This window comes from Neobacillus solisequens (assembly GCF_051233465.1).
Lineage (GTDB): Bacteria > Bacillota > Bacilli > Bacillales > Cytobacillaceae > Neobacillus.
In genome coordinates, this window is sequence record NZ_JBKFGJ010000004.1 from 173015 (window position 1) to 230685 (window position 57671).

The 57671-nt window shown below is 39.8% G+C and carries 50 protein-coding genes (2 of these 50 running past the window's edge); 48 read left to right on the forward strand and 2 right to left on the reverse strand.

Annotated elements, in window-relative coordinates; translation table 11 throughout:
- The 10 genes from pyrR to pyrE form a co-directional block, all read left to right on the forward strand.
- On the forward strand, positions 1–263 hold the end of the coding sequence (gene pyrR, locus ACI3K6_RS06665) for a bifunctional pyr operon transcriptional regulator/uracil phosphoribosyltransferase PyrR (RefSeq protein WP_335475431.1). It extends 280 nt beyond the left edge of the window; the window shows 263 of its 543 coding nt (coding positions 281–543); its start codon lies beyond the left edge, outside the window; its stop codon occupies positions 261–263.
- 151 nt (positions 264–414) lie between these two features.
- Complete coding sequence (locus tag ACI3K6_RS06670) at positions 415–1728, forward strand: solute carrier family 23 protein (protein ID WP_435554197.1); 1314 nt, start codon at positions 415–417, stop codon at positions 1726–1728.
- A gap of 175 nt (positions 1729–1903) precedes the next feature.
- Positions 1904–2845, forward strand: coding sequence for an aspartate carbamoyltransferase catalytic subunit (locus tag ACI3K6_RS06675; RefSeq protein WP_335475524.1), 942 nt, complete (start codon positions 1904–1906; stop codon positions 2843–2845).
- A complete protein-coding gene (locus ACI3K6_RS06680; RefSeq protein ID WP_435554198.1) occupies positions 2805–4091 on the forward strand; it encodes a dihydroorotase in 1287 nt (428 codons plus the stop codon). Before ACI3K6_RS06675 ends, ACI3K6_RS06680 begins: the two co-directional genes overlap by 41 nt.
- Complete coding sequence (locus tag ACI3K6_RS06685) at positions 4088–5194, forward strand: carbamoyl phosphate synthase small subunit (protein WP_435554199.1); 1107 nt, start codon at positions 4088–4090, stop codon at positions 5192–5194. Before ACI3K6_RS06680 ends, ACI3K6_RS06685 begins: the two co-directional genes overlap by 4 nt.
- Complete coding sequence (gene carB, locus ACI3K6_RS06690) at positions 5173–8379, forward strand: carbamoyl-phosphate synthase large subunit (RefSeq protein WP_435554200.1); 3207 nt, start codon at positions 5173–5175, stop codon at positions 8377–8379. Before ACI3K6_RS06685 ends, carB begins: the two co-directional genes overlap by 22 nt.
- Complete coding sequence (locus ACI3K6_RS06695; protein ID WP_435554201.1) at positions 8376–9149, forward strand: dihydroorotate dehydrogenase electron transfer subunit; 774 nt, start codon at positions 8376–8378, stop codon at positions 9147–9149. Before carB ends, ACI3K6_RS06695 begins: the two co-directional genes overlap by 4 nt.
- On the forward strand, positions 9146–10087 hold the full coding sequence (locus ACI3K6_RS06700) for a dihydroorotate dehydrogenase (RefSeq protein WP_435554202.1): 942 nt from the start codon (positions 9146–9148) through the stop codon (positions 10085–10087). Before ACI3K6_RS06695 ends, ACI3K6_RS06700 begins: the two co-directional genes overlap by 4 nt.
- On the forward strand, positions 10059–10775 hold the full coding sequence (pyrF, locus tag ACI3K6_RS06705) for an orotidine-5'-phosphate decarboxylase (RefSeq protein WP_435554203.1): 717 nt from the start codon (positions 10059–10061) through the stop codon (positions 10773–10775). The genes ACI3K6_RS06700 and pyrF overlap by 29 nt, the downstream gene beginning before the upstream one ends.
- Positions 10772–11404, forward strand: coding sequence for an orotate phosphoribosyltransferase (gene pyrE, locus ACI3K6_RS06710; RefSeq protein ID WP_435554204.1), 633 nt, complete (start codon positions 10772–10774; stop codon positions 11402–11404). Before pyrF ends, pyrE begins: the two co-directional genes overlap by 4 nt.
- A gap of 195 nt (positions 11405–11599) precedes the next feature.
- On the opposite strand, the gene ACI3K6_RS06715 is transcribed toward pyrE, so the two are convergent.
- Complete coding sequence (locus tag ACI3K6_RS06715; RefSeq protein WP_435554205.1) at positions 11600–13312, reverse strand: Rqc2 family fibronectin-binding protein; 1713 nt, start codon at positions 13310–13312, stop codon at positions 11600–11602.
- 355 nt (positions 13313–13667) lie between these two features.
- Between ACI3K6_RS06715 and ACI3K6_RS06720 the strand changes: the two genes are divergently transcribed.
- The 17 genes from ACI3K6_RS06720 to spoVM all read left to right on the forward strand — a co-directional run bounded on the left by ACI3K6_RS06720 (position 13668) and on the right by spoVM (position 31400).
- Positions 13668–16346, forward strand: a complete 2679-nt coding sequence (locus ACI3K6_RS06720) for a calcium-translocating P-type ATPase, SERCA-type (RefSeq protein WP_435554206.1) — start codon at positions 13668–13670, stop codon at positions 16344–16346.
- 99 nt (positions 16347–16445) lie between these two features.
- Positions 16446–17321 carry a YicC/YloC family endoribonuclease gene (locus ACI3K6_RS06725; RefSeq protein ID WP_435554207.1) on the forward strand — a complete coding sequence of 292 codons (876 nt, stop codon included), beginning with the start codon at positions 16446–16448 and terminating at the stop codon, positions 17319–17321.
- Between the two features lie 60 nt (positions 17322–17381).
- Positions 17382–17645, forward strand: a complete 264-nt coding sequence (gene remA / locus ACI3K6_RS06730) for an extracellular matrix/biofilm regulator RemA (RefSeq protein ID WP_335475407.1) — start codon at positions 17382–17384, stop codon at positions 17643–17645.
- A gap of 12 nt (positions 17646–17657) precedes the next feature.
- A complete protein-coding gene (gene gmk / locus ACI3K6_RS06735) occupies positions 17658–18272 on the forward strand; it encodes a guanylate kinase (protein WP_335475522.1) in 615 nt (204 codons plus the stop codon).
- Between the two features lie 2 nt (positions 18273–18274).
- Positions 18275–18493: a DNA-directed RNA polymerase subunit omega gene (rpoZ, locus tag ACI3K6_RS06740; protein ID WP_435554208.1), complete on the forward strand. Its 219-nt coding sequence runs from the start codon at positions 18275–18277 to the stop codon at positions 18491–18493.
- Between the two features lie 160 nt (positions 18494–18653).
- Entirely contained in the window at positions 18654–19868 is a 1215-nt protein-coding gene (gene coaBC / locus ACI3K6_RS06745) for a bifunctional phosphopantothenoylcysteine decarboxylase/phosphopantothenate--cysteine ligase CoaBC (RefSeq protein WP_435554209.1), read from the forward strand.
- Complete coding sequence (gene priA / locus ACI3K6_RS06750; RefSeq protein ID WP_435554210.1) at positions 19865–22276, forward strand: primosomal protein N'; 2412 nt, start codon at positions 19865–19867, stop codon at positions 22274–22276. Before coaBC ends, priA begins: the two co-directional genes overlap by 4 nt.
- A gap of 61 nt (positions 22277–22337) precedes the next feature.
- Positions 22338–22823 (forward strand): peptide deformylase, encoded by a 486-nt coding sequence (gene def / locus ACI3K6_RS06755; protein ID WP_435554211.1) that lies wholly within the window; start codon positions 22338–22340, stop codon positions 22821–22823.
- Positions 22820–23764, forward strand: coding sequence for a methionyl-tRNA formyltransferase (fmt, locus tag ACI3K6_RS06760; RefSeq protein WP_435554212.1), 945 nt, complete (start codon positions 22820–22822; stop codon positions 23762–23764). The genes def and fmt overlap by 4 nt, the downstream gene beginning before the upstream one ends.
- A gap of 1 nt (position 23765) precedes the next feature.
- A complete protein-coding gene (gene rsmB, locus ACI3K6_RS06765; RefSeq protein ID WP_435554213.1) occupies positions 23766–25118 on the forward strand; it encodes a 16S rRNA (cytosine(967)-C(5))-methyltransferase RsmB in 1353 nt (450 codons plus the stop codon).
- A gap of 2 nt (positions 25119–25120) precedes the next feature.
- Positions 25121–26206 carry a dual-specificity RNA methyltransferase RlmN gene (gene rlmN / locus ACI3K6_RS06770; protein WP_335475392.1) on the forward strand — a complete coding sequence of 362 codons (1086 nt, stop codon included), beginning with the start codon at positions 25121–25123 and terminating at the stop codon, positions 26204–26206.
- A 4-nt stretch (positions 26207–26210) separates the two neighbouring features.
- The gene (locus tag ACI3K6_RS06775; RefSeq protein WP_435554214.1) at positions 26211–26963 is read left to right on the forward strand and encodes a Stp1/IreP family PP2C-type Ser/Thr phosphatase; all 753 of its coding nucleotides are present in this window, start codon (positions 26211–26213) and stop codon (positions 26961–26963) included.
- Between the two features lies 1 nt (position 26964).
- Entirely contained in the window at positions 26965–28935 is a 1971-nt protein-coding gene (gene pknB / locus ACI3K6_RS06780) for a Stk1 family PASTA domain-containing Ser/Thr kinase (protein WP_435554215.1), read from the forward strand.
- A gap of 43 nt (positions 28936–28978) precedes the next feature.
- Complete coding sequence (gene rsgA, locus ACI3K6_RS06785) at positions 28979–29860, forward strand: ribosome small subunit-dependent GTPase A (protein ID WP_435554216.1); 882 nt, start codon at positions 28979–28981, stop codon at positions 29858–29860.
- A 5-nt stretch (positions 29861–29865) separates the two neighbouring features.
- Entirely contained in the window at positions 29866–30510 is a 645-nt protein-coding gene (gene rpe, locus ACI3K6_RS06790; RefSeq protein WP_435554217.1) for a ribulose-phosphate 3-epimerase, read from the forward strand.
- Between the two features lie 49 nt (positions 30511–30559).
- Positions 30560–31207 (forward strand): thiamine diphosphokinase, encoded by a 648-nt coding sequence (locus ACI3K6_RS06795; RefSeq protein ID WP_435554218.1) that lies wholly within the window; start codon positions 30560–30562, stop codon positions 31205–31207.
- A 109-nt stretch (positions 31208–31316) separates the two neighbouring features.
- Complete coding sequence (spoVM, locus tag ACI3K6_RS06800; protein WP_042356285.1) at positions 31317–31400, forward strand: stage V sporulation protein SpoVM; 84 nt, start codon at positions 31317–31319, stop codon at positions 31398–31400.
- A gap of 149 nt (positions 31401–31549) precedes the next feature.
- Here the strand turns inward: spoVM and rpmB are convergent, their stop codons facing one another.
- Positions 31550–31738: a 50S ribosomal protein L28 gene (gene rpmB / locus ACI3K6_RS06805; RefSeq protein WP_007087786.1), complete on the reverse strand. Its 189-nt coding sequence runs from the start codon at positions 31736–31738 to the stop codon at positions 31550–31552.
- Positions 31739–32131: 393 nt separating this feature from the next.
- On the opposite strand from rpmB, the gene ACI3K6_RS06810 reads away from it, so the two are divergent.
- From ACI3K6_RS06810 to ACI3K6_RS06910, 21 genes are all read left to right on the forward strand, one after another.
- Complete coding sequence (locus tag ACI3K6_RS06810) at positions 32132–32494, forward strand: Asp23/Gls24 family envelope stress response protein (protein ID WP_335475380.1); 363 nt, start codon at positions 32132–32134, stop codon at positions 32492–32494.
- A 15-nt stretch (positions 32495–32509) separates the two neighbouring features.
- The gene (locus ACI3K6_RS06815; RefSeq protein WP_435554219.1) at positions 32510–34192 is read left to right on the forward strand and encodes a DAK2 domain-containing protein; all 1683 of its coding nucleotides are present in this window, start codon (positions 32510–32512) and stop codon (positions 34190–34192) included.
- A gap of 164 nt (positions 34193–34356) precedes the next feature.
- Complete coding sequence (sdaAB, locus tag ACI3K6_RS06820; RefSeq protein WP_335475376.1) at positions 34357–35019, forward strand: L-serine ammonia-lyase, iron-sulfur-dependent subunit beta; 663 nt, start codon at positions 34357–34359, stop codon at positions 35017–35019.
- A 23-nt stretch (positions 35020–35042) separates the two neighbouring features.
- Positions 35043–35939, forward strand: coding sequence for an L-serine ammonia-lyase, iron-sulfur-dependent, subunit alpha (gene sdaAA / locus ACI3K6_RS06825; protein ID WP_335475374.1), 897 nt, complete (start codon positions 35043–35045; stop codon positions 35937–35939).
- A complete protein-coding gene (gene recG / locus ACI3K6_RS06830; RefSeq protein ID WP_435554220.1) occupies positions 35923–37971 on the forward strand; it encodes an ATP-dependent DNA helicase RecG in 2049 nt (682 codons plus the stop codon). Before sdaAA ends, recG begins: the two co-directional genes overlap by 17 nt.
- A gap of 149 nt (positions 37972–38120) precedes the next feature.
- Entirely contained in the window at positions 38121–38687 is a 567-nt protein-coding gene (gene fapR / locus ACI3K6_RS06835; RefSeq protein WP_435554221.1) for a transcription factor FapR, read from the forward strand.
- Positions 38688–38699: 12 nt separating this feature from the next.
- Positions 38700–39695: a phosphate acyltransferase PlsX gene (plsX, locus tag ACI3K6_RS06840; RefSeq protein ID WP_435554222.1), complete on the forward strand. Its 996-nt coding sequence runs from the start codon at positions 38700–38702 to the stop codon at positions 39693–39695.
- Between the two features lie 20 nt (positions 39696–39715).
- Positions 39716–40663, forward strand: coding sequence for an ACP S-malonyltransferase (gene fabD / locus ACI3K6_RS06845; protein WP_435554223.1), 948 nt, complete (start codon positions 39716–39718; stop codon positions 40661–40663).
- Complete coding sequence (gene fabG, locus ACI3K6_RS06850) at positions 40660–41403, forward strand: 3-oxoacyl-[acyl-carrier-protein] reductase (RefSeq protein WP_435554224.1); 744 nt, start codon at positions 40660–40662, stop codon at positions 41401–41403. Before fabD ends, fabG begins: the two co-directional genes overlap by 4 nt.
- A 69-nt stretch (positions 41404–41472) precedes the next feature.
- Positions 41473–41703: an acyl carrier protein gene (locus ACI3K6_RS06855; RefSeq protein WP_335475363.1), complete on the forward strand. Its 231-nt coding sequence runs from the start codon at positions 41473–41475 to the stop codon at positions 41701–41703.
- Positions 41704–41865: 162 nt separating this feature from the next.
- Positions 41866–42606 (forward strand): ribonuclease III, encoded by a 741-nt coding sequence (gene rnc, locus ACI3K6_RS06860; protein ID WP_435554225.1) that lies wholly within the window; start codon positions 41866–41868, stop codon positions 42604–42606.
- A 52-nt stretch (positions 42607–42658) separates the two neighbouring features.
- Complete coding sequence (gene smc, locus ACI3K6_RS06865) at positions 42659–46225, forward strand: chromosome segregation protein SMC (protein WP_435554226.1); 3567 nt, start codon at positions 42659–42661, stop codon at positions 46223–46225.
- A 17-nt stretch (positions 46226–46242) separates the two neighbouring features.
- Complete coding sequence (ftsY, locus tag ACI3K6_RS06870) at positions 46243–47232, forward strand: signal recognition particle-docking protein FtsY (protein WP_435554227.1); 990 nt, start codon at positions 46243–46245, stop codon at positions 47230–47232.
- A 218-nt stretch (positions 47233–47450) separates the two neighbouring features.
- Positions 47451–49811, forward strand: coding sequence for a hypothetical protein (locus tag ACI3K6_RS06875; protein ID WP_435554228.1), 2361 nt, complete (start codon positions 47451–47453; stop codon positions 49809–49811).
- Entirely contained in the window at positions 49808–50734 is a 927-nt protein-coding gene (locus ACI3K6_RS06880; RefSeq protein WP_435554229.1) for an ABC transporter ATP-binding protein, read from the forward strand. Before ACI3K6_RS06875 ends, ACI3K6_RS06880 begins: the two co-directional genes overlap by 4 nt.
- Before the next feature lie 2 nt (positions 50735–50736).
- Positions 50737–51576, forward strand: coding sequence for an ABC transporter permease (locus tag ACI3K6_RS06885; protein WP_435554230.1), 840 nt, complete (start codon positions 50737–50739; stop codon positions 51574–51576).
- Positions 51577–51588: 12 nt separating this feature from the next.
- A complete protein-coding gene (locus tag ACI3K6_RS06890; protein WP_435554231.1) occupies positions 51589–53118 on the forward strand; it encodes a hypothetical protein in 1530 nt (509 codons plus the stop codon).
- Positions 53119–54126, forward strand: a complete 1008-nt coding sequence (locus ACI3K6_RS06895; protein ID WP_335475632.1) for an AAA family ATPase — start codon at positions 53119–53121, stop codon at positions 54124–54126. It abuts the gene before it with no gap.
- Positions 54123–54992 carry a DUF58 domain-containing protein gene (locus ACI3K6_RS06900; RefSeq protein ID WP_435554232.1) on the forward strand — a complete coding sequence of 290 codons (870 nt, stop codon included), beginning with the start codon at positions 54123–54125 and terminating at the stop codon, positions 54990–54992. The genes ACI3K6_RS06895 and ACI3K6_RS06900 overlap by 4 nt, the downstream gene beginning before the upstream one ends.
- A gap of 7 nt (positions 54993–54999) precedes the next feature.
- A complete protein-coding gene (locus ACI3K6_RS06905) occupies positions 55000–56778 on the forward strand; it encodes a vWA domain-containing protein (RefSeq protein WP_435554233.1) in 1779 nt (592 codons plus the stop codon).
- Positions 56762–57671 carry the beginning of a VWA domain-containing protein gene (locus tag ACI3K6_RS06910; protein ID WP_435554234.1) on the forward strand. It continues 1871 nt past the right edge of the window, so the window shows 910 of its 2781 coding nt (coding positions 1–910); its start codon is at positions 56762–56764; its stop codon lies beyond the right edge, outside the window. The genes ACI3K6_RS06905 and ACI3K6_RS06910 overlap by 17 nt, the downstream gene beginning before the upstream one ends.

The window sequence follows — 57671 nt, forward strand, 5'->3', positions numbered from 1 at the left end:
TTGATATTAGTAATAAAAAAGTTATACTGGTTGACGATGTATTATATACAGGAAGAACCGTCAGGGCAGGGCTTGATGCGCTAATCGATATAGGACGACCTTCATCCATTCAACTGGCTGTACTGGTTGATCGAGGCCATCGTGAATTGCCAATTAGAGCGGATTATGTCGGAAAAAATATACCGACTTCCAGCAGTGAAAAAGTGGTAGTAAAACTAAAAGAAGTAGATAGCTTAGATCAAGTAAGTATATATGACAACTAAATAGATACCCTTTTAAATGCAGTCCTGTGAGGCAGCGAAGGGGAAAATGCCCATTACAATAATGGGATTTCCATACCCTCTTTGCATCCACAGGTAAAGAGGGATTTTTTTTAGGAAATAGAAAAAAATATCTATAAAGGAGCAAAATGAAATGAACAATAAACCAATTCTAGATATAAATGAAGTACCAAAACCAGCCCAATGGATTACACTGAGCATCCAACATTTATTCGCCATGTTTGGTGCTACCATTTTGGTTCCATATTTAGTCGGATTAGATCCTGCTATTGCACTGATTTCCAGTGGCCTTGGAACATTGGCATTCTTAATAATAACCAAATTCCAAGTTCCAGCATATCTGGGATCATCCTTTGCCTTCATATCTCCAGTAATTGCAGCTAAGGCTGCAGGAGGTCCGGGCGCAGCGATGTTAGGGACTTTTTTAGCGGGTCTCGTTTATGGAATTGTTGCCTTGATCATCAGTAAAGCAGGTTACCGTTGGATCATGAATTTACTTCCGCCAGTCGTAGTGGGTCCAATCATCGTGGTCATAGGTTTATCTGTAGCGCAAACTGCTGTAGGAATGGCAATGAATAATCCATCTGGAAAATATAGTATGCTTCATTTCTCGGTTGCCTTAGTCACCTTGGCCGCCACAATCATCTTCTCCATTTTTGCTAAAAAAATACTGAGCATTATACCGATCTTAGCAGGAATAGTAGTTGGATACATTTACGCGTTAATTGTGGGAATCGTCGATTTTGAACCTGTACTAAAAGCACACTGGTTTGAAATGCCGAATTTCATCTTTCCGTTCATAAGCTATAAAGTAAATTTCACTTGGAATATCTTCTGGTTAATGGTACCAGTTGCAGTAGTTACTTTGTCAGAACATATCGGTCACCAGTTAATTCTAAGTAAAGTAGTAGGCCGCGATTATATTAAAGAGCCTGGTTTACATCGTTCAATCCTTGGTGATGGAACAGCGACCCTAATCTCTGCCTTGGTAGGGGGACCGCCAAAAACAACTTATGGCGAAAATATAGGTGTACTGGCAATTACCAGAGTATATAGTGTTTACGTACTGGCAGGAGCCGCAGTATTTGCGATTTTCTTCGGATTTATTGGAAAGATAACAGCTCTAATTCACACAATCCCTACTCCAGTGATGGGCGGAGTTTCCATCTTACTGTTCGGAATTATTGCCTCTTCTGGTTTAAGAATGTTAGTAGATAGTAAGATCGACTTTGAGGATAAAAGAAATCTGGTCATTTCCTCTGTCATACTGATCATTGGGTTAGGTGGAGCGATTCTAAAACTACCATTTAAAGACATTCAAATTCAAGGAATGGCTTTAGCAGCCATCTTTGGAGTAGTACTTAATTTGATTCTTCCTGGCAGACAGCTGGCGGGTGATGATATGTTTGAAACAAAAACAACAGATAATAATAAAAAAACAGCCTAAATATATTTACCTTTTAAATGAAGTCCAGAGAGGCTTATAAGGGTGTAGGAATCGGGTTTTTTGCAACACGAAAAAAGCCGATTTTATGAATACAAGTGTATTTGCACCCTGGTCGATTTACAAGATCAGGGTGTTTTTTATGGCCAATTCTAAAAAGGGATGGGGAAATGGAATGATAAATCACTTATTAACTACGAATGAATTAAAAGTGGAAGAAATACGGGGAATTTTAGCTGACGCAAAAAGATTTTCAGAAGGAATGGTTTGGAGACCTGAACAACAAATGTTCGCTGCCAATCTTTTTTTCGAAAACAGCACACGAACTAAATGCAGTTTCGAGGTGGCTGAAAGAAGATTGGGATTAGGAGTTATACCTTTTGAGGTTCAAACCTCAAGTGTCCAAAAGGGAGAGACACTCTATGATACTGTCAAAACACTAGAAGCAATCGGTGTCAACGCCATTGTCATTCGTCATAATCAGGATCGGTACTTTGACGAATTGGTTGGTAAAGTGAATGTTCCAATATTAAATGGCGGGGATGGCTGTGGTCATCATCCTACTCAGTCTTTACTCGATTTAATGACCATTCAACAAGAATTTGGAGACTTTGATGGTTTGAAGGTTTCGATCATAGGTGATATCAGCCATAGCCGAGTAGCCCGATCAAATGCTGATGCCTTAACAAGACTTGGAGCAGAAGTCAATTTTTCAGGTCCTGAAGAATGGTTTGATTATCACAGTCTTAGCTCAAGTAAGTTTAAACCAATCGATGAAGCCATTATGGAATCGGACGTTGTTATGCTCCTTCGTGTTCAGCACGAACGCCACCAGAAAAAAGGAAGTTTTACTGCATCTGAATATCATCGCCAATACGGCCTAACCTTGGATAGAGAAAAACGGATGAAGCCGCACAGTATCATCATGCATCCGGCACCGGTAAACCGAAATGTAGAAATAGCTGACAGTCTCGTAGAATGTGAACGTTCAAGAATCTTCAAACAAATGGAAAACGGGGTATATGTTAGAATGGCGGCGTTAAAGAGATCACTTGAAAGTGTAATGGGGGGGAATCAGTATGAAGTTGCTTATTCAGAACGCAAGCTACATAGCATCTAATGGAAAAGAAGACAGGTCCGATATTTTAATAGAAAACGGTATTATAACAAAAATGGCACAAAAGATTGATACCGCTGCAGATCGTGTCATCGATGCAGCTGGTTTGCTAGTTGCACCAGGATTTATTGACCTACATGTTCATTTGCGTGAGCCTGGCGGTGAGAAAAAAGAAACCATTGAAACGGGAACACAAGCTGCGGCCCGAGGTGGATTTACTACGATTGCGGCGATGCCAAATACAAGACCAGTACCTGACTCTGTAGAACAAATGGAATGGCTGCAGCAACGAATTCAAGATACAGCAAAAGTACGTGTTTTGCCATATGCCTCCATTACGAAAAGACAAGTGGGTAAAGAATTAACTGATTTTGCAGGCCTCAAGCAGGCTGGAGCCTTTGCTTTTACTGATGATGGAGTTGGTGTTCAGTCCGCAGCGATGATGCTAAACGCCATGCGTGAAGCTGCTTCCCAAAATATGGCGATTGTTGCCCACTGCGAAGAAGATACCTTGATTAATAAAGGATGTGTCCACGAAGGGAGCTTTTCAAAAGCCAATGGATTAAACGGTATTCCTTCCGTTTGTGAAGCAGTGCAAATTGCTCGTGACGTTCTGCTTGCAGAAGCAGCCGGCTGTCATTACCATGTTTGTCATATCAGTACAAAGGAATCAGTCCGTGTGGTCAGAGATGCAAAACGTGCTGGCATTCATGTTACAGCTGAAGTCACACCCCATCATTTATTATTAACGGAAAATGATATTCCGAGTCTTGATGCCAACTATAAAATGAATCCACCGCTCCGCGGAAAAGAAGATCAGGCAGCACTGATTGAAGGTTTGCTGGATGGGACAATTGATTTCATCGCAACGGATCATGCACCTCATACAACTGAGGAAAAAAAGGAAGGCATGGTTTTAGCCCCTTTTGGGATAGTTGGGTTGGAAACAGCCTTTCCATTACTCTATACAGAATTGGTTTTAAAGAAGGTAATGAGCCTTTCTCAATTAGTCGCTTTTTTAAGCAGCAAGCCGGCTGATGCTTTTAAACTTCCTTATGGAAAAATGCATGTTGGAGCTCCTGCGGATCTCGTGTTAATTGATGTAGATGAGGAAAAAGAAATTAATCCTGAAGAGTTTCTATCAAAAGGGAAAAACACCCCATTTGCCGGTTGGAAATGTAAAGGCTGGCCGGTAGTCACCATCACAAAAGGACAAATAGCTTGGGAAAAAGGAAGTGTTCCGGTATGAAGGCACAATTAATTTTAGAAAATGGTACAATTTTTGTAGGCGAAGGATTCGGTTCCTATAACGATACAATTGGAGAGGTTGTTTTCAATACAGGAATGACAGGTTACCAAGAGATCTTGTCCGACCCATCTTATTGCGGACAAATTGTGATGCTTACGTACCCGTTAATCGGCAATTATGGTATTAACCGTGACGACTTCGAATCGATAAACCCCGCAGTGAAGGGGTTTATTGTGAAAGAAGTATCTGATTTCCCTTCTAATTGGAGAAGTGAATTTACTCTAGATGAATATTTTAAAATGAAAAAAATTCCGGGAATTGCTGGGATCGATACACGAAAGCTAGCAAGAATCATCCGTAATTACGGAACCTTAAAAGGAGCAATTTGCAGCATTGAGACCGATGCAAATGAGGTCTTAAGCAAATTAAAACAGACAAAATTACCTATAGATCAAGTTCGTCAAGTATCCACGAAAAATCCATATCCAAGTCCGGGGCGTGGAAAAAGAATTGTTCTAGTTGATTTTGGCATGAAGCATGGAATTTTACGTGAACTGAATATTCGCGGCTGTGATGTGGTTGTGGTTCCATACCATACTACAGCTGATGAAATCTTAAAATTAAGACCGGATGGTGTCATGCTCTCCAATGGTCCTGGGGACCCAAAAGATGTACCAGAAGGAATCCAAATGATTAAAGACATCATCGGGAAAGTTCCGCTTTTTGGAATTTGCCTCGGTCATCAATTGTTTGCTCTTGCATGTGGTGCTGATACGGTAAAAATGAAATTTGGGCATCGGGGCTCCAACCATCCAGTAAAAGACCTTAATACAGGTAAGATCGCGATCACTTCACAAAACCATGGCTATACCGTTGATGATAAGTCCATTAAAAATACTAGATTAGGAGTGACCCATATTGCTTTAAATGATGGAACAATCGAAGGGTTAAAGCATTTGGATTACCCGGCATTCACGGTTCAATATCACCCCGAAGCGTCACCGGGACCAGAAGATGCAAACGGATTATTTGAACAATTTCTTCATATGATTGAAGCTGAAAAACAGGAGGTAGTTGCAGGATGCCAAAACGTACAGATATAAACTCCATTTTAGTGATTGGATCGGGCCCAATTGTAATTGGTCAGGCAGCAGAATTTGACTATGCAGGTACCCAAGCGTGCCTGGCACTTAAAGAAGAAGGATATCGAGTCATTCTAGTAAACTCCAATCCGGCAACCATAATGACCGATTCTGAAATTGCTGATGCTGTATATATCGAGCCGCTAACTCTTGATTTTGTCAGCAGAATTATTCGTAAGGAGCGCCCAGACGCCATTTTAGCAACACTCGGCGGGCAAACAGGGCTTAATTTAGCGGTAGAATTAGCCAACTCAGGTGTCTTACAAGAATGTAATGTAGAAATTCTTGGAACGAAACTAACAGCGATAAATCAAGCAGAAGACCGTGAATTGTTCCGAGCATTAATGAATGAATTAAATGAGCCTGTTCCAGATAGTGAAATCATTCATGATCTAGATGAAGCCATTGCCTTTGTAGAAAAAATCGGATTTCCAGTTATCGTTCGCCCTGCCTTTACCCTTGGCGGAACAGGCGGAGGGATATGCAACCATTTTGCGGAACTAGAGGAAATCGTCGCAAGTGGCTTAAAGAACAGTCCCGTTCATCAATGTCTCTTAGAAAAAAGTATTGCCGGATATAAAGAAATTGAGTATGAGGTTATGCGTGATGGTAACGATAACGCCATCGTGGTTTGTAACATGGAAAATATTGACCCAGTTGGTGTACACACGGGTGATTCCATTGTCGTTGCACCAAGTCAAACCCTAAGTGACCGCGAATACCAACTATTAAGAAATGTCTCACTTAAAATTATCCGGGCACTAAAAATTGAAGGCGGCTGTAACGTCCAACTTGCATTAGACCCATACAGCTTCCACTACTATATTATTGAAGTAAATCCAAGAGTAAGCCGTTCCTCAGCATTAGCATCAAAAGCAACAGGCTATCCGATTGCTAAACTGGCTGCCAAAATAGCTGTAGGGTTAACCCTTGATGAAATGCTTAACCCTGTAACGGGAAAAACGTATGCGAGCTTTGAACCAGCTCTTGACTATGTGGTTACAAAAATTCCTAGATGGCCATTTGATAAATTCGAGTCCGGCAACCGCTCACTTGGTACACAAATGAAAGCAACCGGAGAGGTAATGGCAATTGGACGTACCTTTGAGGAATCATTATTAAAAGCTATCCGATCACTAGAAGCGAATGTTCACCACTTTGAATTAAATGGTGCTGAAGAGATTGATAACACTCTACTTGAAAAGCGGATCATGAAGGCTGGTGATGAACGACTATTTTATATAGCTGAGGCCATAAAACGGGGAATTACCATTGAAACGATCCATAAATGGAGCAAAATTGACCTATTTTTCCTTAAGAAGCTAGAAGGGATTATCGATTTAGAGCATAAGCTTTTCGAGGATGTCCTCAACCTGGAAGTTTTGAAAGAAGCAAAGCAAAAAGGATTTACCGATATGAAAATTGCGGAGCTATGGGGCAGAACGGAAAAAGAAATTTACAATCTTCGTAGGGAAATAGGCCTGTTACCGGTTTATAAAATGGTGGATACCTGTGCAGCCGAATTTGAATCAGAGACACCTTATTTCTACGGAACCTACGAAGAAGAAAATGAATCGATTGTAACGGATAAAAAAAGTGTAATCGTTCTAGGATCTGGCCCAATTCGTATTGGTCAAGGGATTGAGTTTGACTATGCCACTGTTCATTCGGTAAAAGCGATAAAAGAAGCAGGTTATGAAGCTATCATAATTAATAACAACCCTGAGACCGTTTCAACAGATTTCAGTATCTCCGATAAGCTATATTTTGAGCCATTAACCATCGAAGATGTCATGCATATTATCGATCTGGAAAGTCCCCTTGGCGTCGTCGTACAATTTGGCGGTCAAACGGCAATCAATCTAGCAGCCGGTCTTGAGGCAAATGGTGTTAAAATTCTTGGAACGAGTCTGGAAGATTTGGACCGTGCAGAGAATCGAGATAAATTTGAGCAGGCATTGGGTCAGTTGAATATTCCGCAGCCATTAGGAAAAACTGCTTTATCGGTGGAAGAAGCGGTGGCTATTGCCGAGGAAATCGGCTACCCGGTACTGGTTCGCCCATCCTATGTCCTTGGCGGAAGAGCGATGGAAATTGTTTACCGTAAGGAAGAATTATTGCATTACATGGAAAATGCCGTAAAAATTAATCCAGAACACCCAGTATTAATCGACCGTTATTTAACAGGTAAGGAAATTGAAGTGGATGCCATCTGTGACGGTAAAAATGTGTTAATTCCAGGCATTATGGAGCACATAGAGCGTGCTGGGGTCCATTCCGGTGACTCGATTGCCGTTTATCCACCGCAAACCTTAACAGAGGAAGTAAAACAAACCCTGGTAGAATATACAGAAAAATTGGCTAGAGGCTTAAATATTATCGGGTTATTAAATATTCAGTATGTATTAGCGGGAAATGAGATTTATGTCCTTGAAGTAAATCCGCGTTCAAGCCGAACGGTACCATTTTTGAGTAAAATCACCAATGTTCCAATGGCAAAAATCGCGACCAAGGCAATCCTTGGGGTTTCGATTACTGAACAGGGTTATCCGACGGGCCTTGTACCTGAAAAGGATGGGGTTTATGTAAAAGTTCCAGTCTTCTCATTCGCGAAGCTGAAAAGCGTCGATATCTCACTCGGACCGGAAATGAAATCAACCGGTGAAGTCATGGGAAAAGATAGTACCCTTGAAAAGGCGCTTTATAAAGGGTTGGTTGCATCAGGCATGAAAATTCAACAGTATGGCACGGTATTATTTACGGTTGCAGATAAAGATAAACAGGAAGCATTAAAGCTGGCGAAACGCTTCTCAACAATAGGCTATCGCTTAATGGCTACCGGTGGAACGGCAGCATTTCTAGAAGCCGCAGGTCTAAACGTAAAGGTTATTGGAAAAATCGGCTCAGAAGGCGAGACATTACTGGATATCATCCATAATGGTGAAGCACAATTTATTATCAATACACTTACAAAAGGCAAGCAGCCGGAACGTGATGGCTTTAGAATCCGTCGTGAAGCAGTTGAAAATGGAGTACCATGTTTAACATCACTGGATACCGCTGAAGCAATCCTGCAAGTAATTGAGTCTATGAATTTTTCAACTGAAGCCATGGAAGTTGTCAAAAAGGAGATTGTTTTTGCATGATAAAAAAAGAGTTATGCAAAATTACCAGCCAGAAGGAAATTGCGGAAAATATTTTTGAACTGACAGTACATGCAGAGTTTGTCGATGAAATCAACGCTCCGGGACAGTTTGTCCATATTCGGGTCACGAAAGAACGTGACCCGCTTTTACGAAGACCGATCAGTATTTCTTCTTATGATAAAGAAGCTAAGCAATTGACCATGATTTATCGTAGAGAAGGGCAAGGAACGACTTTAATGGCAAATCAGGTTCAAGGGATGGAGCTCGATATTTTAGGACCATTAGGAAATGGCTTTCCAGTTGATGAAGCAAATGCTGGAGATACAGCACTGCTGGTCGGTGGCGGTATCGGGGTTCCTCCTTTATATGAATTGTCTAAACAATTGACGAATAAGGGTGTAAAGGTGATTCATATACTCGGCTTTCAGTCCAAGTCAGCTGTATTTTATGAAGAAGAATTTTCGCAATTAGGTGAAACCTTCATTACAACTGTTGATGGAACATATGGAATCAAGGGATTTGTCACTGATGTCATTAAGAATCTTCAGTTCGATATTCTCTATACTTGTGGCCCAACGCCTATGTTAAAGGCTATTGAACAAGGGTATTCAAGCAAAAATGTCTTTTTATCTTTAGAAGAGCGAATGGGCTGCGGTGTGGGAGCATGCTTTGCTTGTGTTTGCAGAAGCAAAAGTGACCCAGAGGGTACCTCTTATAAAAAAGTCTGCAGTGATGGACCGGTATTCCGGATCGGGGAGGTGGTCATATGAGTCGTTTAAACATTGATTTACCAGGATTGTCATTAAAGAATCCAATTATGCCAGCATCCGGATGCTTTGGATTTGGAAGAGAATACAGCCAATTCTATGATTTAAGCACGTTAGGTGCAATCATGATTAAAGCGACAACGGTAGAAGCAAGATTTGGAAATCCTACCCCTAGAGTAGCAGAAACAACGGCGGGGATGCTGAATGCCATCGGTCTGCAAAATCCAGGCTTAGAGAAGGTCATGTCTGAGGAATTACCATGGTTATCCCAATTTGATGTTCCAATCATTGCAAATGTAGCTGGTTCGGTTGAGGAAGATTATGTGGCGGTTGCCAAGAAAATTTCAACAGCTCCAAACGTACATGCACTAGAATTGAACATCTCTTGTCCAAATGTAAAAACCGGGGGTATTGCTTTTGGAACCATCCCTGAAGTAGCCGAGAGATTAACAAAAAGAGTAAAAGAAGTTTCACAAGTACCTGTATACGTGAAGTTATCTCCAAATGTAACTAATATTGTTGAAATGGCCAAAGCGGTGGAAGCAGGCGGTGCAGATGGTCTAACGATGATTAATACTCTTATAGGCATGCGTTTGGATCTTAAAACTGGAAACCCAATTTTGGCAAATCGTACCGGGGGATTATCCGGTCCGGCCATAAAACCTGTAGCGATTCGGATGATCTATGAAGTGAGTCAGGCTGTGGATATCCCTATTATTGGCATGGGTGGAATCGAGTCTGCAGAGGATGTTATCGAATTCTTTTATGCAGGGGCAACTGCCGTAGCAGTGGGAACAGCTAATTTTGTAGACCCATTTGTATGTCCGACGATTATCGCAGAACTACCAATATTATTAGATAAATTGGGTTATGAACACATCAGTGAATGTACGGGAAGGAGCTGGAGAAAGCATGAACAGCCCGCTTATCATCGCGCTTGATTTTGCAACAAAAAATGAAGTGGAACAATTTTTAAAACCATTTTCAGAAGAGCAGCTTTTTGTGAAAGTAGGAATGGAACTATATTTCCAAGAAGGTCCGTCCATCATTCATTTATTAAAAGAATCAGGTCATCATATTTTCTTAGATTTAAAGCTTCATGATATCCCTAATACGGTTTATGGGGCGATGAAAGGATTAGCCCGCTTGAATTGTGATCTGGTAAATGTTCATGCAGCAGGTGGCAAAAGAATGATGCAAGCCGCACTAGAAGGGTTGGAGGCAGGAACATCAGCTGGTCAAAAACGCCCAGCTTGTATCGCAGTCACTCAACTAACTAGCACTTCACAGGAGCAAATGAATGAGGAACAGATGATTCCTGTATCACTTGAAGAGTCTGTGTTACATTATGCTTCTTTAACCAAAGAAGCAGGCTTAGACGGTGTTGTTTGTTCGGCGTGGGAAGCCACTTCGATTCGAGAAAAAGTAGGGCAAGAATTTTTGACAGTATGTCCTGGAATTAGATTAGAATCTGATCAGGTTGGAGACCAAAAGCGGGTAGCGACACCAGAATTTGCCCGAAATGCAGGGGTAGGAGCTATTGTTGTTGGCCGCTCGATTACGAGATCCGACGACCCATTACACAGCTATAAGAAATGGATGGAAGAATGGAAGGGAGTCCGACAATGAAACGAAACATTGCTGAAAAACTACTAGAAATACATGCAGTTGCTTTAAAACCTCAGGAACCTTTTACATGGACATCCGGATTAAGATCACCTATTTATTGCGACAACCGTCTGACATTGTCTTTCCCGGAAGTTCGTCGCGAGATTGCGCAAGGACTAAAGCAGCTTATACTTGAGCATTTTCCAGATACAGAAGTAGTGGCTGGGACAGCGACAGCAGGCATTCCCCATGCTGCTTGGGTCAGTGAATTGATGAACTTGCCAATGTGCTATGTCCGCTCAAAAGCAAAAGGTCATGGCAAAGGCAATCAGATTGAAGGCAAAGTAGAGAGTGGTCAAAAAGTGGTCGTGGTGGAAGACTTAATTTCAACTGGCGGCAGTGTAATCACAGCAGTACAAGCTCTAAGAGATGCAGGATGTGAGGTCCTTGGAGTAGTCTCTATCTTCACGTATGGACTTGAAAAAGGGAAAGAGGCCTTTACTGCAGAGGATATACACAGCGAATCACTGACAGACTTTCCAACATTAGTTCAAGTTGCCATCACAAAAGGCTACATTAGCGAGAATGATCAAGATAGTCTATTAACTTGGAGTCAGAATCCAACAGAATGGAGCAAACGGTTCGAATAGGTTTGCCAAAGCTGAATTATACAACTAATAATGGCTGTTAAACGTAATTTCGGTCGCATAGATATCTATGCGACCGAAATTGCGTTAAGGATGAAAAAGGGCCTTTTTAGGAGGGTCAGCGTGACCGAAAAAGGCGTAAGAGAAGAAAGACTGGTCACATATAAAGTTCTAAGGGCCAGTTAATCTCGTATATGGTTATTTGTTTTTCAGTTTTAACACTAATTCCTCTTCTGGAGTTACAAAGACTGTTTGCTGATTTTCATAAATGACAAATCCTGGTTTGGCCCCGCTTGGTTTTTTAACAAATCGCACCCGAGTGAAATCAACCGGAACGGAACTGGAATTTCGGGCCTTACTGAAATAGGCTGCTAACTTGGCTGCTTCATGAATGGTCTCCTCTGATGGTTCTTTACTTCGGATTACCACATGCGACCCCGGAATATCCTTTGTATGAAGCCATATTTCATCTCTTGCTGCCACCTTATTTGTTAAATAATCATTTTGCTTATTGTTTTTACCAACGATGATGTCAATACCGTCGGAAGAAACAAAATAATCAAGGACGGGCTTAACGTTTTGTAGTTTCTTGCCATTTCGTTTTTGCCGTTCTCTAATATATCCGCCCTCCACAAGTTCTTCACGAATTTCCTGAATATCTTTTGGAGATGCTGTTTGTATTTGTTGAAGAAGATTATCAAAATAGATCACTTCTAACCTTGCCTTTTCAATTTGTTCCTCAACAATAGCCACGGCATTTTTGGCTTTCTGGTATTTTGAAAAATACCGTTGGGCATTTTCAGAAGGAGTTCGCCGCGGATCCAACGTAATCGTGACCGTCCCGCCTGCTTCATCGTAATAATCCACTACTTCAATTTCCTTCATTCCCTTTTTCGCTGCATAAAGATTTGCTGTTAACAGTTCCCCGTAACGTTGATATTGCTCGGCAAGCTCTGCTTCTTTTAATGTTTGCTGCAGTTTTTCAATTTTCTTTTCATTTTTTTCTTTTTCGTTGATGATGAAGCGTTCAATATCATTGCCCTGCTGCTTCACACGGTCCCTTTCCGCTTTGCCAAAATAAAAGCGGTCAAGCACCTCACTCAACGTATCAAATGACTTTATTACACCACCTATATGTTCGAGTGGAAATAGATAAAAGGCTTCTTTCGTTTCCGTAGCCATGATCGAAGGACGAATTTCCTCCATTTGTATTTCATTGATCAATTTTATAAAGGTTTGTGGAACAGTTGTCCGATTTGCCAGCCCGCTTTGAAAAACCACTTCTTTAGCAAACAATGGTGAAGTACCTGCGAATTGCTCTACAATCTGGCGATCCAATTTTCCAGCATTAAAATCAATTTTTTTTAACACATCTTCCTCAGAAGCATGGAAAGGATTAAGCTTTTTCTGTTCAGGTGGATAAATATATGGCTGACCCGGTAAGATAGCTCGGTGGCTATTGACAGCAAAAGAAATATGCTTAATGCTATCAAGAATCAGATTACGTGTTTTGTCTACTAAAATAATATTGCTGTGCCTACCCATAATTTCAATGATTAATTGTTTATAGCTAATGTCTCCAATTTCATTTCTGCCCTTTATTTCAAAAATAATCATGCGGTCATTTTCTACTTGATAGACATCTTCTAAAATGTGTCCTTCAATATGCTTTCTGAGCAGCATGCAAAACATCGGCGGTTCACTCGGGTTATCATAGCTTTCATTTGTTATTTGGGCTCGGGCATAGCTTGGATGAGCGGATAACAGCAGTTTATGATTCGATCCGTTTGCACGAACGGTAATAATAATCTCATTTTTATAGGGCTGATGAACTTTATTGATCCGCCCGCCTTTTAAGCTGCGGGAAAGTTCATTTGCCATGACGTGAGTAAATAATCCATCAAATGACATGTAAATACATCCTTTACTTTTTGACTCTTTTGAACTAGGTGGTTGATTTGCGCTCCAGCTGCTTCGCTTTCCGTGGGCGTTGCGGTGAGCCTCCTCGGCGCTTAGGCGCCTGCGGGGTCTCCCCAGCCCCGTACTCCCACAGGAGTCTTCGCATCTTCCGCTCCAATCAACGTGATATTAAAATCAGCAATCTTCTCTTAATTAAGTCACTTATTCAAGTATAACCTACATTTAAACATATCTGCCTGAATTTCGCATTTTAGGCTGTAATATAAATTATCATAGCATTTTTTGGGACGACCCTGAATAAGCTTTCTTTAGATTAGGTCTATTAAGGGGGAAGTGAGATGGTCGGATGAAGTTCCATGAGATGGAGATAAAACAAGTAGAAAAGGCTTTAGAAACCGACTTTTCTTCTGGATTATCACAAGAAGAAGTGAAACAGCGTGTAAAAAAATACGGGTATAACGAATTGGATGAAGGGGAGAAGCAATCTGCCCTGTTATTGTTTTTCAGTCAATTTAAAGATTTTATGGTCTTAGTACTATTGGCAGCAACCCTTATTTCCGGTTTACTGGGGGAATATATTGACGCCATAGCCATTATTGCGATTGTGTTAATTAATGGTATTCTTGGGTTTTACCAAGAACGCCGGGCTGAAAAATCATTGCAAGCACTTAAGGAACTTTCTGCACCCCAGGTTAATGTCTTAAGGGAGGGAAAATGGCTGAAAGTTCCCTCTAAAGAAATCGTCGTTGGGGATATTCTGAAGTTTACTAGTGGTGACCGGATCGGTGCTGATGTACGAATTATTGATTCTAAAAGTTTAGAAATTGAGGAATCCGCCTTAACAGGAGAATCTGTACCGGTCTCTAAACATATTGAGAAATTAACGAATCCTAATCCGGGTATTGGCGATATGGAGAATATAGCCTTTATGGGTACGATGATCACTAGGGGTACTGGGATGGGTGTTGTCATTGCCACTGGAATGAAAACAGCGATGGGACAAATTGCCGATTTATTGCAAAATGCCGAGAGTCAAGAAACTCCATTACAGCGCAGATTAGAGCAATTAGGTAAAGTCCTGATCAGTGTTGCTTTAGTATTAACATTACTAGTTGTTGTCATTGGAGTCATTCAAGGGCACGAATTATATGAGATGTTTTTAGCGGGCGTTTCTTTAGCGGTAGCTGCCATTCCGGAAGGACTTCCTGCGATTGTAACGGTTGCACTTTCCCTTGGTGTTCAAAAGATGATTAAGAAAAATGCTATTGTAAGGAAGCTTCCTGCGGTGGAAACCCTGGGGTGTGCATCCGTCATCTGCTCCGATAAAACCGGTACAATGACCCAAAATAAAATGACGGTTACGCATCTTTGGAGCGGCGGTCATACTTGGACGGTAGATGGTGTAGGATACCAACCGCAGGGAGAATTTTATCGGGATGAACAACGGGTACAACCAAAAGAAGAGAAAGCTTTACAGCAAATGCTTATTTTTGGCATGCTATGCAATCATTCCGATTTAAATATGAAAGATGAAGAATACGTGCTTGATGGGGATCCAACAGAAGGGGCACTATTAGTAAGTGCAATGAAAGCCGGTTTTAATCGCCCAAAACTATTGGAAGAATTTACTGTCATCAATGAGTTTCCGTTTGATTCTTCTAGGAAAATGATGAGCATACATGTTAAAGACAAACAAGGAAGACATTTTATTGTGACCAAAGGGGCCCCAGATGTGATTTTGGGGATCTGTGAATCCATTCTTTGGAATGATAAAACACAAGCGTTAGTCAAAGATTCTCGCCAAAAGGTACAAAGTGCGATTGATCACCTTGCCTCTCAGGCACTAAGAACAATAGCGATCGCCTACAAGCCTATCTCTTCTAATACAATGATTCTAAGTGAAATGGAAGCAGAGAGTAAATTGACCTTTATTGGGGTCCAGGGAATGATTGACCCGCCAAGGCCAGAGGTAAAAGCTGCTGTTAAAGAATGTAAAGAGGCCGGTATAAAAACGGTCATGATTACCGGGGATCACGTCATCACTGCTAAAGCAATAGCAGCACAGCTTGGGATTTTATCAAAAAATAGTAAAGTTATTGATGGTAAGGCTTTGTCTCAAATGTCAGTTCAAGAACTAGAGGATATTGTCGAGGATGTTTCTGTATTTGCCCGGGTTTCTCCAGAACATAAACTTAAGATAGTTAACGCATTACAAAATAGAGGGCATGTTGTTGCTATGACAGGTGATGGAGTCAATGATGCTCCTGCTATCAAAGCGGCTGATATCGGAGTGGCGATGGGGATAACGGGGACAGATGTGGCGAAAGAGGCCTCCGCACTTGTCTTATTGGATGATAATTTTGCCACTATTAAGGCAGCCATTACAGAAGGCAGAAATATCTATGAAAATATTCGAAAGTTTGTTCGATACTTATTAGCATCCAATGTTGGGGAAATTCTAGTGATGCTTTTTGCTATGATTTTGGCACTTCCATTGCCATTGGTGCCAATTCAAATTCTATGGGTGAATTTGGTTACTGATGGTTTACCTGCTATGGCACTTGGTCTGGATCGGCCTGAAGAAAATGTTATGAAAAGAGGACCAAGAAGCCCGAATGAAGGAATTTTTTCAAGGGGATTGGGATGGAAAGTTGTATCTAGGGGCTTCTTAATAGGATTAGTTACATTATTAGCCTTTATGTTTGTGTATCATAATGACCCATCTCAATTGCAATATGCCCAGACCGTGGCATTTGCTACTTTGGTCATGGCTCAGTTAATTCATGTATTTGATTGTCGCAGCGAAAAATCTGTTCTATCAAGAAATCCATTTGGAAATCAGTACTTGGTATGGGCTGTCATTTCTTCACTCTTATTAGTACTAGTTGTTATTTATTATCCGCCATTACAGCCTATTTTCCATACCTTGCCGATTGCAGCGAGAGATTGGCTGCTCATTATCGGAATGTCCAGTATTCCAACTTTTTTACTAGCGGGATCATTTTTGTTAAGAAAAACAAAATAAAGTGTGTTATAATCCAAAAGGTAATAGAATCACCTCTATTGCCTTTTGGAGTTTTTTATGGAATCTGATCATATATCCTAGATTGGATGTGCTATAGTTATGGTTATAAGTATGACAGGATTTGGAAGGGGAAAGGCAGAATCTAATTCTTTTTCAGTAATTGTCGAGGTCAAATCAGTAAATCATCGCTTCAGCGAAATGAATATTAGAATGCCAAGGCAATTATTAAAAATAGAAGATAAGATGAAAAAGAAATTAGGTCAGCACATTCGTCGCGGCAGAGTAGAAGTTTATGTGAGCGTGGAAGGTGCAGGAAGCATTACTAGAAAACTACATATTGATTGGAATTTAATTGAGGAATATTTCCAATTTATGAAACAAGCTGGCGATACATATGGAATAACAGGGACGATTACCCTTCATGACTTAATTAGCCGCCCTGATCTTTTACATATTGAAGAGAGTGAAGCCGATAACGAAGAGCTAGAGGATCTGGTACTTAAGGCAACGGAAGAGGCAGTTGTTTTATTAAAGCAAATGCGAATAGCAGAAGGGGAAGAGTTGAAAAAAGACCTCATCTCCATCATCTCCCAAGTTGAAACCCATATTTTCGAGCTTCAAAAATATGCTCCGGTGGTCGTTCAATTATATAAAGAACGACTTACAAAAAGAATGCAAGAGTTTGTAAACGGGCAAATCGACGAAACGAGAATTTTAACGGAAGTGGCTGTATTCTCTGAAAAGGCTGATATTAATGAAGAAATCACCAGGTTAAATAGCCATATTCAGCAATTTGTCCAAACACTTAACCATCATGAGCCAATCGGACGTAAGCTGGATTTTCTTGTGCAGGAAATGAACCGGGAAACAAACACCATTGGTTCAAAAGCAAATGATTCTACTATCGCGTTAATCGTTGTGGAGATAAAAAGTTTGCTTGAGAAACTAAAGGAGCAGGTTCAAAATATTGAGTAGATCCTGTTTAGAAAAAGTCTGCTGAGGTCAAAATATATTATTGATGATTGGATGATAATCATGGGGATTAAATTAATAAATATTGGATTTGGAAATATTGTTTCGGCAAATCGGATCATTTCTATTGTTAGTCCGGAATCCGCCCCAATTAAAAGAATTATACAGGATGCCCGTGACAGGGGATCATTAATTGATGCTACATATGGAAGGCGTACCCGTGCTGTAATAGTGATGGATAGTGATCATGTCATTTTATCTGCGGTGCAGCCTGAGACAGTTGCTCACCGGTTAACTGATCGCGATGAAATGATTGAAGAAGGGTAGGATTTATTGAAAATGCAGGAAAAAGGATTGCTGATTGTACTTTCCGGTCCATCCGGAGTTGGAAAAGGGACTGTTCGAAAAGAAATTTTTTCCCAACCTGATACAGCATTTGAATATTCCATATCAGTTACAACCCGAAAGCCTCGTGAAGGCGAAAGAGACGGGATAGACTATTTTTTCAAAACAAGAGAACAGTTTGAAGAAATGATCGAACATGGTAAACTATTGGAGTATGCTGAATTTGTTGGGAACTATTACGGAACCCCGGTTGACTATGTACGACAAACGTTAGACCAAGGGAAAGATGTATTTTTAGAAATTGAAGTAAAGGGTGCACGTCAAGTTAGGGAAAAATTCCCTGATGGGTTATTCATTTTCTTGATGCCGCCAAGCTTAACTGAATTAAAAAACCGTATTGTAACAAGAGGCACGGAGACTGAGGATATCATCCATAATCGGATGTTGACGGCCCGAGAAGAAATTGAAATGATGGAATTATATGATTATGTTGTGGAAAATGATCAAGTTGAATTAGCTTGTGATCGAATAAAATCCATTGTTACGGCAGAACATTGCCGTCGAGAAAGAGTAGAACATCGATACAAAAAGTTGTTGGAGGTAGAATAAACATGCTTTATCCTTCTATTGATTCATTATTAGAAAAAATTGATTCAAAATATTCATTGGTTTCAGTTGCTGCTAAAAGGGCTCGGGTTATGTCCCAGGTTCACGATGAGAGATTACCAAAGTATGTTTCTCATAAACATGTTGGCAAGGCGCTGGAAGAAATTTATTCCGGTGAACTTACTTATCGTGTATCAAAAAAAGCAGAGATACCCGCTGAATAAACAAATTCAGTTCATGATGCAAAGAAAGGCTTGACTATGTCAGCCTTTTTATTTTTTGCTTCCAAAGATGTCGAAAAAAGAAGGAAAAACGTGAAAAAAAAGTTAAGTTCCATCATAATAAAAGGTAAAGTTAATCGATGTATGGATTGGGGGATTTTTGGTGCTAAACGATAAAAAAATATTATTATGTGTAACTGGCGGGATTGCTGTTTATAAAGCTGCTGCCCTGACAAGCAAACTGGTCCAAGCAGGTGCTCAAGTAAAAGTCATTTTAAGCGAATCAGCTGCTAAATTTGTTACTCCTTTGACCTTTCAAGCCTTATCGCGGAATGAAGTGTTTACTGATACGTTTGATGAAAAAAATCCACAAGTTATTGCCCATATTAATTTAGCGGATTGGGCCGATTTAATTCTTCTGGCACCTGCAACAGCCAATTCGATTGGGAAACTAGCGAATGGAATTGCCGATAATATGGTTTCGACTACATTGTTGGCAGCAACAGCACCGGTTTGGATCGCACCAGCCATGAATGTTCATATGTATGAACATCCCGCTGTAAAACGGAATCTATCAATTTTAGCTGATTACGGATATAGGTTCATTGAACCGAGTGAAGGCTATTTAGCCTGCGGGTATGTCGGAAAAGGCCGATTGGAAGAACCGGAAAAAATAGTTGAATTAATCCAACATCATTTTAATCAAAAACCTTTTCTTCCATTAAAAGGAAAGACGTTTATCATAACAGCTGGCCCAACTAGGGAAAAGATTGATCCTGTCCGCTTTATTTCGAACCACTCCAGCGGCAAAATGGGCTATGCTTTAGCGGAAGAAGCGAAAAGAAAAGGTGCCCGGGTTATTCTTATTTCCGGCCCTGTACAGCTTACTGCCTCAAATACAATAGAGCTTAAAAAAGTTGAAAGTGCGGAAGAAATGTATCATGAGGTAATGAAGCATTTAGACGAAGCTGATTGTATTATCAAAACAGCGGCAGTTGCCGATTATCGTCCCAAAACGGTTTACGATCAAAAAGTCAAAAAACAAGCCGGCGACGCACATCTCGAGCTTGAAAGAACAAAAGATATTTTATTTGAACTGGGACAAAAAAAGAAAAATCAAATCCTAATAGGATTTGCGGCTGAAACTGACAACGTTGAAGAGTACGCAAGGAAAAAACTATTTAATAAGAATGCTGATATGATTGTGGCCAATAATGTGAAGTCCGAAGGCGCAGGTTTTGGAACAGATACAAACATTGTCACAATTTATAAACGGGATGGTGCCGCTATAGAGCTGCCAATGATGTCTAAAACAGAGGTGGCTGAAAAAATTATCGCTGAAGTAACACCACTTCTGAAGGATTTGGGAGAAAAATGAAAATTGCCAGTGTCATAGTTGATGTTCCAACAAAACAAACAGATAGGCCATTTGATTATCTGATCCCAAGTGATTGGGAAAACATCATCCAGCCAGGTATGAGAGTTATTGTCCCATTTGGTCCGAGGAATATCCAGGGATTTGTTACAGAAATAAAATCTGAATCAGATTTTAAACAATTAAGAGAAATCGTCGAACCAATGGACTTGGAGCCAATCTTAAATAAAGAACTATTGGAGTTGGGTGATTGGTTAACGGATACGACACTCTGCTTTAAAATTTTTGCTTACCAAGTAATGCTTCCAGCGGCATTAAAAGCAAAGTACGAAAAAAAGGTTACGCTAGCTGCCGGAATCAGTGTAGCTAGTTTACCATTCCATTTGCAGGCCTATTTTGAAAAAGGTCCAAGTATTGACTGGGATACTGCATTGAAAAATGGGGTAGTTACCCTTTTACAACGCGAAATAGCTAATGGACTCCTTGAAGTCCAATATGAAGTAAAGGAAAAAGTCAGAAAAAAATGGGTAAAAGTGATCAAGCCAAATGTGTCGTCTGCGAAATTAATGGAGGAAATGAACACATTGCCAGCCAATGCCGAAAAACAAAAGAAAGTGTTGGCCTATTTTATCGATCATCTTGAACCAATCGAATTGAAACTTTTATCTTCGGAATTAAACATCTCGTCATCGATTGTTAAAGCTCTTATCCAGAAAAATATATTAATGGAAATTGAAATGGAAGTATACAGAGACCCGTATGAAAATCGTACGTTCGAACGAACAACGCCTTTGCCATTAACTGAATCACAGGCGGGGGCGATTAGTCCGATCCTACATGCAATTGAAACGAACAAACACGAGGTCTTTTTATTATACGGAGTAACAGGCAGTGGGAAAACGGAAGTGTATTTGCAGTCCATTCAAGAAGTGATTGAAAAAGGGAAAGAGGCAATTGTACTTGTACCGGAGATTTCGTTAACCCCACAAATGGTTCAGCGGTTTAAAAGCCGTTTTGGAGATTTAGTAGCGGTTCTTCACAGCGGCCTATCAGCAGGTGAAAAATATGATGAGTGGAGAAAAATCCAGCGCAAAGAAGTAAAGGTAGCAGTTGGGGCAAGATCAGCGATTTTTGCACCTTTCGAAAATCTCGGCATCATTATCATAGACGAGGAGCATGAAACTAGCTATAAGCAGGAAGAAATGCCACGTTACCATGCTCGTGATGTTGCGATAAAAAGGGCAGAAACCTATCATTGCCCGGTTGTATTGGGCAGTGCCACTCCATCTTTAGAATCCTTTGCAAGAGCGCAGAAAAAAGTATACCACCTTTTATCTCTCCCAAATCGTATGAACAATCACGCGCTTCCATCGGTGGAAATCATTGACATGCGTGAAGAACTCCGTGACGGAAATCGCTCCATGTTTTCAAGAAAGCTATTTGACATGTTAAAAGACCGTATCGAAAAAAAACAACAATCAGTGTTGTTTTTAAATAAACGGGGACATTCATCCTTTGTTATGTGCCGTGATTGCGGCTATGTAGTAAACTGTCCAAACTGTGATATTTCGTTAACCTATCATCGGGCAGGAACACAAATGAAATGTCATTATTGTGGATATGAGAGTACGATTCCTAGCGTATGTCCTGAATGTTCAAGCGAGCACATTCGCTACTTCGGAACTGGTACGCAAAAGGTAGAGGATGAACTGGGGAAGATACTTCCAGAGGCGAGAGTCATTCGGATGGATGTGGACACGACCAGTCGAAAGGGGTCACATGAAAGATTATTAAATGAATTCCAAGAGGGAAAAGCAGACATATTGTTGGGAACTCAAATGATTGCTAAAGGGCTCGATTTTCCAAACATTACGCTCGTCGGTGTGCTATCTGCTGATACGATGCTCCATTTGCCGGACTTTCGATCTTCGGAAAAAACTTTCCAATTATTAACTCAAGTAAGTGGAAGGGCCGGCCGGCATCAGTTGCCGGGAGAGGTTGTGATCCAAACCTATACGCCGGAGCATTATAGTATAGAGTTTGCTGGTTCCCATAATTATGATCAATTTTATCTGCAAGAAATGATGGTTCGTAAACTCCATCATTATCCCCCATTCTATTACCTTGCGTTAATAACGGTCAGTCACGAGCAACTTATGGCTGCCGTCTCGGCAACAGAGAAAATTGCCCGATATGTCCGTTCGCAAATCTCAAATGAAGCGGTGATCCTTGGCCCTTCAGTGTCACCCATTGCTAGGATTAATAATAGATATCGGTATCAATGTCTGATAAAATACAAACGGGAACCGAACCTTGGAGGAACTTTAAAAACCATTTTGGATCAATACCAAAAGGATGCAAAATCTGGACTTCTAGTTTCTGTAGATGTTAATCCGTTTATCTTAATGTAATTCGGGTGAAAATGGTAAATAAAAATCCACGTTTATTGTAATTTTTGATGGAGGTAAAGTTTTGGCTATTAGAAAGATTGTAACGTATCCAGCAGAAATTCTGGAGATTAAGTGTAAACCAGTAGAGAAATTTGATAGAAAGCTTGCAAAATTGCTTGATGATATGTATGACACCATGATTGAGTTTGATGGTGTAGGACTTGCAGCTCCACAAATAGGTAAAGATGCAAGAGTGGCAATCGTTGATATTGATGACGAATCTGGGACAATCGAAATGATCAATCCTAAGATTTTAAAACAAGACGGTGAACAAACAGGACCGGAAGGCTGTTTAAGTTTTCCAGATCTTTATGGAGAAGTAACCAGACCAAATTACGTAAAAATAGAAGCATTTGATCGTAAAGGAAGAAAATATACGCTGGAGGCTGAAGAATTCTTGGCAAGAGCCATTCAGCATGAAATAGATCACCTTGATGGGGTTTTATTTACATCAAAGGTTACCAGATACCTTGAGGAAGATGAGTTAAAAGGAGAAGACACTGAATGACAAAGATAGTATTTATGGGGACTCCTGATTTTTCTGTACCGGTTTTACAACAAATCATTGCGGATGGCTATGAGGTCATCGGTGTCGTAACTCAACCGGACAGGCCTGTTGGGCGAAAAAAAGTTCTAACACCACCACCCGTTAAAGTGGAAGCCTTAAAACAAGGAATACCGGTTTACCAGCCAGAAAAAATTAGGAAAGATGAAGAACTGGATCAGATTCTTGCATTAAATCCGGATTTGATTGTCACGGCCGCATTCGGACAAATCTTGCCTAAGAAGCTCCTTGATGCACCTAAATACGGCTGTATCAATGTTCATGCATCACTATTACCGGAATTGCGAGGTGGTGCACCAATTCATTACGCACTATTAACAGGAAAAAAGAAGTCGGGAATAACGATTATGTATATGGCAGAGAAACTTGATGCCGGAGATATTTTGACAAAGGTTGAAATTCCGATTACAGAAGAGGATAATGTTGGGACTTTGCATGATAAATTGAGCGCGGCAGGTGCCAAATTATTATCAGAAACACTGCCTTTATTAATAGAAGGGAAGCTGACACCAATCCCGCAAAATGATGCAGAAGCAACCTTTGCTCCTAATATCAAACGAGAACAAGAAAAAATTGATTGGAACAAATCCGGGGAAGAGATCTTTAACCAGATTCGCGGATTAAATCCTTGGCCTGTGGCGTTTACAACAATGGATGGTCAAGTTATAAAAATTTGGCGTGCAGGTAAAGTTAAGGAAAAAACAGATGCAATCCCAGGTACCATAGTTAAGATAGAATCAGATGGCATAATCGTGGCAGCCGGAAACGACACGGCGATTAAAATTACCGAACTTCAGCCTTCAGGAAAAACGAAGATGTCTTGTGAGCAATATTTACGTGGATCTGGCTCTAAACTAAATGCAGGCAATCAGTTGGGAGAATAACATGACAGCAAGTTTTAAAAAAAATGTTCGTGAAACAGCCTTAGAGCTGTTGATCACAATCGAAAAAAATCAGGCATACAGCAATTTGTTGCTAAATAATGCGATAAATAAACACCAGATTCCTCAAAAGGATGTTGGTTTATTGACTGAACTGGTTTATGGGACTCTTCAGAGAAAAATGGCCTTAGATTTTTATCTAAGTCCATTTATTAAAAACAGCCGTAAATTGGAAAATTGGGTTCTTCATTTGCTGCGGGTAACACTCTATCAAATGGTCTACCTTGATAAAATTCCGGACCATGCTGCGATTCATGAGGCAGTTGAGATTGCTAAAAAACGTGGACATAAAGGAATAGCAGGGCTGGTAAACGGGGTCCTCAGAACGATCCAACGTGAGGGACTCCCGTCATTAGATCAAGTCCAAGATCCGATTGAACGCCTTTCTCTTGAAACAAGCCACCCACAATGGCTAGTGAAAAGATGGGCTGACCAGTTTGGCTATGAAAAAACAAAAGAAATGTGCGAAATCAACCAAATTGCACCGCTGCAAACCGCACGTGTTAATATTGCAAAAATTTCCCGGGACGAATGTGTCAATCAATTAGAGGAAGAGGGCTTTCAAATAGAAAAAAGTCCTGTTATTCCTGAAGCGATCCGTTCATTAAAAGGGAATCTTGCAACCTCAAAAGTGTTCCAAAATGGATTATTAACCATTCAGGATGAAAGTTCAATGTTGGTTGCGTATGCTCTAGGTGTAAGTGATCATCAAACTGTTTTGGACGCTTGTGCTGCTCCTGGAGGGAAGACAACACATATCGCTGAAAAATTGAAAGGAACAGGTGAGGTAATCTCTATTGACCTTCACGAGCATAAGGTAAAATTAATACGTGACAACGCTCAGAGATTAGGATTGGAAAATATAAAAGCGGTAGCTTTGGATTCTCGAAAAGTTAGTGAACATTTCCAAGAGGGTTCTTTTGATTCAGTATTGCTAGATGCACCATGCTCAGGATTGGGTGTTATGCGAAGAAAACCTGATATGAAGTACACCAAGAAGGAACAGGATATTACTCAATTAAGCATGATTCAGCAGCAACTTTTACAAGCTGTTTCACCGCTAGTTAAAAAGGGTGGAACTTTAGTTTATAGTACGTGTACGGTAGATAAAGAAGAAAACGAACAAATGATTAAAAATTTTTTGGGGGATCATTCTGAATTTGAAGGAGATTATAGCTTGCGGTCAAGAATGCCGGAAGCCATTCAGCCATTTATTTCAGATTATGATTTACAAATATTACCTCAACACTTTGGGTCAGATGGCTTTTATATCGCAGCGTTAAGGAAGAAGGGATAAACTTGGAACCAGTTAATACAACAGAGGCAACCATCACACAGGAAAAAAAATCAATCTATTCACTGGAGCTACATCAGCTAAAGGAATGGCTTCAGGAAATTGGGGAGAAGCCATTTAGAGCTGAGCAAATCTTTGATTGGCTTTATAAAAAAAGAGTGGGCTCCTACGAAGATATGAGCAACTTATCAAAAAACTTAAGAGAAAATCTTGCTGCTCACTTTGAACTAACTACGTTAAAAACGATCATTCAGCAAACATCATCAGACGGAACGATTAAATTTTTATTTGAACTTCACGACGGTTTTTCTATCGAAACAGTCCTAATGCGGCACGATTATGGGAATTCAGTTTGTGTAACAACTCAAGTTGGGTGCCGTATCGGATGTACATTCTGCGCTTCCACTCTAGGGGGGTTAAAACGCCACTTAGAGGCTGGTGAAATTGTAGCACAAGTGGTAAAAGTACAACAGGCTCTTGATGAGATGGAAGAGCGGGTCAGTTCAGTAGTTATCATGGGAATCGGTGAGCCATTTGATAACTACGATAATATGCTGGCATTTTTAAAGATTATTAATCATGAAAAAGCGCTCAATATTGGAGCACGTCATATCACTGTTTCAACAAGTGGAATCATACCAAAAATCTATCAATTCGCAGATGAGAATATGCAAATTAACTTTGCCATCTCCCTTCATGCTCCTAATACGGAATTAAGGTCAAAATTAATGCCAATTAACAAAGCATATAAACTTGATGACTTAATGAAAGCGGTAAGGTATTATATCGATAAGACAGGTCGTCGAATCAGCTTTGAATATGGTCTTTTTGGCGGGGTAAACGATTCTACTGAGCATGCGGAAGAATTGGCAGCCTTAATAAAAGGACTTAAATGCCACATAAATCTTATACCGGTTAACTATGTACCAGAGAGAGATTACGTGCGCACACCAAAAGATAAAATTTTTGCGTTTGAAAAGACATTGAAAAATCGCGGGATTAACGTGACAATTCGCCGGGAGCACGGGCATGATATTGATGCTGCATGCGGACAGCTTCGTGCAAAGGAGCGAAAAGAGGAGACGATGTAAAAGTATGAAAGCGGTATTTCAGACTGATCGAGGAAAAATCCGTCTTCACAATGAAGATGCCGGTGGTGTGTTTTTAAACAAGGACGGTCATCGTCTGGCGGTTGTTGCTGACGGAATGGGTGGACATCGTGCCGGTGACGTTGCCAGTGAAATGACGATATCCTATTTAAAAAGTGAATGGGAATCAACACAAGGGATCTTTACCGCGGATGATGCCGAAAAATGGTTAAAAGAAAAAATTACGAGGGTAAATGAGATGATTTTTGAACATGCCATTCAACATGCTGAATGTGATGGGATGGGAACGACCATTGTTGCGGCTCTTAGCACCAACCGTTTTGTAACAATGGCTAATATTGGCGACAGCCGAGGTTACTTGCTAAATGAATCTGGGTTTAAGCAGGTAACTGAGGATCACTCCTATGTGAATGAATTAGTAAGATCGGGACAAATATCCAAGGAAGATGCAGAACATCATCCTAGGAAAAATGTTTTATTGCGTGCTTTAGGAACAGAAAAAATGGTTGAAATTGATATTAAAACCATTACCTTCGAAGAGGGAGATATTCTTCTGTTATGTTCTGACGGCCTTTCCAATAAAGTGAGCGAATCGGAAATGACTCAAATTCTCCAGAATGAAGATCACCTTGAACAAAAGGCTACTACACTCACCGAATTAGCTAATGAGTATGGTGGAGAGGATAACATTACCTTGGCAATCGTAGAGTTCTCAGAAAGCATTGAAGGTGATATATAAAATGATGATCGGGAAAAGATTAAGCGGCCGCTATAAAATATTGGATATGATTGGCGGAGGCGGCATGGCCAATGTGTATTTGGCTCATGATATGATTCTGGACCGTGATGTAGCGGTTAAAATGCTTCGATTAGATTTTGCAAATGATGAAGAATTTATTAAAAGATTTCATAGGGAAGCACAATCTGCAACGAGTCTCAATCATCCAAATATAGTAAATATTTATGACGTAGGCGAGGAGAAAGACCTTTACTATATTGTTATGGAGTATGTGGAAGGTCAAACGTTAAAACAATACATACAACAGAATTCGCCTTTAAGGGTGGAAGAGTCAATTGGGATTATGCGACAATTGACCTCGGCAATTTCCCACGCCCATCATAATCATATTATTCATCGTGATATTAAGCCACAAAATATATTAGTAGATCATAAAGGGAATGTTAAAATTACTGATTTTGGAATTGCCATGGCACTGAGTGCAACCAGTATTACACAAACCAACTCTGTGCTTGGCTCTGTGCATTATTTGTCACCGGAGCAGGCACGTGGCGGCATGGCCAATCGAAAGTCGGATATTTATTCGCTTGGGATTGTCATGTTTGAGTTATTAACGGGACGGCTTCCGTTTTCTGGAGAGTCTGCTGTATCCATTGCTCTAAAGCATTTGCAATCAGAGACCCCATCTGTGAGAAGATGGAATCCAAACATTCCTCAAAGTGTTGAAAATATTGTATTAAAATCAACGGCAAAAGATTCATTTCACCGTTATGACAATGTGGATGAAATGGAGGAGGATTTACGGACTGCCTTAAATCCGGAAAGAATAGATGAGCCTAAATTTATGATTCCAGTAGATGATGAGGCGACAAAAGCCATTCCAGTCATTACTAATGATCGCCCATTGCAAAATCTCGATGAAACGCTGGTTCATAGTAACGGAAATTCGGGGACACCTGCAGATAAAAAGGCAAAAGGTGTGGCAAAAAAGAAGCGAAAAAAATGGCCGATTATCTTAATTTCCATTATGTTAGTCCTTATTCTTGCAGGTGTTGCAGTGGCGTTAACCCCGGGAATAATCACCGCAAAAGATGTTAACATCCCAGATGTTAGCGGTATGAACACGGATGATGCCATTTCTAGACTAAAAGCAAAAGGGCTGGGAATCGGCAAGAAGATTGAAATTAATAATGAAAAAATAGAAAAGGGAAAAGTTATTAAAACAGATCCTGAAGCTGGAAGTACTGTGAAGGAAAAATGGAAAATCAATCTTTATATTAGTAAGGGCAAAGAAAAATACGAGTTATCTAACTATGTTGGACAACAATATGATACGGTAGTAAGTTTATTAGAGGGGCAAAACTTTAAAGGAATCCAGAAAACGGAAAAATACGATGAAAGCGAACCGGGCACCATTATTAGTCAGGTCCCTGAAACAGGTAAAAAGGTTGTTCCTGATGATACAGTGTTGGAGTTTGTTGTCAGTAAGGGTCCGGAAAAGATTGTGTTGAGGGACTTGACACAGTACAATCTCAAGGGTGCTCAGGATTATGCCTCACTGGTGGGGTTGAATTTAGACGCTTCACAGGAAAAATATGATGATAATATCCCTAAAGGAATGGTCATATCACAATCTCCAGCTTCCGGTACGGTGCTAGAAAAAGGTGATAAAGTGACCATCGTGATTTCAAAAGGAATAGAGGAAAAGCCTCCGAAAGAAGTAATTAAGGAAGTGACGATTCCTTTTGAACCGACAATTCCAGGGCAGCCCGGTCAAAAGCAGGAAGTTCTTATTTACATTGATGATATGAACCATAGTATGACCGAACCTGCTGATACTTTTTATATTACCGAGAACACAAAAAGACAAATTAAACTGACGATTCCATATGGTAAAAAGGCAGGATATCGAATTATTCGTGATACGAAGGTAATAGCAGAAGAAAACTTTAACTATAACGATACAGAATAAAAGAGTTTAACGTATGAATGAAAGATTTTTAAGGAGGGCTGCTATGCCGGAAGGAAAAATTATTAAAGCCCTTAGCGGTTTTTATTACGTCCTTTATGATGAAAGGCTAATCCAGTGCCGAGGTAGAGGGGTGTTTAGAAAGAATAAAATATCCCCTCTAGTCGGAGATGAAGTTGTTTTTCAAGCAGAAAATGACCAAGAAGGATATATACTGGAAATAAAGGAACGGCGAAATGAATTGATTCGTCCACCCATTGCGAATGTCGATCGTGCCTTCCTTGTGTTTTCCGCTGTTGAACCGGATTTTAGTACAGTATTATTGGATCGCTTTTTAGTCCTTGTAGAATTTAATCATATAGAGCCTATCATCTGTATTACGAAAATGGATTTAACAAATTCTGCCCAAAAGCAAACAATTGAAGAATATGCGAAACAATATCGAGCCGCGGGTTACGAGGTGATATTGACCTCTTCCGAGACCGAAGCAGGAATTGAACTTCTATATCCTCATTTAGAAGCCAAAATCTCTGTGTTTGCCGGGCAATCAGGAGTAGGGAAATCATCCTTGTTAAATGCCCTAAGACCAGATCTAGAGCTAAAAACAAATGATATTTCATCCCATTTGGGCCGAGGAAAGCATACAACCAGACATGTTGAATTAATTGAAGTAGGTAACGGACTTGTTGCGGATACCCCCGGTTTTAGTTCTCTTGAATTTACGAATATTGAAGCAGAAGATTTAACCCTTTGCTTTCCCGAACTTCATAAGGCAAGTGAGAATTGTAAATTTCGTGGATGTCTTCATATAAGTGAGCCGAAGTGCGGGGTAAAACAGGCGGTTGACTCAGAGGAGATTCCTCATTACCGTTATGAGCATTATGTAGACTTTTTGCAGGAAATTAAAGACAGAAAGCCGAGGTATTAATTATTATGGTGAAAATCGCACCTTCCATCCTTTCAGCTGATTTTTCAAAATTAGGGGAAGAAATTATCGCTGTTGAAAAAGGAGGAGCTGATTACATTCATATCGATGTAATGGACGGACATTTTGTACCTAATATTACAATTGGTCCACTGATTGTAGAGGCAGTTCGTCCTGTTACGAATCTTCCATTAGATGTGCATTTGATGATTGAAAATCCGGATCAATATATTGAAGCCTTTGCCAAAGCAGGTGCAGATTATATTACAGTTCATGTTGAAGCCTGCCGCCACTTGCATCGGACCATCCAAAATATCAAATCATTTGGTGTAAAAGCGGGTGTCGTGTTAAATCCTGCCACACCGGTGGAGAGTATCCAGCACATTATAGGAGATATTGATATGGTATTGTTAATGTCAGTGAATCCTGGGTTTGGCGGTCAAAAATTTATCCCTGAGGTACTTCATAAAATTAGAAGTGTGAAAGCGATGGCAGAAGAAAAAGGGCTCGATATTGAAATTGAAATTGATGGCGGAGTCAATCCAGAAACGGCAAAATTGTGCGTAGAAGCAGGTGCAACTATACTTGTTGCCGGTTCGGCTGTCTATAATCAAGAAGACTATGCCCTAGCAATTTCACAAATAAAAGGATAAAAAAAAGCCGGCTTTAAGCCCGGCTTTTCTTTTTGCAGGGAGGTAAACAATGATTATCCATATACTTGCAGGAGGTCCCGAAGACCATTTGCCTGATTTACGCCTTTATAACGAAGCAGATGTAGTTTGGGTGGGTGTGGACCGAGGTGTATTTCATTTGTTAAACAGGGGCATTCATCCTAAACTGGCTTTTGGTGATTTTGATTCAGTGTCCAAACAAGAGTTAACATATATTGAAAATAACGTAGGAGAGATGCAACGCTTTAAACCTGAAAAAAATGAAACGGATTTGGAGCTTGCCTTGAATTGGGCAATGAATCAGCATCCAAAAATAATAAGAATCTTTGGCGCGACTGGTGGAAGATTGGATCATTTATTGGCCAATGTTCAACTAATGATCCACTCGTTAAGAGAACAAAGCAACACGGAAATATATCTAATTGACCGCTATAATATCGCCTATTTAAAAGAACCAGGTACCCACAATATTAAAAAAATGGATTCCGCAAAATATATTTCTTTTGTTCCATTAACGCTTGCAGTCTCCGATTTGACGCTGGAAGGGTTTAAATATCCGTTGAAAAATCGGTATATTACGCTCGGTTCCACACTATGTATTAGTAATGAACTTATTAGTGATTATGGTACTTTTTCATTTTCCGAAGGCATATTAATAGTGATAAGAAGTCATGATTAGTAGGCCAATTCATTTGGTACTGATTTCGTTCCAATGAATAATATGGTAAGGGCGACGAAAGCTTCCGTATTCAAATAGGAAAACCGTGAGATTTGTGAGGAGGGACAGTATGAAATTTTATACGATTAAACTGCCAAGGTTTTTAGGCGGAATTGTCCGGGCGATGATTGGTGTGTTTAATAAGAAAGAATAAAAAAGAATCATTCAATTTAATTGTTTTTATTCCTTCATAAAATCCGAGCACCCATTTGGGTGCTTTTTAATTTGGATTTTGGGAATATTAAAAAAGAAGTAGGTATTGGACAAAAAAAATAGGCATCCTATAACGGATGCCCATGAGACTTATACGCGCTCAACTTTACCGGATCTTAACGCTCTTGCAGAAACCCAAACACGCTTTGGTTTACCGTCAACAAGAATACGAACTTTTTGTAAATTAGCACCCCATGTGCGCTTGTTAGCGTTCATAGCGTGAGAACGTGCGTTACCAGTAGTGGTTTTCTTTCCAGTTACTACACATTTACGTGGCATAGTGATTTCCCTCCTTAACTACCGAAAGCTTTAAATGGCAATTTTTCATGCTCATTGAACATATAGAAAAATGGCTCGGCCATATTTCCTAGCCTTAACATACCTTAATAATTTAACACACTACTTATCCGAATGCAATACTAATCTAAAAAGGTTTCAAGAAAAATACCTTGACAACAAGAAAAGCGAAAGCGCCTTGATCAGGGGCGACAGGTATAAGACGAGCTGGTAGGAAGGTTGCTTTTTAACCTTCATGACGGATTAGCTTATGATCCTGAGCCCCTAGGCATTGCACCAGAAAATTTCAAATTTCAACGTATGTCTTTCAATATTGTGATGACTATAGTAAAATGACTGTAGCCAAGGAGTATTATTCCAAAGGGGGAACGATTCATGTCCATTGAATTAAAAACTAAGTACGGACAAATTGATATTTCAAATGAAGTGATCGCTACTATTGCTGGTGGTGCGGCAATCGAATGCTATGGAATCGTCGGTATGGCCTCTAAAAATCAAATTAAAGACGGTCTAACAGAAATTTTGCGCAAGGAAAATTTTACTCGCGGCGTAATTGTTCGTCAAGAAAACGAAGCATTACATATTGATATGTACATTATTGTCAGCTATGGAACGAAAATTTCCGAAATTGCCCACAATGTGCAATCAAAAGTTAAATACACCCTAGATAAGACTGTTGGGCTTGCCGTTGATTCGGTAAATATTTACGTTCAGGGAGTTCGTGTGACGAACCCATAGTAAGGAGGAAGCTTTGTGTCTATTACAACATTAGATGGAAAACGTTTTGCCGAAATGGTGATTCAGGGGGCCAATAATTTAACGGCTAATGCCAAAATGGTTGATGCCCTAAACGTTTTTCCTGTACCGGATGGTGATACCGGAACCAACATGAATTTATCAATGACCTCTGGTGCAAAAGAAGTAAAAAATAATGTTCAGGAACATATAGGTAAAGTAGGAATGGCCCTTTCAAAAGGTTTGCTGATGGGAGCCCGAGGTAATTCCGGAGTCATTCTTTCTCAATTGTTTCGTGGTTTTTCGAAATTTATTGAAAGTAAAGCAAAGATAACTGGAAAGGATTTTGCTCAAGCCTTTGAAGCCGGAGTAGAAACTGCCTATAAAGCCGTGATGAAACCGGTTGAAGGAACAATCCTAACCGTTGCAAAAGATGCTGCAAAAAAGGGAGTACAATCCGCTCAAAAAAACACGGATATCATTGTGATTATGGAGGATATTGTGAAGGAAGCTAAAGCTTCCCTAAAACGCACTCCTGATCTGCTACCTGTATTAAAGGAAGTTGGTGTCGTTGACAGCGGTGGACAAGGCCTTGTTTGTGTTTACGAAGGTTTCTTGGCAGAATTAAAGGGTGAAAAACTACCGGATGTTCCAAGTGCACTGCCATCAATGGATGAAATGGTCAATGCTGAACACCATAAAAGCGTTCAAAGCCATATTAATACCGAAGACATTGTTTTTGGTTATTGTACTGAGTTTATGGTTAAATTTGAAAGTGATAAACTTTCAAAAAATCCGTTTAATGAAGATAATTTCCGAAATGTGTTAAGTGAATACGGTGATTCTTTATTAGTGGTTTCTGATGAGGATATTGTTAAAGTCCATATTCACTCCGAACAGCCGGGAGAAGTTTTAACCTATGGTCAACGTTATGGCAGCTTGATTAATATGAAGATAGAAAATATGCGCCAGCAGCATACCAATATTGTTGGTGATACGAAAACTCCTCTTGTAACTGCCCGTCCAGAATCTCCTAAATCACCACAGGAATATGGTATTGTAACCGTTTCAATGGGAGAGGGGATTGCAAATCTATTTAGAAGTATTGGTGCGCATGCAGTAATCGAAGGCGGCCAGACTATGAATCCAAGTACGGAGGATATCGTCAAAGCCGTTAAACAAGTAAATGCGAAAAAAGTATTTATTTTACCTAATAATAAAAATATTATCATGGCAGCAGAGCAGGCTGTTCAAGTGTCGGATGAAGATATTTATGTTATTCCTTCGAAAACTGTTCCACAAGGCCTGTCTGCATTACTCGCGTTTAATCCTACCGCAGATGTTGAAACAAATCAATCTGCCATGAAAGAGGCTCTTAGCCATGTAAAGACAGGACAAATTACGTTTGCAGTACGTGATACACAAATAGATGGACTGGAAATTGAAAAAGATGATTTCATGGGGATTTCCGAAGGGAAAATTGTCATTAAAAATAAAGACAAAGTGAAGGCGGCGGAGGAACTTTTAGAGCAGATGATCGATGAAGATACCGAAATCTTAACGATTATATATGGTGAAGATGTTTCAAAAGAGTCTGTCAATCAGCTCACTGAGTTTGTAGAGGAAAAATTTCCTGATGTGGAAATTGAAACTCACAATGGCGGTCAGCCTTTATATTCTTTTATCTTTTCAATTGAATAAGTTACAGATACAATAGAAGGGGTCACCCTTCTTCTTTTTTTTTGTATACCGAAATAATTTTTTCTGGATTTTTCCTAATTTCTTTTTTGATAATTGAGGCAGCCAGGATACATTAGAAAGAATAGATTAGAGTAAGAGATATTTTTGGCAAAGGGGGAAGAATTGTGAAATATAGAAGTGTGTTTGATATCATAGGTCCGGTCATGATTGGTCCTTCTAGTTCCCATACGGCAGGTGCCGCTAGAATTGGCAGAGTCGCCAGAAGCTTATTTGGCAGAGAACCTAAATGGGCAAATATTTCCTTATATGGCTCTTTTGCAAAAACCTACAAAGGTCATGGAACAGATGTAGCCATTGTGGGAGGGTTATTGGATTTTGATACAGATGATACGCGAATTATCAATGCAATTGAAATTGCTGAAGAACATGGTATGAAATTGCATTTTATTGAGGAGGATGCAGTACCTGAGCATCCGAATACAGCTAGAGTCATTATCGGAGATCAAAATGGAGATTTAGAACTCGTAGGTGTCTCAATTGGCGGAGGCAAAATTGAGATCACAGAATTAAATGGGTTCGACCTAAAATTATCAGGTAATCATCCAGCCATTCTGGTAGTCCATAATGATCGCTTTGGCGCCATTGCCAGTGTCACCAATACTCTGGCTAAATATGAAATTAATATTGGTCATATGGAGGTCGCACGAAAAGAAATGGGGAAAATGGCCCTAATGACGATTGAGGTGGACCAAAATATCGATGACCAACTGATAACTGAGTTGGAGCAACTTCCAAATATATTAAAGGTAACTAAAATTGTGGATTAATACAACATAGAGGGGGGTCAAAAGTGTTTCGAAATGTAGCAGAATTGGTTAAACTTGCGGACAGTCAAAATAAAAAAATATCGGAAATTATGATAGAACAAGAAATACAAGTAACTGGGAGGTCCAGGGAAGAAATTCTCTCCCTAATGGACAGAAACTTAACTGTCATGGAGGAAGCGGTAGAGAGAGGCATTAAAGGCGTTACCTCCCATTCAGGTTTAACCGGTGGTGATGCGGTCCTTCTACAAAAATATATTGAAAAAGGCAACTTCTTATCAGGAGAAACAATTCTTGATGCAGTTAGTAAAGCGGTTGCAACAAATGAAGTCAATGCCGCTATGGGAACCATTTGTGCCACTCCGACGGCAGGATCGGCTGGTGTTGTTCCCGGAACATTATTTGCTGTTAAAAATAAATTGAATCCGACCAGAGAGCAAATGATCTCATTTTTATTTACATCCGGTGCGTTCGGATTCGTAGTCGCAAATAATGCCTCTATTTCCGGGGCCGCAGGGGGCTGTCAGGCAGAAGTAGGGTCAGCTGCTGGAATGGCGGCTGCGGCAATAGTTGAAATGGCCGGTGGAACTCCTGAACAGTGTGCAGAAGCAATGGCTATAACACTAAAGAATATGCTTGGGCTAGTATGTGACCCAGTGGCAGGGCTTGTGGAAGTCCCATGTGTTAAGAGAAATGCAATGGGAGCTGCAAATGCAATGGTTGCTGCGGATATGGCGCTTGCTGGTATTAAGAGCCGAATTCCTTGTGATGAAGTTATAGATGCGATGTATAAAATAGGTCAAACCATGCCAACGGCCTTAAGAGAAACTGGACAAGGAGGGTTGGCGGCGACACCGACGGGCCGGGCGCTCGAGGCAAAGATTTTCGGTATCCCGCTCAGTAAAAGTGAATCCAAATCTTAATCAACCCGTAACCATATTAAAGGGAATTGGTGAAGAAACTGCTGAAATGTTATCAGAAATGCGGATCTATACAGTCCGAGATTTACTTGAGTATTTTCCGTATCGCTATGAAGATTATCGTCTCCGAGATTTAGCCGAGGTACAGCATGAAGAGAAAGTAACCGTGGAAGGGAAGGTTCATAGTGAACCTTCTCTTGTCTATTATGGCAGGAAGAAGTCCAAGCTGACGATCAGGGTATTAGTTGGAGCTTATCTGATCAAGGTAGTTTTTTTTAACCAGCCTTATTTAAAAAATAAAATTAGTATGAATGGTCTTGTGACTGTGACAGGGAAGTGGGATGCACACAAACAATTGATTACCGCGAATGAACTACAGTTGGGGGAGAATAAAAAAAATAATCATTTTGAACCCGTTTATTCGTTAAGAGGAAAATTAACTACCAAAGGGATGCGAAAATTTATCAGCATCGCTTATCAGCAATATGGAAGTCTAATAGAGGAGAATTTACCAAATTCTTTTTTAGTTAAATATCGATTGCTTAATCGAAAAGATGCTGTAAAATCGATTCACTTTCCGGAAAACCAGGACGAGGTGAAACAAGCAAGAAGACGTTTTGTTTATGAGGAATTTCTTTTATTTCAATTAAAGATGCAAGGTTTAAGAAAGTTCGAAAGGGAGCATTCTCCAGGCATCAGTCAATCGTATGATTTGCTAAAATTAAAGGAATTTATTGACAAGCTTCCATTCCCATTGACCGATGCACAAAAACGGGTGGTTAATGAAATTTTGAAAGATCTTAAATCACCCTATCGAATGAACAGATTGCTTCAGGGAGATGTAGGTTCAGGGAAAACAGTTGTAGCAGCCATTGCTCTATATGCAAGTGTTACAGCGGGCTTCCAAGGAGCATTAATGGTGCCGACAGAAATTCTTGCGGAACAGCACGCAGAGTCCTTAAAACATCTATTAGAGCCGTTTGGAATCATCTGTGAATTATTGACCAGCTCCGTTAAGGGCAAGAGGCGTAAAGAAATTCTCCAACAATTAATGGAAGGTCACGTCCATGTGTTAATTGGTACCCATGCACTGATTCAAGATGAGGTCAGTTTTCAAAAATTGGGTCTTTGTATAACGGATGAACAGCATCGCTTTGGTGTGGAGCAGCGGCGAATCTTAAGGGAAAAGGGAGAAAATCCTGACGTTTTATTTATGACCGCTACACCGATTCCTAGAACCTTGGCGATTACCGTTTTTGGAGAAATGGATGTTTCCATTATTGATGAAATGCCAGCGGGACGTAAAACGATTGAAACCTATTGGGCCAAACCGGAAATGCTGGAGAGGGTACTGGCATTCGTTGAAAAAGAATTAGTAAAAGGGCATCAGGCTTATGTCATTTGTCCATTAATCGAAGAGTCAGAAAAACTCGATGTCCAAAATGCAATTGATGTTCATACCACCCTGTCACATTATTTTCAAAATCGCTTTAAGGTGGGCTTAATGCATGGGAGATTGAGCTCAGATGACAAGGACGCTGTGATGAAGGAGTTCAGTTCGAATGAGGTCCAAATCCTCGTATCCACTACCGTTGTCGAGGTAGGTGTGAACGTCCCAAATGCCACGATGATGGTGATTTATGATGCAGAACGCTTCGGATTGTCACAGCTGCACCAGTTGCGCGGACGGGTTGGACGAGGCAGTGATCAATCCTATTGTATCCTGCTAGCCAGCCCGAAGTCTGAAGTAGGACAAGAACGAATGAAAATTATGACTGAAACCAATGACGGCTTTGTGCTTAGCGAAAAAGATTTGGAAATTAGGGGTCCTGGTGATTTCTTCGGCAAAAAACAGAGCGGCATTCCAGAATTCAAGATCGCCGATATGGTTCACGACTACCGGGCCCTCGAAACAGCCAGAAGCGATGCCGCCATGTTAATCCAATCAAAAGATTTTTGGAGCACTGAGGAATATGCATATCTAAGAAAATATCTTGAAGAATCAGGTGTTTTGGCTGGAGAAAAGCTTGATTAGTATTTTCAACATCCCCTATTAATTTAGTGATTTATGGAATACTAACTAAAAAAGCAGAAAGCAAGTAGAAAACTTATTCTTGCATTCTGCTTTTTTAACTTTTATACTACTCTTAGTACCTAGTCATAAGATCTCGGACGGTGTAGAAAATGAGAAGAAGTAAAAAAGAGCGCCAACAGCTATTAAGTACAACCATTAAAGAGAATCCTTTTATAACAGATGAAGAGCTCGCTGAAAAATTTCAAGTCAGTGTACAAACGATTCGATTAGACCGGTTGGAACTATCGATACCTGAGCTGCGCGAAAGGATTAAAACTGTAGCGGAAAAACGGTTTGAAGACGAAGTGCGTTCCCTGCCAATTGAAGAGATAATTGGTGAAATCATTGATATAGAATTAGACGAAAGTGCTATTTCAATCTTTGATGTAAAAGAAGAGCATGTATTTAAACGGAATCAAATTGCCCGAGGACATCATGTATTTGCCCAAGCAAATTCCCTTGCCGTTGCCGTCATAAATGATGAATTGGCCCTTACTGCAAAAGCTAATATCCAATTTAAACGCTCCGTTCGCTTAGATGAGCGGGTTATTGCCAAAGCAAAGGTAGCGAAAATAGATGACCTAACCGGAAGAACTTTTGTCCAAGTATCCAGTTTTGTCAATAATGAACTGGTGTTTACTGGTGAATTTGAAATGTATCGGTCGAAAAATCAATAAAGGATGAGACAGATGAAAATTGCAATCGATGCTATGGGCGGCGATCATGCTCCAAAGGAAATCGTTTTGGGTGCAATCAAGGCCGTTCAAACCTTTTCAGATTTACATATTACCCTTGTGGGTGACGAAACTAAAATAAAAAAATACATGACCAATCAAGATAGAATATCCATTTTACATACAACAGAAGTCATTCTTGGAACAGATGAACCTGTTCGTGCCGTGCGCCGCAAGAAAACAGCATCTATGGTGCTTGCTGCCCAGCAGGTAGCAGATGGACAGGCAGATGCTTGTATATCTGCGGGAAATACAGGAGCTCTAATGGCAGCTGGATTATTTGTGGTTGGAAGAATTGAAGGAATTGACCGTCCTGCATTAGCTCCGACACTGCCAACTATTGGCGGAGAAGGATTTCTATTGCTGGATGTTGGGGCAAATGCTGATGCTAAGCCAGAACATTTGCAGCAATATGCCATGATGGGGTCAATCTATAGTCAAAAAGTTAGAGGAATTTCCAAGCCTCGGATTGGACTACTTAATATTGGAACAGAAGAGAAAAAGGGAAATGAACTGACAAAACATGCTTTTGGTTTCTTAAAGGAAACAAACCTCCATTTTGTTGGAAATGTTGAGGCCCGCGATTTACTTGATGGGGTTGCCGATGTGGTAGTTACCGATGGTTTTACCGGCAATATGGTCCTAAAGACAATTGAAGGTACCGCGCTCTCAATGTTTAAAATGCTTAAGACAGCCTTAATGAGCAGTTTTACAAGTAAAGTAGCGGCTGCTGTCTTGAAACCTAATTTAAAACAACTAAAAGAGACAATGGATTATTCCGAGTACGGCGGGGCTGCACTTTTTGGTTTGAATGCTCCGGTTATCAAGGCACACGGTTCTTCTAATGCTCAAGCTATTTTTAGTGCTGTAAAGCAAACGAGAGAAATGGTTTCAAATGATGTTGTAACTCTTATCAAACAAGCGGTTGAAGAAAATAAAGTAAAAAATTGACGGGTAAAAGGAGTGATCATATGAGTAAACTAGCATTTGTATTTCCAGGACAAGGTTCTCAAGCAGTAGGAATGGGTAAAGACCTAGCCCAACAGTATCCTGAAGTCATGGAATATTTTAATAAGGCCGATGATAAATTAGGTTATTCCTTAAGCAACCTTATTTTTGAAGGACCGAAGGAAGAGTTAACCATTACCTATAACACTCAACCGGCCCTTTTAACAACGAGCATTGCGATGTTAAGCTTTTTTGAAAAATCGGGGGTTAAGCCGGATTATGTTGCAGGACATAGTCTGGGTGAATATACAGCACTTGTCGCTGCTGGTGTTCTTTCTTTTGAAGAAGGCGTTTATGCGGTGAGAAAACGTGGTGAATTCATGGAGCATGCTGTACCGAATGGTGAAGGTGCTATGTCCGCCGTATTAGGGTTGGACCGGGATAAATTGGCTGCTGTAACAAAAGAAGTTACCGAATCCGGAGCTTCAGTATCACTTGCAAATTTGAATTGCCCAGGACAAATTGTAATTTCTGGTTCTAAGCAAGGAGTTGAGCTTGCTGGTATAAAGGCGAAAGAAGCCGGTGCCAAAAGAGTTCTGCCATTAGAGGTTAGCGGTCCATTTCATTCTCCATTAATGGAACCAGCTTCCGGTCAATTACGCGAGGTCTTGGATAATCTAGAAATGAAAAATGCCGAGGTTCCAGTCGTTGTGAATGTTTCTGCTGAACCGGTAAGTTCTGCTGAAGAAATAAAGGATAAACTCATTGAACAACTGTATTCCCCAGTATTATGGGAGGATTCCGTTCAGAAAATGATTGCCTTAGGTGTTGATACCTTTATTGAAATTGGGCCGGGAAAAGTATTGTCTGGCTTGATTAAAAAAATTGACAAGTCAGTTAAAATTCATTCCGTATTTGATGAAGAGAGTGCGAACGCTGTAATAGAGGCACTTAAGGAGGAACTAAGATGAACCTAGATGGGAAAATTGCACTGGTAACAGGTGCATCCAGAGGAATCGGCCGAGAGATCGCTTTGGAATTAGCCAGACTTGGTGCCAATGTTGCTGTAAACTATTCCGGAAGTGAAGCAAAATCCAATGAAGTTGTTGATGAGATTAAGGCAATGGGAAAAGAGGCTTTTGCAGTAAAATGTAATGTTGCAGAGGCGGAAGAAGTAGCTGAAATGGTGAAAGCTACAATCGACCAATTTGGCAGACTGGATATTCTAATTAATAATGCAGGAATCACTAGGGATAATCTTCTTATGAGAATGAAAGAAGAAGAATGGGATGATGTCATAAATATCAACCTAAAAGGTGTGTTTTTGGTAACAAAAGCAGTAACAAGACAAATGATGAAGCAGCGCCATGGGCGGATCATTAATATTGCATCAATCGTCGGTGTCAGCGGCAACCCTGGACAGGCCAACTACGTCGCAGCGAAGGCTGGGGTCATTGGTCTAACTAAAACAACAGCGAAAGAATTAGCATCACGTAATATTACCGTTAATGCGATTGCTCCTGGATTTATTACAACAGACATGACAGAAAAGCTACCAGAAGATGTTAAAGCAGAAATGCTGAAGCAAATTCCATTGTCACGCTTAGGGGAGCCTAAGGATATTGCAAAAATAACTGCCTTCTTGGCTTCAGAGGATTCTTCTTATATCACTGGTCAAACCTTCCACGTTGATGGCGGCATGGTAATGTAAAAAAATTTATTCTTTCATTTATTATTTGAAAGAAATACACTATAATAGCTTGAGGGGAGGTGAACAAGCATGGCAGATGTATTAGAACGTGTAACAAGAATCATCGTAGACCGTTTAGGAGTAGATGAGTCACAAGTTACTCTTGAAGCTTCGTTTAAAGATGATCTTGGCGCTGATTCCCTTGACGTAGTAGAACTAGTTATGGAATTAGAAGATGAATTCGATATGGAAATTTCTGACGAGGATGCTGAAAAAATCGGCACTGTTGGTGATGCTGTTAGCTACATAAATAGTAAATAGTGATCCCGTTGGATAATATTCATTAAGCTCCGTTTTCAAACGGAGCTTTATTCTGTAGAATAGAACTTGGCGGCCAAATAACCAAGTTCTTTGTTTTTTCATTGGGATTGATTAAACTAACTATAGGCTGATCGTAAATTAAATGCAAGGTGGAGAAATTACATGCGCAGAAACGGGAAAGAAAAGGATTTAAATACGCGCACAAAAGAAAACCAATTTAAAGAATTACAACATTCACTTGGATTCTTTTTTGAAAATGAAAAATTATTAAAACAAGCTTTTACTCATTCATCCTATGTGAATGAGCATCGAAGAAAGCCTTTTGAAGATAATGAAAGGCTTGAGTTTTTAGGAGATGCTGTTCTCGAATTAACCATTTCACAATTCCTGTTCAAAAGATATTCATCCATGTCAGAAGGGGAACTAACGAAACTAAGAGCTGCCATCGTTTGTGAGCCATCATTAGTTTCTTTTGCCAATGAATTAGGGTTTGGCAAGTTAATTCTACTCGGTAAAGGTGAAGAAATGACTGGAGGCCGAGAACGTCCTGCATTATTAGCAGATGTATTTGAAGCTTTCATTGGATCTCTCTATTTAGATCAAGGGATTGATAAAGTAATCGAGTTTCTTGAACAGATTGTTTTTCCTAAAATTAGCGCCGGTGCTTTTTCTCATGTGATGGATTTTAAAAGTCAATTACAAGAGCTCGTTCAAAGGGATGGGTCGGGTGTAATTGAATATCGTGTTCTTCAAGAAAAGGGTCCAGCCCACAATAAAGAGTTCGTTTCAAAAGTAACACTGAGCGGAGAAGAACTTGGAGTGGGAACAGGACGATCAAAGAAGGAAGCAGAGCAACATGCTGCACAAAAAGCATTAGAATTTCTGAAAGCGAAAACAACTTAGATTTGACAAATGACGAAGGAGAAATCCCGGGCATTTTAGGGAGGATTAAGGAATGTTTTTAAAACGGTTGGACGTTATTGGTTTTAAATCCTTTGCTGACCGGATTGGAGTAGACTTTGTCCAGGGAATAACGGCAGTAGTTGGGCCAAACGGGAGTGGGAAAAGTAACATTACGGATGCCATTCGCTGGGTTCTAGGAGAACAATCAGCAAAATCACTGAGAGGCAGCAAAATGGAGGACATCATATTTGCAGGCAGTGATACCCGAAAAGCTCTAAATATTGCTGAAGTAACTTTAACCTTGGACAATCAGGATCAAGGGATACCAATTGATTATAATGAAGTCAGTGTAACCAGGAGGGTATCTCGTTCTGGGGACAGTGAATTTTATATTAATAAACAGTCTTGTCGCTTGAAAGATATTATCGATTTATTTATGGACTCCGGTCTCGGAAGGGAAGCTTTTTCAATCATCAGCCAAGGGAAGGTTGAGGAGATCTTAAACAGTAAAGCAGAGGATCGCCGTGTAATTTTTGAAGAAGCAGCTGGCGTATTAAAATATAAAAACCGGAAGAAAAAAGCAGAAGGCAAATTAGAAGAGACACAGGACAACCTTAATCGGGTTTATGATATTCTTCATGAGCTTGAGGTTCAGGTGGAACCATTAAAAATGCAGGCTTCAATGGCAAAGGATTATTTGGAAAAAAAGGCGGAACTTGAAAAATTTGAAGTGGCCTTAACGGTTTATGAGATTGAAGACCTGCATCAGAAATGGGAGAGTCTTAAGGAACAGCTCCATGATCATCAACAGCAGGAGTTAAAGCTTTCAACAGAGATTCAACTAAAGGAAGCAAAGATCGTTGAAATGAGGGATCAAATCTCCGCGTTGGATGAATCCATCTCCGATTTACAAAATGTCCTCTTACATGCAAGCGAAGAATTAGAGAAGCTCGAGGGAAGAAAGGAAGTTCTAAAGGAAAGAAAGAAGAATGCTTCCCAGAATAAGGATCAATTAATCCAAAATATTGCTGAATTGACCGATAAAGTAAACCTGTTGGTAAGCAATCGTCATCAACAAGAAACTGCAGTCGAGATCTTAAGCAGCCAAGTAAAAGAATTACAGTTACAGTTAAAAGAAAAGCAAGAGAAATTGTCGCTGTTTACTGAAAATCTCGAGGATAAAATCGAGAGCTTAAAAAGCGAGTACATTGAAATATTGAATGAGCAGGCTGGAGCAAAAAATGAATTAAAATATATTGATGAGCAACTGCAGCAGCAGGAACGAAAAAGTACTCGTCTTGATGGAGAAAATGAAAAATATCTTCAGGAGCGGCAGCAAGCTCATAAGAAACGACTTGAAATCGAAAGTTCTCTTGAAACAATTCAACAGGAGCTTTCCAGCCAGGTTGGGTCTTACCGCGAGCAGCAACATAAACTAGAAACTGTTAAAAACCAATACCAAAAGCAAGAAAAAACATTATATCAGGCCTATCAATTATTGCAGCAGGCAAAGTCTAAAAAAGAAATGCTAGAGGATATGGAAGAGGACTTTGCCGGCTTTTATCAGGGAGTTAAAGAAGTATTAAAGGCTCGTGGTTCTAAATTAAGAGGAATAGAAGGGGCCGTTGCCGAACTGGTGACTGTTCCTAAAGAATATGAAACAGCAATTGAAATTGCCTTTGGTGGGGCCCTCCAGCATATTGTTGTAGAAACAGAAGAACATGGGCGAATGGCGATTCAATTTTTAAAGCAACATTCATATGGCCGAGCCACTTTCTTGCCGTTAAGTGTCATGCAAGGAAGAACACTTTCTTCTGCTCAACTTATGTCCATTGGACAACATCCAGCCTTTATTGGAACTGCCGTCAGCCTTGTTCAATTTGATTCAAAATACTCTGAGGTCATGTACAATCTATTAGGAAGTGTTGTAATCGCAAAAGAGTTAAAAGGGGCCAATGAACTAGCTAAAATCCTTCAATACCGGGTCAGAATTGTCACCCTAGACGGTGATGTGGTAAACCCGGGAGGCTCGATGACCGGAGGAGCTGTAAAACAAAAGTCCTCGTCACTATTATCGAGAAAAACAGAGCTTGAAGATTTAAAAGAAAAACTGGTCATTATGGAAGGTAAAACAGCAGAATTAGAGCGCTTTGTTAAGGAATTAAAGGAAGAAGTACTAGAAACTGAATCAAAACTTGAGGACAAGCGAAAAGAGGGCGAAGAGCTGAGGCTAACCGAGCAATCCATTAAGGGGAAACTTCGTGAAGCAGAGCTCGAAGAAAAAAATATAAATGAACGCTTAGAGATTTATGATTTAGAAAAAAATCAAATCATGAGTGAACAGGAAACCTTGTCTGCAAGAAAAGTAGAAGTCATAAAGGCACTTGAGGACTATAAAGGTACCATTATGGAAATGGATGGAAAGATTGCCCATCTGACAGATCAAAAGACAAAGGACTTGACCTCTAAGGACGTTCTCACAACAGAAATCAACGAATTGAAGATTGCTCATGCTTCCAAAAATGAACAATTTCTAAATGCAAAAGAACGTTTGGCGATTAATATTCGGGAATTAGCAGAAAGTGAACAAAAACTAGAAATATTAAAAGAAGATCTTACTCTGTTAACAGCGGAAATGACAGACAGTTCCACTGGAGAGGTGCAGCTAGAGGAAGCAGCCAAAAGAAAACATCAGGATAAAGAAGCAACCTTGAACCTCATTAGTTCCCGGAGAGAAGAGAGACTCAGCATTCAAGATGCATTGGACAACCTGGAAATGGATGCAAAAGAGCTAAAAAGAGTTCATAAAGGTTTAATCGTAATCGTGAAAGATGAAGAAGTAAAAATGAACCGTTTAGATGTGGAGCTTGAAAATAGGCTTACTCATCTACGGGAAGAATATTTATTGTCGTTTGAAGGGGCAAAGGAACAATTCCCATTGACCGTTCCAGCTGAAGAAGCTAGAAAAAAGGTGAAGTTGATCAAGCTGGCAATCGATGAGTTGGGCAATGTCAATTTAGGCGCAATTGAAGAGTATGAACGGGTTTCGGAACGCTATGAATTTTTAAATGAACAGAAACAGGATTTGCAAGAAGCAAAGGATACACTTTTTCAAGTCATAAAAGAGATGGATGAGGAAATGAAAAAACGTTTCGAACATACCTTTGTGGGAATTCGTGAACACTTTGAACCTGTGTTCCGTGCTCTTTTTGGAGGCGGGCGAGCGGATTTAATTTTAACAAATCCGGAAGACTTGTTAAATACCGGCGTAGAAATTGTTGCCCAGCCACCAGGGAAGAAGCTTCAAAACCTTGGACTGTTATCAGGTGGCGAGCGTGCATTAACAGCTATTGCCCTGTTATTTTCCATATTAAAGGTACGTCCTGTTCCATTTTGTATTTTAGATGAGGTGGAAGCTGCCCTTGATGAGGCAAATGTTCATCGATTTAGTCAATATTTGAAACGCTATAGTTCAGGGACGCAATTTATCGTCATAACCCATCGGAAAGGGACCATGGAGGGTGCTGATGTCCTTTACGGGGTGACGATGCAAGAATCAGGTGTGTCCAAGCTTGTATCGGTTCGCTTAGAGGATACTAAAGAACTGGTAGAATTATAATTAAAGGAAGTGAAACGATGAGCTTTTTTAAGAAATTAAAAGAGAAAATTACGAAACAAGCAGATACTGTAACTGAAAAGTTTAAAGAAGGACTAACGAAAACAAGAGATAATTTTTCCGGTAAGGTCAATGATTTAATTGCACGCTACCGAAAAGTGGATGAGGAATTTTTTGAGGAGCTTGAAGAAATCCTTATTCAAGCCGATGTAGGCTTTGACACTGTAATGAAATTAATTGATGAATTGAAAATGGAAGTTAAACGTCGCAATATTCAGGACCCACGGGATATGCAAAGTGTTATTTCTGAAAAACTCGTGGAAATATACAATGGTGATGAAGAACAGTCATCCGCATTAAATATTCAGCAAGACGCTTTGACAGTCATTTTATTTGTTGGTGTTAATGGGGTCGGAAAAACAACCACAATTGGTAAGCTGGCTCATAAGTTTAAAAATGAAGGAAAAAATGTGCTACTCGCTGCAGGTGATACCTTCCGTGCAGGAGCGATTGAACAGCTTGAGGTTTGGGGCGATCGAGTTGGAGTGGAAGTGATTAAGCAAGGGGAAGGCTCCGATCCCGCTGCCGTTATGTATGATGCAATTCAGGCTGCAAAATCTCGGAAAGCAGATATTTTAATTTGTGACACGGCCGGTCGTTTGCAAAATAAAGTGAACTTAATGAAGGAGCTTGAAAAAGTAAAACGGGTGATAGAGCGAGAAGTTCCTGGTGCACCACATGAAGTATTGTTGGTGTTAGATGCTACAACCGGTCAAAATGCCCTAGTTCAAGCGAAAACATTTAAAGAAGCAACAAATGTTACTGGAATTGTCCTATCAAAATTGGATGGTACGGCTAAAGGCGGAATCGTGCTGGCGATCAGAAATGAGTTGAAAATTCCGGTGAAGTTCGTCGGTCTAGGTGAAAAAATGGATGACCTACAAGAATTTGATCCAGAAAAATATGTTTATGGTTTATTCGCCGACCAGGTTGAAAAATCAGAGGAATAAAGAAATCACAGTATTAGGAAAAAGCCTAATACTGTTTTTTTATGGAAAAAAAGATTGCATTTTTAATCGTATAGTGTAAAATTACACTATGGTAATTTATTGAAAATAAGTTATATAATTGGTTTTTATGTGGCAATTGGAAGTTTTTTAAAAATATTGAAGGGTTTTTTTATTTTATAACGTCTATATAAGGATAGGTTTTTACAGGAGGGGTAAGAGTGGCAAAGAGAATACTTTTTTTAATATTTATCAGTAGTTTTGTTTTACTAGGATTGTTTATACCGGCTGCCCATGCAGCCACAGAAAAAATAAGAATAACCCTTGATGAAGGTTTTGATGGAAAGGTTAAAACTGGGGCAGGATTTCCAGTCCAAGTAACCATTGAAAATACCGGGGCGGATTTTTCCGGAGACTTATTATTTCAATTTTCGCCCACCTATAATTCCAGCGGTTCTCAAGTAGTCCCTGTTGAATTACCGAAGGATAGTAAAAAAACTTATTCCATTACTTTACCGGGGTCAAATGAGGAATTTTACTACAACGGGCAAAATAAGCGGACGATTTTCTTATATAAAGGAAGCTGGAAGAATGGCAAGGAAATTGATTACATAGGGCCGAAAACATTGAAGCCAAAATTTATTGATCTAGCAAGCACAGTTATTGGTATGTTAAGTGATAGTCCTGATCGATTAAAAGAGTTAAAGGTGCTTCCTAATGTGCAGAATGAAACGATTATTTTAAACGAAACCAATCTTCCGGAAAACGAGTTAGGATTGGAAGCATTGGATTTGTTAATCATTGATGAATTCAAGCTATCGAAGTTAACACAGTTACAGCGAGAAGCTATTATCGATTGGGTGAAAAGTGGAGGAATATTAATTGCCGGAGGGACACCGAGTGCAAGCCAGTCGTATAGCAGTATTTACTCTATGCTTCCCATGAAGATGGACCAAGAAGATCAGGTTGAAGCAGCTAGTAGTTTTACATCAAACCCTAATGTTGATAAACCCTTTACAAGGTTACCGGTATTCATTGGTGAGGTGGCGAAAGAGTCAAAGACAGAGTTGAAAATCGGCGATAAACCGCTAGTTATTAATAGAAAATTAGGAACCGGTGAAATTTGGCAAACGGCCTTTTCTATCGGTGATGAGCCGTTATCGTCTTGGAAAGGCTATGGGGAATGGTTTTCAACAAATATAGTTCAGCCTAATATAGTGCAACATCAAAATGCAAAGGGATACCAAAATGTATTTGAGATGTTGGCAAATGAATTTGCTGATGTTAACGAGTATTTTCCATCTTCCCAATTCTCAATTGGACAAATTGCTCTGATCCTATTCCTTTATCTATTGGTCGTCGCACCGCTTCTATATTTCTTGTTAAAGAAACTGGATAAACGCGAGCATGCCTGGTGGCTGATAGCTGTCGTTTCAATCGTTTCATCAGCGGGGATATTTGGAGTTGGAGCAAAGGATCGAATCAGCAAACCGCAGTTGAACCAAATGGAGGCCTATATTGCTGGGGATGGTTATTTGACAGGCATTAAGGCAATCACTTTATTATCAAATACGAGTGGAGACTATGAAATCGACTATGGAAATGGGAAGTTCAATGGAGCACCGGTTTCTTTTTCCTACAATCAAAATGAGAATAAGAGAGCCATTCAGGAACTTGGCAAACAGGGAATCATCTTTCCAAATGTCGAATATTGGTCAACAAGATCCTATATTGGATCAGCTACTGTACAGGAAAAGGGGAAGTTTGATTTACAACTTTCCTATGATGGAAAACAATTGTCAGGGGAAATTATCAACAAATTTCCTTATGATTTTGACGATCTAATTCTCTGGTCAGGCGGAGAAAAAATAGATCTGGGTTCTTTAAAGCAAGGTGGAACTATTACCGTAAAGAAAGAATTGAAACAGGACTATTTATCAGCTCCTTATAATTACGGATATAACTATCAGCCGCCTTCATCCAAAGTACAAATTATGAAGATGAAAAAAGAAAGAATGGAGTCCCTTGTTATTGATTACTTATACGACAATGCTCAAACAGAGAATCAACCGATACTAATGGGTTATACAAAAGATCAAATTCTAAACGTGAACTTGAGCGGTAAACAGTCGATCAATTCGAATTATAGTTTAATCAGCCAGCCTGCAAATATTGAATCCAAGCTTTCAGGTCCATTTACGATTAAGAATGAAATGTTCAATACACATTTAAATGTCGTTCGCGGCAGTATCATTAATGATCGCGGTCCTTCCAAACAGGTAGAGTTGGATGATGGAGAATATGATTATGTGCTGGAATTGCCGAAACAGGTTTTAGGTGGAAAAGCAGTGCTGAAGGAATTAGCCATCAATGCAAAGTCAGGCAATGTGAGCTTCTCCTTGTTAAACCAAACAACAGGGGATTTCATCCCAATAGATAATACAAAAGTAGTTTTTAAGGAAAATCTTAATCAATATATATCCCCACAAGGAACTATTACTATAAAACTGCTAAAAACCGGACAAGGTAATCCGACTGTGACGTTGCCGACTGTGATTGTAAAGGGGGAAATCCAACCATGATAGAAATCATTGATTTAACCAAAACATATGGAAAGTTTACTGCACTTGATTCCCTAAATCTTTCGATTGAGAAAGGGACCGTTTTTGGGTTTGTTGGCCAAAATGGTGCAGGGAAGTCAACTACATTTTCCATATTGGCAACGCTTTTAGCCCCCACATCGGGAACTGCCTTTATTAACGGCTATAATATTTCTAAAGAATCGAAAGATGTCAGGAATCAAATTGGCTATATGCCTGACTTCTTCGGTGTCTATGATCAACTAAAGGCCGTAGAATATTTAGATTTTTATGGGGCCAGTTATGGAATTACAGCCAATGAGCGGGCGAAATTAATTCCACAGCTACTTGAGTTAGTCAATTTAAACCATAAACAGGATGACTATGTAGATGTTCTTTCAAGGGGAATGAAACAGAGACTTTGTTTAGCCAGATCACTAATCCACGACCCGGAAGTATTGATACTTGATGAACCGGCTTCTGGTCTGGACCCGCGTGCCAGGGTGGAAATGCGGGAAATCCTTAAGGAACTAAAAACAATGGGAAAAACGATCTTGATTTCCTCTCATATTTTGCCTGAGCTGGCTGAGATGTGTGATGTGATAGGTATTATTGACCAGGGGAAATTGGTTGCCCAGGGAGCCGTCTCTGAGATTCAAATGCGACTACAAGGTGAAAAAGTAATGATAGTAAAGGTTTACCGTGATATTGAAAAAGCGGTACAGTTTTTTGAGGATAATCCGTTAATCAGTCAACTTAAAGTGGAAGAAAATCAAACATTGCAATTTTTGTTTAAAGGGACGGATGAAGATCAATACCTGCTCCTAAAACAAGCTTTACAACATGAGGTCCCGATTATCAGTATGTCGCAACTTGAAGGTAATCTTGAGGATATCTTTATGGAGATTACGAAAGGGGTGGATTAACCATGAAAAACGTCTTATTGAATCCGGTGTTAAATAAAGAATTTAAATTACGATTCCGTTCCATAAAAAGTATTTTGGGCATATCCTTTTATTTGCTTGCCTTGATTGTCTTAATTATTGGATTCATCTATTTGGAAAGGCAAAATTCCCCGATGGGTCTCTTTCGGCCGGATCAAAGCCGGAATATGTTTATTTTACTATCGTTTATTCAATTAGGGTTAATCTTGTTTATCACACCAGGATTAACCGCTGGTGTAATTAGTGGAGAAAGAGAAAAACAAACCTTGAATATTTTACTGACGACCAATCAAAGTTCAACCAGCATTATTCTTGGGAAGCTGCTTTCCTCGATTTCATATTTATTATTGATGATTGTCGCAAGCTTGCCTGTCTATTGTATCGTCTTCCTATTTGGAGGGATTTCACCGATACAAGTATTAGTCAATCTGGCTTATTATACCTTTACGATTCTTGTTTTTGGCAGTATTGGTATCTTTTTTTCAACGTTGATTCGAAAAACGATTATATCGATGATTTGCACCTATGGAGTGACATTGTTGTTAACGGCCGGCACAGCATTTTTATTTTTAATATCTATGTCCGTTACTCAAATGAATGGAAATTCTCACCCCGGAATGGGTTCGTATTTAATTGCAATGCTTAATCCAGTAATGATTATGTTAAGTTTTCTGGAGCCAACTGTATTCCGTGAACTAACAGATAATATTTCGACCGACCTTCCATTATGGGCAGCAAATGTCCTCTCATTTGGGGTCATTACTCTGGTGATTACCATAATTAGTATTAAAAATCTTCGACCAAGTATGAAAGTTAAACGATAGGGATTTGAGGAAATGGAATATCAAAAACAGTTTATGAAACTATTGTTGCCGATTAAGCATCAGCTTTTGATAGAAAAACTCCTCAGAAATTTGCAAATTGGCATTGTGATGGCGACGGGGTTTTCTGTCATGCTCTTGATAGCAGCACGCATTTGGTTGATTCCCAATTACCGTGAAATCCTCATAACTGTCGATCTATTAATCTTATTATCCGTTATCGTTTACGTGTGGTTCCACCGACCACAATTGATAGATGCGGCGAAGGTCTATAACGACTTTGTGACCGATGATCATGTTAATACAGCACTATCATTTTTAGGTGAACAGGATGAATTAAAGCAATTACAATTGATAGATACAATTTCAAAAATGAAGAAAGAACATGAGCGGGTACTACACAGAAAGAAGCAGCTATTTTTTCCAAAATGGCTGCTAAGTGCTTTTTTATTAGCAATATTGGCTTTGACATTATATACAAATCCGAATTCAACCGTTGAAACAGCCGAACAACGGAAAAGTGAGCAAAAGCTTTTAAAAAAGGCAGAAAAGGCAATCGAAAAACAGGAGAAAAAAGAAACTAATAAAGCAAAAAAAGAAGTGCTAGAGCAGATGAGGGAAGCACTTGCCAAAGCAGAAACCCCGAAAGAAGCATTGCGAGAAATTGAAAAGATGCAAAAAGAACTCGAATTAAAAGCAATAAATGCGGAGAAAAAACAAGAAAAATTAGAACAACTAACAGAACAACTTAAGAATGGCGACTTGAACCAATTAGCAAAATCTTTGCAACAAAAGGACATAGATGCTCTTACCAAGGAACTGCAACGTTTAAATAATGAGAACACTCGCTTATCTGAAAAGCAAAAATCAGCTCTTAGTAAACTTACCGGCACAGAAAAGCCATTAACAGAGAAAGAACTAAAAGAGTTGGCTGGTCAATTAAAGGATGCATTGTCAGTAGAAGGAGAGCTTAACGATTTAGCAGCAGCACAATCGGCCTTACAACAAGGTGCTGCATCGCTAACGAATCAGCTCGGGCTCACCAACCAAACGGCTGTTAAATCACCTGGAAATCAATCAACCAATAATAATCAATCAGGGAATCAATCCACATCATCAGGTAATTCCGGGAATAACAGTAATGGAACCACCGCCTCAGGGAGTGGAAATGGGTCGGGAAGTGGAGCAGGGAATGGAAGCGGTAGTGGCTCTGGAAGTGGAAGTGGTAATGGATCAGGAAACGGAAGCGGTTCCGGGGCAGGATTGGGAATGGGATCACGGGACTTACTGACAGTTCCGGAAAATTTGGGTGGAAAAACAAACGTAGAAACCGATTCCGGGAACCTTGGTCAAGGCAGTCCCAGTCAGCAATTTTCAGGAAATGGACCGGTTTTGCGGGGACAAATTCGCTCCTATCAGGAAGTATATGGACAATATATGGATACATATTGGAATAGTACTGACCGAGTAACACTTCCGTCCGACTTAGAAGAAATCGTAAAAAGTTATTTTACGACGATTGATCCCAATAAGGAGAATGATTAGATGACTACATTAAAAGAAAAGGAAACTCAATTTATTACAGCTGCTGAACAATTAAAAAATGTTAAGGAAGAAATAAATAAATTCATCGTGGGACAGGAGGAAGTCATTGACCAGGTTCTCTGGAGTATCTTTTCCGGAGGACATTCCTTACTTGAAGGACTTCCTGGCCTCGGGAAAACGATGCTCGTGAGATCAATTTCGGAAACGTTGGATTTATCATTTTCACGAATCCAGTTTACCCCTGATTTGATGCCATCTGATATAACCGGCACCATGCTGCTTCAACCTACTTTGGATGGAAAACAGGAATTTGTGTTTCACGAGGGTCCCATCTTTTCCAATATCATACTTGCTGACGAAATAAACCGTGCAACTCCAAAAACCCAAAGTGCGCTGTTAGAGGCAATGGCTGAACAAACTGTCACAATAATGGGAACGACTAAAAAGTTAGCTAAGCCGTTTTTTGTGTTAGCTACCCAAAATCCAATTGATTTGGAAGGAACCTACCCGCTTCCTGAAGCTCAAATGGATCGCTTTATCAGTAAAATCCATGTTGAATACCCATCTAAATCCGAATTAAAGGAAATTGCATTAAGAACAACTGGCGTAACGATTCCTTCTTTAAATAAGGTGATGAGGATCGAAGATGTTGTAAAAATCCAACAGCTATCAAAAGAAATTCTGCTTTCTGAAGAAATTCTGGATTTAGCTGTATCAGTTATTTCTGCCACCCACCCTGTTTCAGAGCATGCACCTGAGCTTGTAAAAAAATATATCCAGTTTGGCAGTGGTCCGAGGGGGATGCAAAGCTTAATTCAAATGGCAAAAACAAGGGCATTATGTTCAGGAAGATACCATGTTTCTATTGGTGATTTGAAAAAAACAGCGATTCCTGTTTTGCGCCATCGGCTGTTCTTAAACTTTGAGGCAGAAGCAAATGGAATATCCCGAGACACCATTATTGCCGAAATACTTGAACAAGTTTGCAAGGAAGGCAACAGAAGATGACAGCTATGAAAAGAAATGTGATAGGCAGCCTACAAAAAGTGAGATTAGCTGTTAAAACAAGAAGAAGAGGGATGTATAAAGGTGCTAGGGCTTCGAACCAGCTTGGTGCGTCATTGGAGTTTTCTGATTTTCGAATGTACCAGCCGGGTGATGATGTACGCCAAATAGATTGGAATGTCTATGGACGAACTCAAAAGCATTATATCAAGCGTTTCTTGGATGAACAGGAATTAAATGTTGCTCTTATCTTGGATGCAACACAGTCCATGCAGGTGATTGATTCAAAATGGCAACGGGCCAAAGAACTCGCGGCGGCATTTAGCTATATTACTTTATCTGGTGAGGATAGGTTATCCTTTCTTCCCATAGCTGCAAGGGACACAATTGGATTTACGCGAAAGGGAGCGATTTACAGTAAATCTGTCTATAAGGAAATCATGCAGATTTCCCATCAGGAATCTACCGGTTCTTTTATTGAATTGTTGAAGCCTCATAATCTTAGGAATATCCAAGTAACGATCATCATAACGGACGGATTAGAAGAAGCAGTAAAATATGAGGCTCTATTAAAATCACTCGTTATGTTAAAGCATGAAGTGAAATTTATTCAGTTATTGAGTAAACAAGAAATTGAACCTGACTTAAACGGGGACTTAAAGCTGATTGATAGTGAAACTGCCCAATCTCTTAATGTAAGTCTGCATGCATCCGTTTTGGAGCGCTATAAACAACGACTTCGAGCCCATAACAAGAGCCTAGAGGAGACGTGTAAACGATTCGCAATTCCATACTTATTTGTAACAGATTCGATGGACCTTCAGGAATTTTTGTTCCATGATTGCCGGGTGAGAGGCGTTTTGAGGTGAATGTGAAGTGAGTTTTGCTAGTCCTTATTATTTTTTCCTACTAGTTTTGATTGCACTAGTAATCCTACTTTATTTTTTTCGTAAGCAATATATGGAGACCACTATTTCAGCTCATTTCCTGTGGCAGCAGGTCATGAATGAATGGGAGGCCTCCCCATGGTTGAAAAAGCTGCAGCATAATATGCTTTTTTGGCTCCAAATTATTGCTTTAACTTTATTAATGTTTGCCTTAGTCCGCCCATTCTGGGTCCAAAAGGGAATGGTAGGAGATCACGTTATTTGGATTGTTGATACATCAGCTTCGATGTCTGCGGAAGGGGAACATGGTTCTATTTTCGAACAATCAAAAGAGAAGATGCTGAAACTTTCTGAACAGATGAATGGTCAGGACCTAACATTAATTCAAGCAGGTGCGAAACCAAAGCTCCTATTAAATGGAGAAACAGACGAATCGGTCATTCGCAAAAGAATCCAAGCATTAAAAGTTACTTATGAGCATGAGGACTTTACGAAGGCCGTGAAACTTGCAGATTCACTTGTCTCAAAAGATCGTACGGTCATTCATGTCTTTTCAGATGCTGTAAAAAAAGATGAGTTGGCAGATATTTTTAAAAGTAATAATTTCGAAATTCATAATATTCAAGGTAAAAAAGAAAATATTTCAATTCTTTCTTTTGGAGTAGCTCGAAATGATCAACAAATTTCCGGATTGGCCGTTATTGAAAACCAAAGTCAACAATCTAAACCAATTACTTTTTACGTGAAAAATAAAGAAACCTCATTATTTGAAAAAAAAATCACAGTCCCTCCAGGTAAGCAAATCATGGTCGATGTGCCCAATTTACCAGAGTATCCATTTTATCAAGCTGGTATGGAGGTGGACGACAGCTATCAGGTTGATAATCAACAAACAGCTGTTTTTACGGAACAAAATCCCACAGTATATGTACTTGGAGATATAAACCCGTTTTTCATTAAAGGCTTGCACACTTTGAATATACCGACCATTCAATTAACGGAATGGAACAAATCTAGTTTTCATAAAAGCGGCATTCTTGTTGCCGAGTCTACTCAGCCGGATCAATTACCCAACCTGCCTGCTATTATACTTAATAAGAACAACAGGGTGAACAAAGTGGATGTAAAAGCACCATTAGTAGCAAAGAAGTCACCGCTGACAGAATATGTAGAAATGGAGAAAACTTATATTAAACAAGCTGTTCCTTCATTAAAAGGTAATTTTGAAAATGTGGTGACCAGTGGCGATATCCCTTTAATACAAACAGGCGGGATAAATGGTCACCCGGTAATCGTAATGAATTTTTCACTGAATGATTCAGATTGGCCGCTTCATCCAGGATTTCCAATCTTTCTTTATAACAGCTATCAATGGCTTGCCAAGCAGACTGACTTCCTTGGATATTTCCAACCTGGAGAGGAGAAATGGCTTCAATTAAAGCAGGGGAGTGACAAGCTTGAAGTCTTTAATGAGTCTGGGAATAGTGTGGATTCCATTGATATCCTCCAAAAAGATTTTAAAGCACCCTTAAAACCGGGTATCTACCAAGCTGTTTCTAAAAAACAATTATATTATTTTTCCGTGCTGTTAGATGATCGCGAAAAGCATCCAGAGTATGCAAAATCCGTTTCCCTAAAACCAATAGATTCCAAAAAAAATTCATTGAAAGAAACTAAAAATGATTTTTCTTGGTTTTGGTTAGCGTTGCTAAGCTTCATTGTCCTAATGACAGAATGGGAGGTATACAGACGTGGCTTTAGAGTTTAAATATCCTATTCTGTTTATTTTATTAATCCCTGCTTTATATATTGTATTTCTTTATTTTAAACAAACAAAGGCTGTTCCAAGTGCAGAGAGTGTGTTGATTGGACTGATTAGGACACTATTATTCTCACTAATTATTTTTGCATTAACGGTTCCGCAGGTGCTACTCCCAGCAAAACAAGAAAAAGTGATATTTTTGGCTGACCGTTCCGCAAGCTATCAACAAACAGAAAATTCATTATTAAAGTGGCTGGATGAAAGTGTTCAAGGCAAAAATGCGAATCAGACATTTGCCGTGGCTTCATTTGCGGACTCCGTAACGATGGAACAATCGTTTACTAATAGAAAAAGAGTCATTACTCAATTCAATAGTAAAATAGAAAAAGGGGAAACCAACCTAGAAGAAGGAATTCAATTTGCCGCATCACTTTTCCAAAAAGGTGAAAGCGGTCGGATTGTTCTCCTTTCGGATGGGAATGAAACAGTAGGAAATAGTAGAGAGGCTGCAAAATTGCTGCAGAACCGAAATGTATCGCTAGATTATGTTCGGCTACCTCTAAAAACAGAGGATGATATGGCCATTACGAAACTGGAGGTACCTCCAACTAGTTTTGTTGGTGAGAATACACTAATTAACGTAAGTATTTCCAGTACAGTTGAAAAAAACGCAAACATTAGAATTTCATTGAATAATCAAGATTTACTACTTGAGAAGGTAGATGTTAAGGAAGGGAATAATCAATATACCTTTACTCATCAATCCCTTTCCCCAGGAATGGCGGTTTATAAAGCAGAGCTTGAGGTAGACGATGACAGATTTATTGAAAATAACTCGTTGAATGCTGTTTCTAAAGTGAAAGGGACGCCGAAAATTCTGGTAGTTCAGGGGAACCAAA

What these genes read in the sequence shown, in the direction of transcription:
- ACI3K6_RS06670 (WP_435554197.1), top strand. Translation starts at nt 415, where the DNA reads ATGAACAATAAACCAATTCTAGATATAAATGAAGTACCAAAACCAGCC.
- ACI3K6_RS06895 (WP_335475632.1), top strand. Translation starts at nt 53,119, where the DNA reads ATGACTACATTAAAAGAAAAGGAAACTCAATTTATTACAGCTGCTGAA.
- carB (WP_435554200.1), top strand. Translation starts at nt 5,173, where the DNA reads ATGCCAAAACGTACAGATATAAACTCCATTTTAGTGATTGGATCGGGC.
- rpmB (WP_007087786.1), bottom strand. Translation starts at nt 31,738, where the DNA reads ATGCCACGTAAATGTGTAGTAACTGGAAAGAAAACCACTACTGGTAAC.
- rsmB (WP_435554213.1), top strand. Translation starts at nt 23,766, where the DNA reads ATGACAGCAAGTTTTAAAAAAAATGTTCGTGAAACAGCCTTAGAGCTG.
- fapR (WP_435554221.1), top strand. Translation starts at nt 38,121, where the DNA reads ATGAGAAGAAGTAAAAAAGAGCGCCAACAGCTATTAAGTACAACCATT.
- pyrF (WP_435554203.1), top strand. Translation starts at nt 10,059, where the DNA reads ATGAACAGCCCGCTTATCATCGCGCTTGATTTTGCAACAAAAAATGAA.
- ACI3K6_RS06720 (WP_435554206.1), top strand. Translation starts at nt 13,668, where the DNA reads ATGAAGTTCCATGAGATGGAGATAAAACAAGTAGAAAAGGCTTTAGAA.
- fmt (WP_435554212.1), top strand. Translation starts at nt 22,820, where the DNA reads ATGACAAAGATAGTATTTATGGGGACTCCTGATTTTTCTGTACCGGTT.
- ACI3K6_RS06890 (WP_435554231.1), top strand. Translation starts at nt 51,589, where the DNA reads ATGGAATATCAAAAACAGTTTATGAAACTATTGTTGCCGATTAAGCAT.
- pknB (WP_435554215.1), top strand. Translation starts at nt 26,965, where the DNA reads ATGATGATCGGGAAAAGATTAAGCGGCCGCTATAAAATATTGGATATG.
- spoVM (WP_042356285.1), top strand. Translation starts at nt 31,317, where the DNA reads ATGAAATTTTATACGATTAAACTGCCAAGGTTTTTAGGCGGAATTGTC.
- fabG (WP_435554224.1), top strand. Translation starts at nt 40,660, where the DNA reads ATGAACCTAGATGGGAAAATTGCACTGGTAACAGGTGCATCCAGAGGA.
- ACI3K6_RS06900 (WP_435554232.1), top strand. Translation starts at nt 54,123, where the DNA reads ATGACAGCTATGAAAAGAAATGTGATAGGCAGCCTACAAAAAGTGAGA.
- ACI3K6_RS06775 (WP_435554214.1), top strand. Translation starts at nt 26,211, where the DNA reads ATGAAAGCGGTATTTCAGACTGATCGAGGAAAAATCCGTCTTCACAAT.
- pyrE (WP_435554204.1), top strand. Translation starts at nt 10,772, where the DNA reads ATGAAACGAAACATTGCTGAAAAACTACTAGAAATACATGCAGTTGCT.
- rpoZ (WP_435554208.1), top strand. Translation starts at nt 18,275, where the DNA reads ATGCTTTATCCTTCTATTGATTCATTATTAGAAAAAATTGATTCAAAA.
- fabD (WP_435554223.1), top strand. Translation starts at nt 39,716, where the DNA reads ATGAGTAAACTAGCATTTGTATTTCCAGGACAAGGTTCTCAAGCAGTA.
- ACI3K6_RS06795 (WP_435554218.1), top strand. Translation starts at nt 30,560, where the DNA reads ATGATTATCCATATACTTGCAGGAGGTCCCGAAGACCATTTGCCTGAT.
- ACI3K6_RS06700 (WP_435554202.1), top strand. Translation starts at nt 9,146, where the DNA reads ATGAGTCGTTTAAACATTGATTTACCAGGATTGTCATTAAAGAATCCA.
- remA (WP_335475407.1), top strand. Translation starts at nt 17,382, where the DNA reads ATGGGGATTAAATTAATAAATATTGGATTTGGAAATATTGTTTCGGCA.
- ACI3K6_RS06680 (WP_435554198.1), top strand. Translation starts at nt 2,805, where the DNA reads ATGAAGTTGCTTATTCAGAACGCAAGCTACATAGCATCTAATGGAAAA.
- rpe (WP_435554217.1), top strand. Translation starts at nt 29,866, where the DNA reads ATGGTGAAAATCGCACCTTCCATCCTTTCAGCTGATTTTTCAAAATTA.
- smc (WP_435554226.1), top strand. Translation starts at nt 42,659, where the DNA reads ATGTTTTTAAAACGGTTGGACGTTATTGGTTTTAAATCCTTTGCTGAC.
- ftsY (WP_435554227.1), top strand. Translation starts at nt 46,243, where the DNA reads ATGAGCTTTTTTAAGAAATTAAAAGAGAAAATTACGAAACAAGCAGAT.
- ACI3K6_RS06685 (WP_435554199.1), top strand. Translation starts at nt 4,088, where the DNA reads ATGAAGGCACAATTAATTTTAGAAAATGGTACAATTTTTGTAGGCGAA.
- ACI3K6_RS06695 (WP_435554201.1), top strand. Translation starts at nt 8,376, where the DNA reads ATGATAAAAAAAGAGTTATGCAAAATTACCAGCCAGAAGGAAATTGCG.
- ACI3K6_RS06885 (WP_435554230.1), top strand. Translation starts at nt 50,737, where the DNA reads ATGAAAAACGTCTTATTGAATCCGGTGTTAAATAAAGAATTTAAATTA.
- ACI3K6_RS06715 (WP_435554205.1), bottom strand. Translation starts at nt 13,312, where the DNA reads ATGTCATTTGATGGATTATTTACTCACGTCATGGCAAATGAACTTTCC.
- ACI3K6_RS06810 (WP_335475380.1), top strand. Translation starts at nt 32,132, where the DNA reads ATGTCCATTGAATTAAAAACTAAGTACGGACAAATTGATATTTCAAAT.
- rnc (WP_435554225.1), top strand. Translation starts at nt 41,866, where the DNA reads ATGCGCAGAAACGGGAAAGAAAAGGATTTAAATACGCGCACAAAAGAA.
- plsX (WP_435554222.1), top strand. Translation starts at nt 38,700, where the DNA reads ATGAAAATTGCAATCGATGCTATGGGCGGCGATCATGCTCCAAAGGAA.
- ACI3K6_RS06880 (WP_435554229.1), top strand. Translation starts at nt 49,808, where the DNA reads ATGATAGAAATCATTGATTTAACCAAAACATATGGAAAGTTTACTGCA.
- gmk (WP_335475522.1), top strand. Translation starts at nt 17,658, where the DNA reads ATGCAGGAAAAAGGATTGCTGATTGTACTTTCCGGTCCATCCGGAGTT.
- rsgA (WP_435554216.1), top strand. Translation starts at nt 28,979, where the DNA reads ATGCCGGAAGGAAAAATTATTAAAGCCCTTAGCGGTTTTTATTACGTC.
- ACI3K6_RS06725 (WP_435554207.1), top strand. Translation starts at nt 16,446, where the DNA reads ATGGTTATAAGTATGACAGGATTTGGAAGGGGAAAGGCAGAATCTAAT.
- ACI3K6_RS06855 (WP_335475363.1), top strand. Translation starts at nt 41,473, where the DNA reads ATGGCAGATGTATTAGAACGTGTAACAAGAATCATCGTAGACCGTTTA.
- priA (WP_435554210.1), top strand. Translation starts at nt 19,865, where the DNA reads ATGAAAATTGCCAGTGTCATAGTTGATGTTCCAACAAAACAAACAGAT.